We start from the raw sequence: 56,772 nt of genomic DNA, 5'->3' as shown, positions 1-56,772 counted from the left end.
CTGCTTTGTCGTGATCTGCACAATCGGTAGCCGCAGCGCACCGGGCGCATCCGCGGGCACCACCGGAGCCGTCGGCAGCACCGGCTGCAACCGCTGGTACGGCGTTCCGACGGCCGGCCGCGCGTCGTCCGTGCCCTTGTTGGGCCAGAACGACAGCGCCCGCTCGGCCTGCGCCGTGATCGTCAGCGACGGGTTCACGCCGAGATTGGCCGAGATCGCCGATCCGTCCATGATGTGCAGACCGTCGTACCCGTAGACGCGGTGGTAGGGATCGACCACGCCGGTGGCCGGGGAGTCGCCGATCGCGCAGCCGCCGATGAAGTGCGCGGTCATCGGCACGTTGAACGGCTCGCCGATGGTTCCGCCCGGTGTGCCCTTCATCACGCGCGCCATCCGGCGGACCACGTCGTTGGCGACCGGGATCCAGGACGGGTTCGGCGCGCCGTGGCCCTGCTCCGACGACAGGCGCCAGCGGCCGAGCTTGTCCCGCTTGCCGAAGGTGGTGATCGAGTTGTCCGCGGTCTGCATGACGAGCGCGATCACGGTCCGCTCGGACCAGTGCTTCAGGTCGTAGAGCCGGCGGAGGTTCCGCCACTGCACCCGCAGCTCGTGCAGCCAGGTCCGCCAGCGCGGCCGGTCGCCGTCCCCGTCGGTGAGGACGGTCTGCAGCAGCGACATCGCGTTGCTGCCGCGGCCGTACCGGACCGGTTCGATGTGGGTGATCTCGTCCGGGTGGAACGACGAGGTGATCGCGACCCCGCGGGTGTAGTCGATGTCGCGGCTGATCGCCATCGCGCCGAGCAGGGACTCAGAGTTCGTCCGGGTCAGCACGCCGAGTCGCGTCGACAGCCGGGGCAGCTTGTTCTCGTCCCGCAGCCGGTGCAGGAGCTTCGCCGTACCGATGGCTGACGCCGCGAAGACGACCTGCTGCGCGGTGAACCGCCGGGTGCTCTTCCGGTCCGCGGTCCCGCGGGTGTCCACGGCGTACCCGCCGTCTGTCAGCGGTTCGACCGACGTGACGGTGGTCAGCGGATAGACCTGTGCGCCGGCCTTCTCGGCCAGGTAGAGGTAGTTCTTGGTCAGCGTGTTCTTCGCGTTGTGCCGGCAGCCCGTCATGCACTCGCCGCAGTCGATACAGCCGGTACGACGGGGGCCGGCGCCGCCGAAGTACGGGTCGTCGACCTCGACGCCGGGCGAGCCGAAGAAGACACCGACCGGGGTCGGGTGGAAGGTCTCCCCCACGCCCATCTCGTCGGCGACCTGCTTCATCACCTCGTCGGCCGGGGTGAACCCGGGATAGGTGGCGACGCCGAGCATCCGCTTCGCCTGGTCGTAGTACGGCGCGAGCTCGGCCTTCCAGTCGGTGATGTGCGCCCACTGGCGGTCCTTGTAGAAGGCGTCCAGCGGCTCGTAGAGCGTGTTCGCGTAGACGAGGCTGCCGCCACCGACCCCGGCGCCGGACAGGATGATCACGTCCTTCAGCGCGGTGATCCGCTGGATGCCGTACCGCCCGAGCTTGGGAGCGAAGAGAAACCGCTTGGTGTCCCACGAGTTCTTCGCGAACCCGGAGTCCTCAAACCGCGCACCGGCCTCGAGGACCGCGACCTTGTAGCCCTTCTCCGTCAGCCGCAGCGCACTGACGGATCCGCCGAACCCGGACCCGATGATGAGCACGTCATAGTCGAACGACATGTGGCACTCCAAGCTAGAAGTTCACGCGCGACCGAGCTTCTTCAGGACGCGGAGGGCGCCGGTCATCACTTCGGCGTAGGTCTGGTCGGACAGGCCGTGCGACGCCGCGATCGGGATCAACCGCTGGGTGGCGATCGCCTGCGGATCGACGTACCGGCGGAGTCCTTCGACGCCCTGGCGGCGGCCGACCCCGGAGGACCGCATGCCACCCATCGGGGTGTCGATCGAGCCGAACGTCGCCGCATAGCCCTCGTTCACGTTCACGGTGCCGGCCACCAGCTGTGCGGCGACCGCACGGCCGCGACGGGTGTCCCGCGTGTACACACTGGCATTCAGCCCGTACTCACCCTCGTTGGCGCGCTGGATCGCCTCGGACTCGTCAGAGAACCGGTAGATCGACACCACCGGCCCGAAGGTCTCGTGGTCGAAGCACTCCATCGCGGGCGTCACACCAGACAGCACAGTCGGCTCGTAGAACAGCGGGCCGATCTCCGGCCGCGCCTTCCCACCAGCCAGTACGACGGCGCCCTTGGCCTTGGCGTCCTCGACGTGCCGGGTGACCGTCTCCAGCTGCGCCTTCGAGATCAGCGAGCCCATGTCGACGTCCCAGCCGGTCCCGGCCGACAGCTTGAGCTTGTTCACCCGAGCGACGAACGCGGTGACGAATGCGTCGTACACCTGGTCTGCGACGTACAGGCGCTCCATAGAGACGCAGAGCTGACCAGCACTCGCAAAACAAGCCCGTACGGCGCCCTCGGCCGCGCGCTGCACATCTGCGTCGCGGAGCACCAGCATCGGGTTCTTGCCGCCCAGCTCCAGGCTGAAACCGATCAGTCGCTCGGCGGCCTGCTGTGCGACCAGCCGACCGGTCTTCGTGGAGCCGGTGAAGCAGATGTAGTCGGTGTTCTGGATGATCGCGCCACCAACGGTCGCGCCCTCCCCGTTGACCGGGATCCACGCCTCACGCGGCAGACCGGCGTCGTACAGGAGCTCGATGGCGCGCAGTGCGGTTAGCGGGGTCTGACTGTCCGGCTTGTGCACGACGGTGTTGCCGGCCAGTACGGCGGGCAGGCCGTCGGCCATCGCCATGCTGAGCGGGTAGTTCCACGGCGAGATGATGCCGACGACACCCTTGGGGACGAAGCGCTGCTCCGCACGGGTCAGCACCGGGAACATGCCGAGCTTGCGCTGCGGGTCGAGCAGTTCGTGCGCCTTGCGGCCGTAGTACCGAGCGGTGAGCGCGACGTGCGCCACCTCTTCAAAGGCCTGCTTGCGCGCCTTGCCGGACTCCCGGATCACCAGGTCGACCAGCTCGTGCCGGTGGTCCAGCACCAGGTCGTGGTAGCGCAGGAGGATCGCAGCCCGCTCGTCCAGCGGCACGCGCTTCCAGCTCGCTTGCGTCTTCCGCGCCGTCCGCACCGCGGTGAGCACGTCGTCCGGACTCGACAGCGGCAGGTCCGCGATCGGCTGCCCAGTCGCGGGCGCGTACGTCGTCCGGGTGCCCGCCGTCGCGCGCAGCAGCCCCGACAGCCGCCGGATGACCGACTGATCAGTCGCGTACGACGCGGTCGGGTCCAGCTCCGGGTCGGCGGGAATCGACGTCTGGTCACTCATTCACTCAGGCTACCTGCCGGTAATAGAGGATGTCAGTAGGTGAAGTTGCCTTCGTGTCCCACTGCACGTGCAGATGCATTGCCCTAGGCTGGACGGCTGAAGCTGCGAAGGGGTGGAACTGCGAGATGGTGGACAGCGGGGGGCTCTGGACGCCTCCTGAGGACGAGCTCGGTGAGGCGCTGCAGACAGCCCAGGTACTGATCGAGGAAGGCCGGGCCGACGAGGCCGGGCCCTATCAGCAGCGCGTGATCGAGCTGGCCAGGGTGCGGGCCGAAGAGAGCCCGAACCATTACGAGGCCAAGCATCTGATGGCCGCGACGCAGTACGAGCTGGCCGGCTCGCTGAACGCGTCAGGACGGCACGAGGAGGCGCTGGCCGCGCTGCACGAGGCTCAGCTGGGTTACACCGAGCTGAGCGACGCCGGTGTGCTCGACGCCACATCGGTCCTGGCTGACGTTCGGGCGCGACGGGCGATGACGCAGGCGCACCGCGGTCGCGGCGCTACCGCCGTACTGGAGATGGACGGCGCAGTGATCTCGTACGGCCAGCTGGTGAGTGGTGAGGACGGCCTGCGGCACCAGCCGGACTTCGCCCGCGTGCTCGCAATGAACGCGCTCATCCTGCGCCGGTACGGCGACCCGGCGCTGGCCGTCGCCTCAGCCGACGCAGCCACCCAGCTCTTCCTGCAGCTCGCCGACCAGATCAACGAGAGCCCACAGTCCCTCTCCTACGCCCGCTACCTCTGTACGGCGACAGCCGTGTCGGCGGATGTCCATGCGGCGGAAGGCCGACTGGACCTGGCGCTGGAGGCGGACGAGATCGGCCTCACCACGGCAGACACCCTCGCCGACTCGGATTCCGCGACCGACATGCGCACTCTGGTCGCAGCACTCACCCGCAAGGGCAAGCACCTCGGAATCGTCGGACGGATCATGGAGGGCGAGACCTGCCTTCGCACCGCTTTCGACACCGACGCTGAGACAGCTCACCGGGTGACTGAGGAGCTCGAGCGCGGTCTGCCGCTCACCCTGGTCACCGCACTGGAGAACGCGGAGATCAAGCTCGGCCCGTACGAGCAGTACTTCCGGCTACTCGCTCTGGCCGAGCCAGCACCAGGCATGACACTGGCTACCGTCTCCGGCCGCACCGACCCCGAGTCGGCCGCCGTCCGCGCAACCGAGTTGGCTGAGCTCGTCCCACAGCTACTCGTGAAGGACGTGGACACCGCACTGACACTGGGCGTGGAGGCGCACTACCTGTTCGCCATCTCGTCAGAGCGTGACTCCCAGCGGATGCGCTACGAGACGGGCACCTACGCACCGATCTGGGCCAAGCTGCTCCGCGATATCTCCGACGCGTACTACCAGTCCGGACGGCTCGAGCTAGCCCTCGACCTCGCTGGCTGGTGTGCCGAGGTGGCGACCGCCCTGATCCCCTTCGCCGACGAACAGCCCGAGATGAAGGACCTGGCCGCCGACTGCTATCGCCACCACGGTGACCTGCTGGCCGCCACCGGCGACCTCACTGCCTCTCAACACGCCCACGAGGCGGCCCAGCAACTCCTCACCGGGCCGGAACGCCGCATCGGCGGCTGAGTCTAGAAGTCCTGCTGGGGCTTGAGGGCACCGACGAACAGACCGGCCTCGACCTCGGTCATCCCGGTCTCGGAGACGACGAGGGCGGTCGCCTGATGCAGCTCACCGGCCGCCTTCAACGCACGGGTGCGCTCGGCCAGGTTCGTCCCCGGCGTCCGCATCAGCGGTGTCTTCTTGATCGGCGGCACGTAGGTCCCGTACCGGATCTCCTCGACGATCTGCCGGGACTTCTTGAGGTCCAGGTCGGTCCGGTCCCGCACCACCTTGGTGGCGTGCACCATCAACCTCGACGTGATCAGGAACCGCACCTGGTCCACGTCTTCCGCGGTCAGCTGCGCACGCGCCGCCGAGAGGGCGGCGTTGTCGGCGTCCTGATCGCGCTTGCTGCGGCTGAACAATCCCATGCGGTAATCCTTCCAGAGTTCACCAAGTCAGGCGTGCTCCCGCACGTCGCTCAGCCCGGCAGGACCTTCAAGATCTCTTGCCACGCTCGCTCACCGAGCTCGCGATCGGCGGCCTCGGTACCACCGCGCGCCATCTGCTGCCCCGCAGTCTTCGGGGTCTCACCGGGCAGCACCACGCGGTGTCCAGCGTCCGGCCCGACCACCAACCGCGTCGGCAACGCACCGCGCCGCCGGACGATCTCCTCCGCGAAGTCGACGGCGGGCCAGACCTTGTCGTCACCACCGGCGATCAGCAGCACGTCCTTGATCTGCTCGGCCGGGATCCGCGCGGCGTCGACATCCGGCGCCGTCAGCAGACTCTGCCGGTACATCGGGGTGTAGCTCGGCGGGTCCTCATCCGGCTGCCACTCCGCGTCGTACCGGACGAACGGCAACGGCACGCCTTGCCACGTCCACGCCGACCGCTGCGTGCCGTCCTCGCCGACGCGTCCCCAGACAAAGGCACTCGGCGCGAAGGCGACCACGGCGGCCACTCGCTCGTCCAGCGCGCCGAGCAGCAACGCGGCCTCGGCACCCCACGAGCTGCCCATCACCACGATCCGGTCGTTGCGGTCCTCGAGGTCGTCCAGCGGGAACGCCTCCAGCGCCAGCTCGGCCCGAACAGGCCAGGCCGGCGCCAGTACGTCGTACCCCTCGGTCTCGAGAAGCCGGGCCCGATCCAGGTCCGGCACACCGCTGGAGCCGTGCAGAAGCAGGACGCCGGTACTCAACCGACGACGACCTCGACCCGCTGGAACTCCTTCAGCTCGGTGTACCCGGTCGTCGCCATCGCCCGCTTGAGCGCGCCGACCAGGTTCATCGTGCCGTCCGGCACCCACGACGGACCGAACAGGATCTGCTCCATCGTCCCGGTGACGCCGACCTCGACGCGCTCACCGCGCGGCAGGTCCGCGTGCCAGGCCTCGGCACCCCAGTGGTACCCACCGCCCGGCGCATCGCTGGCCCGCGCCAGCGGCGAGCCCACCATCACGGCATCCGCACCACAGGCAATCGCCTTCGCCACGTCACCGGACCGGCCGACCGAACCATCCGCGATCACGTGCACGTAGCGACCACCGGACTCGTCCATGTAGTCACGCCGCGCCGCAGCAACGTCAGCCACCGCAGAAGCCATCGGTACGGCGACGCCAAGCACCTTGCGAGTCGTGTGCGCAGCACCACCGCCAAAGCCGACCAGTACGCCGGCCGCTCCCGTCCGCATCAGGTGGAGCGCGGCCTGGTGCGTTGCACACCCACCGACGATCACCGGTACGTCGAGGTCGTAGATGAACTGCTTGAGGTTCAGCGGCTCGGCCTGGCCGGACACATGCTCCGCTGAGACCGTCGTACCGCGAATCACGAACAGGTCCACGCCTGCGTCGACCACGTGCTTCGCGAACTGCTTGGTCCGCTGCGGCGACAGCGCGCCGGCCACCGTGACGCCAGAGGCCCGGATCTCCTGCACGCGCTGCGAGATCAGCTCGGGCTTGATCGGCGCCGAGTAGATCTCCTGCAGCCGGTGCGTCGCCTGCTCACGATCGAGCGAGGTGATCTCCTCGAGGAGCTTCTCCGGATGCTCGTACCGCGTCCAGAGGCCCTCGAGGTTCAGCACCCCGAGGCCGCCCGCCTTCCCGATCGCGATCGCCGTGGCCGGTGACATCACCGAGTCCATCGGCGCGGCCAGGATCGGCAGCTCGAACCGGTACGCGTCGATCTGCCAGGCGACCGACACCTCTTCGGGATCCCGGGTCCGGCGCGACGGCACGATCGCAATGTCGTCGAAGGCGTACGCCTGCCGCCCGCGCTTGGCCCGGCCGATCTCGATCTCGCTCATGCGCTCAGCCTACCGAGGCGGACGATCCCCGAGCCTCAGTGGGCCAGAAGTCGCCCGACCCAGCTCCGGAGGCCCGGGCAATGCTCGAGCACCGACGTCAGGCCCGCCTCGCGGATAACTTCTATGCCGTCAGTCACTTTGTCGTAGTCCGGCCAGCACTTCTGAACACGTTTCGATGGCGCGGTTGCCGCCGAGTCGTTCAGCAGTTCGACATCGCCGTCCACTGAACTCGCCTCTGCCTGCAAGCGCTTGGCAACACTTTCGTCCCCCAACACGTGATGGGTGTCCATCGAGGCAGCAATCACCCAAGTCTCGAATTCGTGCAGTACGACGTTCGGCAGGAAGCGACGGTCGTCGATCGCCGCCCCCATCGCGGCGATCCGTCGTTCGACACACTGCCGTGGCTCGTGCGGTCGACCGCAACAGTCCGAACCGGGCGCGTTCCGCGGGTAGGCGTAGAAGTCCACGAGGATCGAGACGCAGTGGAAATGAGACGCTCCCAGCAGTCGCCGGATGTCGTTCTCGTAGTGCCTCCACACTGCCCCGCCGCCCTTGAAAGTGGTCCCGTCAGCCAGCCGCGAGGTCGTCACGATCACCGGCGTGACGTAGACGCCCATCGGCTGCATGTAAGGCGCCAGGATCTCGCTGACGAACGCCGACTCGGTCTGACCCTCCACCACCATCGCGATCTGGCGGAACGTGGTCATCCACTCACCACACGGGGTGAACCATCCGGCCGGGGACGTCCACCGAGCAGATTCTTCTCCCACAGCTCGCCGAGCGAGTAGTCCCCGAGCCATTGCTCGAGTACCCGCCGATCCGGCCGCTGGAGTTGCGTTCCTTCCGTTGTCCGCTCGACGATCGCTACCTCGTCGACGCTGAACTGCTCCAGCAAAGTGACGGACTGTGTAGCGGCCACCACTCGCCGATCCTCAGCTGCGCGCCGCAGCAGGGCAGCCAGTTGATGGATCGCGAACGGATGCAGGCCGAGCTCGGGCTCGTCGAGAACAATCGTGCCCGGCTTGTTGTCCTGGAGCAGCAGGACTGCCAGACAGACGAACCTGAGCGTCCCGTCGCTCAGGTTGTCGGCCGAGAACACCGAGTCTAGACCGCGCTCTCGCCACCTGAGCCGGATCGCTCCGCCTTCCGGCTCCAGCACGAAGTCGTCGAAATATGGTGCGACAGTGCGGACCGTCCGGACCACCCGGCGGTACCGAGAGGAATCTTCGTCCCGTAGGCGTAGCAGCACGGCGGCAAGATTGCGCGCGTCAGGCGCCAACGTGATGTTGTCGGCCGGGTCGACCCGGCGCTTTACCGGCGCGTCCGCGCTCGTGTCGTCGAAATGGAAGACCCGGCAGCCGGACACGACGTCGAGCACGTAGGACGCTTTGGGGGCCGTCTCGGCCTCGACCCGCAGTCGGCTCTCCCGGCCTGGCCGCAGGGACGTCGTGTGCGGACTCTCGAATCTCGACCGGTCGTGGAACAGTGTGGTCTCGCGCACGATGGCGGTGTCGTCAGGCCCCGCCTCGACCATGACCTGGTAGCCGTTGGAGGTCTCGCGCTGCCATGCGCCCCACACCTCGATCTCGATCGCTTCGGGAGCGAGCGCCGGATCGGACGTTCGATGGAGCCGCGCGGCGAAACCGCCCGAACGGACCAAGGTGTCGTTCAGTTGCTGATCGATGATCCTGCCGAGCATCTCGAAGGCGTCGACGACGTTGCTCTTGCCTGCGCCGTTGGGCCCGACCAGCAAGGTCACCGGGCTCGAAAGATCCAGCACAGCATGCCGCAGCGAGGTGAGACCACTCACCTCGATCCGCCGCAGCGGCACTTCGACGGTCACCCGAACCTCCACCACTCGTTGCTACCACTTGTTGCAACAAGTGGTAGCAACACCTTGTCATACGCCGGCGTGGATGGGGGCTCTTTCCTCCGGTTCAGCGGCCGGAGTAGTTCGGCGCTTCGACCGTCATCTGGATGTCGTGCGGGTGCGATTCTTGCAGGCCTGCCGAGGTGATCCGGACGAAACGGCCCTTGTCCTGCAGTTCGGTCACGGTGCGCGAGCCGCAGTAGAACATCGACTGGCGCAGGCCGCCGATCAGCTGGTGCGCCACCGCGGACAGCGGACCCCGGTACGGAACCTGGCCTTCGATGCCCTCGGCGATCAGCTTCTCGTCGCTGCCGACGTCGCTCTGGAAGTAGCGGTCCTTGGAGTACGACTTGCGCAGCCCGCCGGCCGAGGACATCGCGCCGAGCGAGCCCATGCCGCGGTAGGCCTTGAACTGCTTGCCGTTGATGAAGACCAGGTCACCGGGCGACTCCTCGCAACCGGCGAGCAGGGAGCCGAGCATCACCGTGTCCGCGCCGGCGACGAGCGCCTTCGCGATGTCGCCCGAGTACTGCAGGCCGCCGTCACCGATGACCGGGACGCCGGCCGGCTTGCAGGCCAGCGAGGCCTCGTAGATCGCCGTGACCTGCGGGACACCGACGCCGGACACGACTCGCGTCGTACAGATCGAGCCCGGTCCGACGCCGACCTTGACGCCGTCCGCCCCGGCGTCGACCAGCGCCTGGGCGCCTTCGCGCGTGCCGACGTTGCCGCCGACGACGTCGACGCCGCGGGTGGCCGGGTCGGCCTTGAGCTTGCGGATGATCTCCAGCTGGGCCTGCGAGTGACCGTGCGCGGTGTCGACGACCAGCAGGTCGACGCCGGCCTCGACCAGCGCCATCGCCCGCTTGTACGACTCGCCGTAGAAGCCGATCGCCGCACCGACCATCAGCCGGCCGGTCGCGTCCTTGGTGGAGAGCGGGAACTTGTCGCGCTTGACGAAGTCCTTCAGCGTGATCAGGCCGGTCAGCTTGCCGGCGTCGTCGACCAGCGGCAGCTTCTCGACCTTGTGCCTGCTGAGCAGCGCCATCGCGTCGTCGGCGGAGATGCCCTGCTTGCCGGTGATCAGCGGCTGCTTGGTCATCACCTCGCGGACCGGCCGCTCCATGTCGCTCTCGAAGCGCATGTCGCGGTTCGTCACGATGCCGACCAGGACGCCGGCGTTGTCGACCACCGGGACGCCGGAGATCCGGTACTGCGCGCAGAGCGCGTCGGCCTCGCCGATGGAGGCGTCCGGGCCGATGGTGATCGGCTGCGCGATCATGCCGGACTCGGACCGCTTGACCAGGTCGACCTGCTGGGCCTGGTCCTCGATCGACAGGTTGCGGTGCAGCACGCCCAGACCGCCCTGGCGGGCCATGGCGATCGCCATCCGGGCCTCGGTGACGGTGTCCATCGCGCTGGACAGCAGCGGGATGTTGACCTCGATGTTGCGGCTCACCCGGGACCGGGTGCTGGCCTCCGACGGGATGACGTCGGACTCGTTCGGCTGCAGCAGAACGTCGTCGAAGGTCAGGCCGAGAGCGGCGAACTTGTCGGGAACTCCAGCGGGTGTGATGTCCATGGGAAAAACGAGCACCTTTGTCCGGCGAGAACGGACCACCATCGTATGCCGCCATTACGAGGAGTCAGAATCGGTCTCCGGACATGAGCAGGGCCCGGGCGATCGCCCGGGCCCTGAATCGGTGTTCAGTGTCAGCTGGTGCGCTTGTTCAGTACGCCGAGGATGCGCAGCACGGTCTCGTCGTCGAGCGAGCCGTGGGTACGCTCGATCGCCGCGTGCTTACCCTCCGGGTACGCCCCGGTCGAGTGCTTGCCCTTGGTGTAGGTGGCGCGGACCGAACCGGTCGTCACCTTGCCGTTGGAGTGCTTGCCGTTCAGCTCCAGGCCCTGGCCGAAGAACTGCACCGCACTCGGTACGTCGGCCGGCGAACCGGTCGGCGTCGGCAGCACCGGCGTGACGATCGCCTCGACCAGCTGGGCGCCCTCGTCGACCGGCTTGGTGTCACCGGTCTGCTCGGCGGCACCCGGCTGCTGGTCGCCCAGCGGCGGCGTGCTGGGCTTGACCTCGCCGGTCGGCTTGCCGTCACCGGTCTCACCGGTGTTGTCGCTGCCCGGGTTCTCAACCGGGTTGCCACTCGGCACCGTCGTCGGGTCGCTGCTGCCCGGGTTCGGGTTGCTGCCCGTCCCGGTCTCGCCGTTGTTGGTCGGCGGGCTCGAGGGCGGATCCGACGGTTGCGTGGACGGCGGATCGGTCGGCGTGGTCGACGGCGGCGGCGTCTCCGTCGGCGTGGTCGGCTCGGTCGTCGGCGGCGGGTCGGTCGGCGGCGGGTCCGACGGCTTGGTCGTCGGGTCGCCCGGCTCCGGGTCCGTCGGCCCGGTCGGCGTGGTCGGTTCCGTCGGCGTGGTCGGCAGCGGCTGCTCGATCACGGTCGGCTTGGTCGGCAGGTTGACCCGCGCCAGCGGCGGGGTCGGGTCGACGTGCGCCGCCGGCATCTCGCCGTTGGCCAGCGTCTGGTCCTGCTGCGTCTTCGCCTCGGCGGCCTTCAGTTCCTGCTTCTTCTGGAAGTCCTTCGAGACCTTGACGATCTTGGCCTTGTCGACGACCGGCAGCCCGCCGAGCTGTTCCTTCGGGAAGTCGGTGGACGGCGTGACGGCCTCGGTGATCTTCTCGATCACCTTCTCGTACGGCGACAGCGGGTTGCCGTTGACTGCCGCGGCCACACCGGAGACCGACAGCGCGGCCACCGCGGCGACACCGAGCGCCAGACCACGCGCCGCCATCTTGCGGGCGAACGGGTCCGTCACCGGGTTCAGCGCCGCGCAGCGCGCCAGGAAGCTCTCCGGATCGTCAATGGTCTCCACGGGGAGCTCGTCCTCGACCTCCACCGCCAGACGCAGCTCGGCCAGCAACGCTACGGCCGGGTCATTCGCGCCCGCGAACCGTGCGGACTCCCCTCCAGCGGCCAGCAGGTCGAGCAGTGCGTCATCAGCGTCGATCGCGTCCAGGTCGAATCGGTCAGCCATGATGCCCCTCCCCTGCTCCTCGTCCCTCATGCCCCACATACCCCCTGAGCGTGTTCAACGCCCGATGCTGTGCGACCCTCACCGCCCCCGGTGTCATCCCCAGTGCCCGGCCGGTCTCCTCGGCTGACATCCCCGCCACCACCCGGAGCCGCAGGATCTCCCGCAGCTTCTCCGGCAGCTTTTCCAGCAGGTCCATGATGTGCTGGACCTCCGAGTGCCGGACCGCGTGCTCCTCAGGCGTCGGCGACTCGTCCGCGCCGTCCGGCAGGTCCGGCGTGGTGACGTCGGCAACCGCGAACGCACGCTGGGCATCGGCGACCTTGCGGGCCGCGATGCCGTAGACGAAGGCCTCGAAGGGCCTTCCCTCGTCACGGTACCGGCTCAACGCGCCGAAGACCGCGACACAGACCTCTTGAGAGACGTCGTCGACCATGTCGGCGCCGCCGGGATAGGTCCACAACCGGGACCGGACGTAGCGGTGCGCTACGGCGCGCACCCGTGTGAGCAGGTCGTTGAGAGCTGCATGGTCCCCGTTGGCGGCAAGCGCGGCTAGATCCCTGAGCTCGACCCGGTCGTGGGTGTGCGGTACTCGGACCTCAGTCACCCCTCGCCCCCTCGTGTCGGACCGGTCAGCGTGAAAGATGGTACGGCTCTCACCTATTCCTTGCCTAGTGGCAATTCGTGGTCAGTACCGGCCACTTCATCACGATCTGTCACTACCGGCCCGTACGAACGGCCCTAACCCGATCTCCGCGGCGGCCGTGCACAGGTAGTGGGGACCGTGAACACGTCATCAGGTGTTCACGGTCCCCGTTTCTTGTCCCACCCAGGTCGAGCAACCACAGAAAGCGCACCGCCCGCCGGATCCGTGAGGACCGGCGGGCGGTGCGGGGTACTACTGCCTGAGGTCAGTGACCGTGGCCGTGGCCGTGACCGGCTGCGGCAGGCTCTTCTTCCTCGGGCTTGTCGACGACCAGGGTCTCGGTCGTCAGCAGCAGGGCGGCGATGGAGCCGGCGTTGGCGAGCGCGGAACGCGTCACCTTGACCGGGTCCAGGACACCCTGGGCGAGGAGGTCGCCGTACTCGCCGGTGGCGGCGTTGAAGCCGCTACCGATCTCGAGCTCCGCAACCTTCGCGGTCACGACGTAACCCTCGTAGCCACCGTTCTCGGCGATCCAGCGCAGCGGCTCGACGACCGACTTGCGAACGATCCGGACACCCGCGAGCTCGTCGCCCTCGAGGCCCAGGCCGTCGTCCAGCACCGTGGCGGCGTGCACCAGAGCAGAGCCGCCACCGGCGACGATGCCCTCTTCGATCGCGGCGCGCGTCGCGGAGACGGCGTCCTCGATCCGGTGCTTCTTCTCCTTGAGCTCGACCTCGGTGGCCGCGCCGACCTTGATCACGCAGACGCCGCCGGCGAGCTTCGCCAGCCGCTCCTGCAGCTTCTCGCGGTCCCAGTCGGAGTCGGTCCGCTCGATCTCGGCCTTGATCTGGTTGACCCGGCCCTCGATGTCGTCGGCCTTGCCGGCACCCTCGACAACAGTGGTGTTGTCCTTGGTGACGACGATGCGCCGCGACGTACCGAGCACCTCGAGGCCGACCTGGTCGAGCTTCAGCCCGACCTCCGGCGCGATGACCTGGGCGCCGGTGAGGGCAGCGAGGTCCTCGAGCATCGCCTTGCGGCGGTCACCGAAGCCCGGCGCCTTGACGGCGACGGAGGTGAAGTTGCCGCGGATCTTGTTCACCACGAGGGTGGACAGGGCCTCGGCCTCGACGTCCTCGGCGATGATCAGCAGCGTCTTGCCGGACTGCACGACCTTCTCCAGCAGCGGCAGCAGGTCCGCGATCGCGGAGATCTTGCCCTGGTGGATCAGGATGTACGGGTCCTCCAGCACCGCTTCGCCGGCCTCGGCGTCGGTGATGAAGTACGGCGAGATGTAGCCCTTGTCGAACTGCATGCCCTCGGTGAACTCGAGCTCGGTCCCGAAGGTGTTCGACTCCTCGACGGTGATCACACCGTCCTTGCCGACCTTGTCGAACGCGTCCGCGATCAGGGTGCCGATCTCGGCGTCCCGGGCGGAGATGGTGGCGACGTGGGCCATGTCGCCCTTGTCGTCCACCGGCCGGGCGGTCTCGACGAGCCGCGCGGAGACGGCCTCGACAGCCGCCTCGATCCCGCGCTTGAGGCCCATCGGGTTGACCCCGGCGGCGACGGCCCGCAGGCCCTCGTGCACCAGCGCCTGCGCCAGCACCGTCGCGGTGGTGGTGCCGTCACCGGCGACATCGTTGGTCTTGGTGGCGACCTCCTTGGCCAGCTGCGCACCAAGGTTCTCGAACGGGTCGTCCAGCTCGACCTCACGGGCGACGGTCACACCGTCGTTGGTGATGGTCGGGGCGCCCCACTTCTTGTCCAGGACGACGTAGCGGCCCTTCGGGCCCAGCGTCACCTTCACCGTGTTCGCGAGCTTGTCGACGCCACGCTCCAGCGCGCGCCGAGCGTTCTCGTCGAACTCGAGGATCTTCGGCATGAAGAAAACCAGTCCTTTTCTGAATGTCTCGCGTAGCAGGCTTCGAACCAAAATCCCACTGCCCTGACCCACTCCGCCCCGGTACCAGAGGTAACCGGGGCGGTGTCAGTCAGGAACAGTGGGCGGTCGTCACTTGCTGACGACTGCGAGGATGTCGCGGGCGCCCAGGATCAGGTAGTCCTGGCCGTCGTACTTGACCTCGGTGCCGCCGTACTTGGAGTAGATGACCTTGTCGCCAACGGAGACGTCCAGCGGGACGCGGTTGCCGTTGTCGTCGATCCGGCCCGGACCGACGGCGAGGATCTCGCCCTCCTGGGGCTTCTCCTTGGCGGTGTCCGGGATCACCAGGCCGGACTTCGTGGTCTGCTCGGCTTCGAGCGGCGCGACGAGGACGCGGTCCTCGAGCGGCTTGATCGTGACCGACACTTGCTGACCTCCACGGTCGATTCGCATTTTGTCTGTGGTGCTGCGGTGGTCGCGCTCCCCTGCCGTCGCGGGGCTCAGGAGGCCGGACCACTGGCACACTCCCTAGGAGAGTGCCAACACCGAATCTAGGCCGCGATTAGCACTCGGTCAACTCGAGTGCCAAGTCTGTCTCGATACGAGACATCCAGGAGTCGTCACTCCGGGCAACTCTCGGCCACGCACCGGAGTCCCGGACAGGAACCCGATCGGACGGGTCCCGGACCTTGGAGAGGGGTCACCATGTCCATTCGTCTGCTGAAGTCCGCGATCGCCGTGACCGCACTCGCCGCCACCCCGCTGGTCGCCGCGGCAGCACCTGCCTCCGCCGCACCACTCAGCCAGTGTGACGCCGCGATGTTCAAGAAGGTCGGGAGCGGCTGGACCGTCTTCGTCCCGAGCGAGTGGTCCTGCTACGACAAGCTCTGAGCACGCGGCCGTGCGCAGATCGTGGTCACACGCTGGCCTAACGCAGGCCGGCGTGGGACCGTCTTCCCATGGCTTTCACGCTCCCCAAGCTGCCGAAACTCTCCGGCCGCACCCTTGTGGTGCTCGCCGCCGTAGGTGCGTTGGCGGTCGGTGCGGTCGCGGCGAATGCCTCCAAACACCAGCAGGCGGCGGCCCCGAAGCCCGCGAGCGACCAGGCCGCACCGCTCACTGCCAGCAAGGCCAGTGACCAGACCTCTCTGGAGGCGGCGGCCGTGGCGGAGGCCAAACTGAGCCAGTGCCGCTCCGCGCGGCTCATCCCGGTGAACAAGACCTGGGGTATCCCGATGCCGTCGGTCAACGGCAGTTCCAGCACCAACTGCAACCTCAAGTACGGCGACAACCCGCACCGCGGCTCCGACCGGACAGGTGATCCCGAGACCTCCATCCAGGTCCTGCAGCGCAACCTGAACTCCTGCTACGGCACCAAGCTCACCGTCGACGGCATCTACGGCAAGAACACCCGCGCCGTCGTCACCATGGTCCAGCGCAAGCACCAGATCATCGCGGACGGCATCTACGGCCCCAAGACCCGCTCCGCCATGAACTGGCGCCTCTACGCCGCCAGCACCCGCACCTGGAGCAAGACCTGCTCGAGCCCGCTCTAAAGTGAGCAGGTGACGCTCACCGCCCTACTGCACCAGCCCGAAGTCCTGGAGGCTGCCTGCAAGGAGTACCAGCCGGGCAGTGAACTCCAGCTAGTCGAGAAGCTCCGACGCCGGTACGACGGTGCTCTGGTCAGCGCCGCGGTCACACAAGCCGCACTGCGCCACCGAGCGGTCGCGAAGTTCGGTGCTGATGCCGAACTGATGTTCTTCACCCCGGACGGCTATGAGCAGGCCACTCGCACCGTTGTAGGCACGCACCGCGCTGCCCGGATCGCTGCGGCCTTGCCGGGCAGCAGTGTGGTCGACCTGGGCTGCGGAATCGGCGGTGACCTCATTAGCGCCGCCCGCGCCGGCCTACGAGTCACCGGCGTCGAACGAGACCCCGACACCGCGACTGCTGCACGAGCCAACCTGGCTGCACTCGGCCTGCCGGGTGACGTGCTGGTCGGCGACGCCGAGTCAACCGACCTCACGCCGTACGACGTCGTCTTCGCCGACCCGGCCCGACGGGCAGACGGGCGGCGCGTGTTCGACCACAACGCCTACTCACCACCCTGGAGCTTCGTCACCGGACTGCTGGAGCGCACCGCGTGTGTGAAGGTCGCACCCGGGATCCCACACGACGCCGTACCGGAAGGTGTCGAGGCCGAGTGGATCAGCGACGCCGGTGAGGTGAAAGAGGCGGCCCTGTGGTCAGGTGCCCTGTACTCCGGCACTGCGCGACGAGCGACGCTGTTGCCAGGCGGTGCGACTGTGACCGACGCACCATCAGCTGACAGCGGTCCTGTCGGCCAGTACATCTACGAGCCGGATGGAGCCGTCGTACGGGCCGGTCTGGTCACTGCTGTCGCCGCTGCGGTCGACGGATGGCTGCTGGACCCGCGGATCGCCTACGTGACTGCGGACAAGCTCGTGGAGACTCCCCTCGCATCGGCGTACGAGGTGATCGAAGAGCTGCCCTACAAGGAGAAGGCGCTCCGCTCCTGGGTGCGCAGCGCCGACATCGGCACGCTCGAGATCAAGAAGCGCGGCATCGACCTCGACCCCGCCGTGCTCCGCAAGAAGCTGTCCCCCAAGGGCTCAGCCTCCGCCACCCTCATCATCACCCGCATCGGCCGCGACGCCGTCGCCTACTCCTGCCGCCGCCCCTGAGAGCGGACTTGCGCTCGAACCGTATTCGAACATATGATCGAAACCCGAGCGGGCCTCCGGGTGATTAGCCGGCGGACGAGGTGCTGCGTCCAGTTGATGCACTCCCCGGGGGCCCGCCACTAAGACGTCACACGGGCGCAGCAGCGTGTTCATCTGCGTTCGGCAAGCTGTGATGAGAACCGGTCGGCCGCTGACCGTTTACCTGGGGCTCAAGCGGCAACTCCGCCCCAGGTTTTTACCCGCCCCCTGCCGTGCCCTCCCCCGCACTGCAGCCCCGCCCTCACCGTCCGAGGGCGCGACCGGCATGCCCTCGCACGTCGTGACATCGCCGACGCGGTGGGCTCAGCCACACCCCCCGTCCCGCCCAACGCCGGTTCCGCCCGCAGACCGTCGTACCGGCGGGACTGGGGACACCCCGTCGGGGCCTTGAACAGGTCATAACCTGTCCACGGCCACCGCTTCCTGTTCACACCCCCGCCAGCGCGCACCTCAGCCTCCGCTGCCACCCACCTCGAGTCGCCAGCACGCGCAATCCACCTTGAGCACCGCTCAACCACGAACCGGCCGCATGCATGACTGAACCGTGCCCAAGGTCGTCGTCACCACTTTGAGCACCGATCAACCACGGATCGGGCCCGCGGATGACTGGACCGTGCTCAAGGTTGGGAGCGGTGTGGCTTCAGGGAGGGTTGGCCGATGCGGAATCGCTCGCGGACGGGCATGCGGAAGCGGGTGAGCGCCAGCCGAAGCACCGCACCGATCATCGAACCGCCCGCGCCACTTTGGGGCCACTCGCGATCGCCGTCCGCGTTGCCGCCTTCTCCCAATGCTTGCTGGGTGAAGGTGGTGACGAGGGTGTTCCAGTCGGCGGGGCGGTGCAGCATGGGGTGGGTTTCACCGGCGAGGAAGACCAGACTGACCGGCGTACCGGCGGCGCGGAGGCGGTTGGCGTAGCTGCACGTCTCTTGCGGCGACGTGACGGTGTCATTGTTGCCGTGGGCAAACATCACCGGCGGTCGCAGCGCGATGAGTGGCTCGTCCGAAGGGAGCCAGGGCGCGAGACCCAGTACGCCGGCCACGCGCGGGTGATCGCCGGCCGCGACGACTGAGCGACCACCCATGGAGTGCCCGATCAGGACGACCCGCTCGATCAAAGGCGGCAACTCGTCAAGTACGGCGCGGAGGTCAAGAGCCGGGTCGCCGACATCGTTCCAGCCGCGATAGCGGTAGCGAACGAGACCTACGGCGGCCGACGGGACCGCCGTACGAGCAGCTTCAGCGAACGGCCACATGCGGAGGATGGGACCGCGCCACAGGCCCGGGTTCTTGTGCGAGTGCTCGTAACCACCGTGTGCCAACAACACCAAGTCCGTTGCCCCTGGTGGATTCCACACCAGGTCGACCCCGGGCTGCATCACTGGCCGGAGTAGAGCTCAGTAGGGTCCCGGCGGATGACCATCATCGTGGTCAAGTCGGGCAGTTCGTTGAAGCCGTACTGGCGGTAGAGCTCATGCGCGTCCTTCGTCGCGAGCATCATCCGCCGCAGCCCCTTCAGTTCGGGATGGTCGACCAGGCACGTCACCACGAACTTCCCGAGCCCGTGCCCGCGATAATCCGGCAGCACGAACACATCCGCGATCCACGCGAACGTGGCCCGATCCGTCACCGCCCGCGCAAAGGCAACCAACTCACCGGCCGGCGCATACACCGCGACGTTCAGCGACCCCGAGATCGACCGCGCCACCACCTCACGCGGTACGCCGGGCGACCAGTACGCCGTACTGAGGAAGCCGTGCACCACGTCGACATCGATGCGCGCCGGATCGTCGTCGGCCTCGAACCCGTCCGGGTGGGACCACCTCATTTGTTCAGCACCTCCGTGATCGGCATCGACGAATCAGCCGGCAGGCCCAGCGGCGACGGCGTCTTGCCCGCGCGCACCAGCTCGGATCCGAGGGCCGCGACCATCGCACCGTTGTCGGTACACAGGCCCGGACGCGGCACCCGTACGGCGATTCCTGCGGCGGTGCACCGTTCCTCGGCCATCTGGCGGAGTCGGGAGTTGGCTGCGACGCCACCACCGATCAACAGGTGCTCGTAACCGCGGTCCTTGCAGGCGTCGATCGCCTTGCGGGTCAGCACATCACAGACCGCCTCCTGGAAGGCCGCCGCGACGTGGTTGATCGGAAGGTCCTCGCCGTCGCGGCGCTTCGCCTCGACCCAGCGCGCGACCGCGGTCTTCAAACCGGAGAAGGAGAAGTCGAACCGGTGGCGCTCGAGATCACGCTGCGAGGTCAGCCCGCGCGGGAACTTCACGTAGAGCCGGTCGCCACCATCCCGCGCCGCTTTGTCGACATACGGTCCACCGGGGAACGGCAGCCCGAGCACGCGCGCCACCTTGTCGAACGCCTCACCCGCAGCGTCGTCGATGGTGCTTCCCATCGGTACGACGCCCTCGGTGATGTCCTCGACCGCGAGCAGCGATGAGTGCCCACCGGACACCAGCATCGCGATCGCGCCCTTCGGGAGGTCCCCGTGCTCGAGCGTGTCGACGGCAACGTGAGCCGCGAGGTGATTGACGCCGTACAAGGGTTTGTCGAGCGATAGCGCCAGGCCCTTCGCGGCCGCGACGCCGACGAGCAGTGCGCCGGCCAGGCCAGGTCCGCTCGTGACGGCGATGGCATCGACATCGGTCGGCTTGATGCCGGCGGTCTCGCAGGCGCGCCGGATCGTCGGCACCATCGCTTCGAGGTGCGCCCGACTGGCCACCTCCGGTACGACGCCGCCGAACCGTGCATGCTCCTCGACACTGGACGCGATCGCGTCGGCGAGCAGCGTCTGCCCACGCACGATCCCCACGCCGGTCTCGTCACACGAGGTCTCGATCCCGAGGATCAGAGGTCCAGTCTCAGCCAACACTGTCTTGCTCATAACGTCTCCCGCCACCGCATGATCACCGCATCCTCGCCACCGGCGTAGTACCCGCGCCGCCGGCTGATCTCTTCGAACCCGAACCCGCCGTACAGGCCGATCGCCGACTCGTTGCCCGCAGCAACCTCCAGCAGAACCGTCCGCCCGGCGCACCGCGCGAGCGCGGCCGTCATCAACTGCCTACCGATCCCGGTACGGCGCTCATCCGGCGCCACCGCGATCCGCAACAACTCCACCACGTCCGCCGTCATCGGCGGCACCAGCAGAACCGCATACCCGACGACCGCTCCTTCGTCGGCCACGAGAATCACCCGATCCTCGGTCGACCGATCGAATTCGCCCTGCCAACCGGACGCGCTCCAGGCCTCCTGCCCGAAGCACGCCTCGTCGAGCGCAGCGATCGCCTGCAGGTCGTCGACTACGGCCGGCCGAATACCTGGTCTCACTTGGTCAACACGCTCTTGGGCCCACCCGACATGGTGACGTCCGGTCGCCGCAGATAAAGCGGGTCCGGAGCAACGATCTCCAACGTCCCCGTGGCAACCCCGTAGGCAAGCACTTCCGCGGACGGATACTCCACTACTTCATCAACAGCAACGCCCAACGCTTCGGCGTACAGGACTGCGCCTCGGCCGATGATGGGGAGGCCGGACAGGACGTGGGCTACGTCGGCCGGCTTGTCGACGGCGGGACCCTCGAGGCGTCGGCGACTGCCGTCGGCAGCGGGACCGTCGTACAGGGCCCAGTAGATCTCTTTGCGGCGGGCGTCCGTGGCTACGGCGACCGGCAACGACAGCGAGGACTGGCGGGCCAGGATGTCGAGACTGCAGACTCCAGCGACCTCAATGCCCAGTACGTCGGCCATCGTGCGCGCGGTGACCAAGCCGACGCGCAGTCCGGTGAAGGGGCCAGGACCGACGCCGACGGCGATGCGGGTCAGGTCGCGCGCCGTGCAGCCGGCCTCGGCCAGAGCGGCGGCGATGGCGGGAGCAAGCAGTTCGCCATGGCGAAGTGCATCGACCGTGGTTGAGGAGGCGGCGATGGCGCCGCTGACCGGGTCGGCGAGGGCTACGGTGACGGCGGCGCTTGAGGTGTCGAAGGCGAGCAGCATGTCAGTTCTTCTCCAGTGCAGAGATCCGTACGCCGGACGCCGCCCACCGCGGTCCCACCGGGGTGATGCGCAGTTCGCGGGTCTCGTCGGTGTCGTCGTCGCCGCGGGTCACCACGATGTCGAGCCGGTCCGGGGCGAGCGCTTCGGCCAGCCCGTGACCCCATTCGACCACGGTGACCGCTTCCTCGAGCGAGGCGTCCAGGTCGAGGTCGTCCAGCTCGGCAAACCCACCGAGCCGATAGGCGTCCACATGGACCAACGCCGGACCGCCACTCAATGACGGATGCACCCGCGAGATCACGAACGTCGGCGACGTGATGTCGCCCCGCACCTTCAGCCCAGCGCCCAATCCCTGTGTGAACGTCGTCTTCCCCGCACCGAGGTCACCAGACAGCACCAGTACGTCGCCCGCCCGCAACTGCCCCGCGAGCTCCTCAGCGATCGCCCGCATGTCCTCGGCCGTCGGCACGGTCCGCTCGACCGGCATCGCCTTCGCGTAGATCAGGTTGTGGTCCTGCTGCTCCACCACCGAGTACCCGCGCCGACGCCAGAACTCCACCGTGTCCGGCAACTCGACCCGAGCGATCAACCGCACCCGCGCAAGACCCCGCCGTACGGCGACCTCCTCCGCGCACCCGACCATCGCCGACGCGACCCCACGAGCCTGATGCCGCGGATCAACCGACACCCGGCGCAGCACGAGCACGTCACCCGACACCTCGAACAGCACCGCACCCGCGGGCACACCGTCGATGCGGACCAGCAGACCGCCGTACTGCGCGATCGCCTCGCCCACCGTGGTCGCGTTCTCGCTCAACGCCGTCGACGGCGGATCGAGAACACGGCGCGAGGAGAAGGCGTGGTGGATCACCGTGACGATCTCGTCCACGTGTTCGGACGTCGCGTCAACGACATGTAGATCGGTCATGCTCACATTTCATCATGGGGTCCCGCGCCTGGACCGAGGAGCGCACGGCCTTCAATGCTGCTCCAGGGATTGTTCGGCTCGCTCGATCATCCCAAGGAGGGCCGCGGTGAACTCACGGTGGTGCTCGATCAGGCCCAGATGACCGCAGTTCTTCACCTCGACCAGCTCCGCCCCAGGGACCCGGCGGACGATCTCCTCGGCGTGCTCGAACGGCGTCAGCGCGTCCTTGTCGCCGCCGACCACCACGCACTCGACCTTCTGCAGCGGCTCGAGCGAGTCGTACTTGTCGTGCAGCGCGAAGATCGGATAGAAGTCCGCGATCACCGAGATCGGCGTCGCCGCGATCATCTCGTTGACGAACTCCGTGAACGCCGGCGGCACCTCGGAGCCGAACGAGTACTTCCGGGTCAGCAGGTAGCTGATGTCCGTCCCCGCCTTGCGACTCCGCTCGACCACATCCGGCACCCGCGCCAGCGCCGAGACCGTCGGCAGGGCAAGCTGCCGCAACCACCGCCCCGGCAACCCCGGCAGGATGATCGGTACTTCGTCCAGCTGCCCAGCACTCGTCGAGCACAGCCCGACCCCGATGATCCGGTCCCCGAAGAGCTCCGGGTGCTGGTCGGCGAGCGCCATGATCGACATGCCGCCCATCGAGTGCCCGATCAGAATCACCGGCCCACTCGGCGCGAACCGCTCGAAGATCCCGTACAGATCCCGGCCGAGCTGGTCGATGCTGATGTTCTCCTTCGGCGACCGCCCGGACCGCCCATGCGAGCGCTGGTCGTAGAACACCATCGTCCCGATCCCGGCGAGATCGCGGCGCTCGAAGTGCCAGGAGTCCATGTTCAGCCCGTAGCCGTGCAAGAAGATCACGGTCAGATCCTCAGGCGGCAAAGGCAACTTGCGGCCAAAACGCTTCTTAGGCGGCGCCGGTCGCCGGGACCGCTTCAGCTCATCGACCTCGACGTACAGCTCAACGCCGTCGTCGGCGGTGAACACATGCGGCGTCCCTCGCAGGGAGCCGAACGGCTCCGCTTCCAACTGTGCACGCTGACCGGACCGGCGTCCGATGACCGTGCGCTCGACCGCAACTCCGGCGGCCGCACCGGCGGCCAGCACCCCGACCGCGGCTCCGATGAGGCCAGCGGTCCGTCCTGCTTTCGACATCGCCTACTCCTCGACCGGGGCAGTGTCGATATACCGGCGTGGGATCCGCGGTCCGAGCCGGGTGACGATCTCGTAGTTGATCGTCCCGGCGGCGTCGGCCCAGTCGTCGACGGACGGCTCGCCCGCCGTACCGGGGCCGAACAGCACGACCTCGTCCCCCGCGGCGACGTCGTCGTCCTCGAGGTTCACCACGCACTGGTCCATGCAGATCCGGCCGACGACGGTACGACGTCCACCGGCTGACTGCACCGGGGCACCGTTCGAGGCGTGCCGCGGCAGCCCATCGCCGTACCCGAGCGGTATCAGCCCGAGCGTCGACGGCCGCGGCGCCGTCCAGGTCAGCCCGTACGAAACGCCGACACCGGCGGGCACCCGCTTCACCATCGCGAGCCGTGCCTTCAGCGTCATCGCCGGTCGCAGCCCCAACTCGCTCGCCGGCCGCGCGTGCCCGAACGGCGAGAGCCCGTACGTCGCGACGCCCGGCCGCACCAGATTGAAGTGGGTCTCGGGTAATGCCAGCGTCGCGCCGGAGTTCGCGAGGTGCTTGAACTCGGCCTCGACCCCGAACGACTCAGCGACGGCGATCGCCTCGAGGAACGTCGCGAGCTGCAACTCGTTCACGTCACTCTTCGGCTCGTCGGACGACGCGAGATGCGACCAGATGCCCTTGATCTCGATCCGGCCGGCAGCCTGCTCCCGCAGCGCGGCCCGAATCAACGCCGGCCACTCCTCCGGTACGGCGCCGCCCCGGCTCATGCCCGTGTCGATCTTCAGGTGCACCCGGGCCGGGCGGTCATCCACCGCGGCGGCCAACTCGTCGATCTCCCAGGGCGCACCCGCCGACAGGTCGATCCCGGAAGAGATCGCCTCGGCCAGCGGCTCACCGGGAGTAGTCAGCCAGCAGAAGATCGGACCGGTGTCACCGGCATCGCGAAGCGCGAGCGCCTCCTCCAGCACGGCCGCGCCGATCCAGTCGGCACCCGCTGCACGAGCGGCCTGGGCGACCGGCACGATGCCGTGCCCATACCCGTCGGCCTTGACCACGGTCATCAGCTGCGCGCCCTCGGCACGGTCACGCAGCGTCGCCACGTTGTGCCGGATCGCGGCCAGGTCAACGATCGCCTCGGCGCGGGTGGGGCGCTCACGAGGCGGGTGACCGGTGGGTGACTGGAGAGTAGCCATAGCCCTTCCAGTGTGTCAGGCCGCGACGATCAATCCGGTGAGGGATGTCATCTTGTGGAAAATTTGACGCGCACCGGCAAGCTTCGCGGGGTCGGTCATTCCCGCGTAGCCGAAGACCGTCATACCGGCCGCGTTGGCGGCGGCGACGCCGAGTGGGCTGTCCTCGACCACGACACAATCAGCCGGTTGCACGCCCAGGGTGGCGGCCGCGTGCAGGAAGAGATCGGGCGCGGGTTTGCCGTGCGCGACATCCTCGGCACTGAAGATTCTGCCCGCGAACCGGTCCAGAAAACCAACCGCGGTCAACGCCGTCCGGATCCGCTGGTGCGTCCCCGACGACGCCAGACAGTACGGCGTACCGGCCGCCTCGAGGTCGTCGAGCACCCCCTCGACCCCCTCGACGGCCTGCAGGTTCGCGAACCCGTCGAACAACCGCTGGTGGTACCGCTCCTCGAGATCAGCAGGCAACGGCCGGCCCAACTGCGCCTCGGCCTTCTGCCGCATGGACGTCATACTCCCGCCCATGAAGTCCCGTACCGCTTCGTCGAACGTGTACGGCAACCCAGCCTCGGTCAGCAGCTCCGCCAAGATCTTGTTGGCCAGCCGCTCCGAGTCCACCAGAACGCCGTCATTGTCGAAAATCACCAGACCGGTCACGCCAGCACCCTACGCATCGCGTTCTGCCTGAACGCTTGGCCCCTGGGAACTGCCGTCCGTCGCAGCGATCCAGCAGCCTGATCGGGAGGAGGTGTCCATGGATCGCGAGCAGGCCGAGAAGTCCGATGCCGGACCGGCGCCGATCAGACGTCCACCAGACGTCCAGTCCTCTCCCGCGGGATTCGGCGACTTCCAGATGCTCCAGGACAAGGCCGGCAACGCCGCCGTCAACCAGTTGATGGGCGAACCCGCCGGCACACCTGGCAAACGCCCGAACCTCGACGTCGGCGACACCGGTCCCGCCGTCCGCGTCCTGCAGCAGAAGCTGCGCACGATCGGCATCGAGTGTCCGCTCGACGGCACCTTCGGGTCTCGCACGCATGAGGCCGTCGTCGAGTTCCAGACGCACAACCCCGAGTTGCACCCCGCCACCGGCGGAGTCGGCGTCGGCACGTGGAAGGCCCTCGACAGCCAGACCGGGCAACCCGCCCATCAGGACGCCTTTCCGGTCAACACCACCAACGAATCCGGCGAGACCACGTCGCACGACCCGTTGGTCCAGCTGGAGACGGCCGTCCTGGCCGGTACGTTCGGCGGCAAGCTCCCTTGGTATGTGTGGGACCCGCTGCGGCGGATCATCCGAGTGAGTTACACCGCCACGACGGAGCTGGCCATCGGCGCGAAACTGATCTATGACGCGGTCCAGTTCGTGGAGTCCGGCGAGTGGGAGGCGGCGAAAGCCGAGGGAAAGAGTCCGCTGTTCAAGCTGTTACTGAACAGCCATTTTCCCGACACGCTCCTGCACATCGACGTGCTGACAGACCTGCTCGGGCCGGACATCGCGATGAGCGCCGGCCTGTTCCTCAATCAGTTCAAGCACGCCGGACCGACGTTCCAGCACTACCTGCACGGTGGTGGCGCCGATCGCCGGTACGTCCTGCAGGACTTTGCGGACGAGGACGTCAGTTTTCGACAGGTTGTCGCGTCGCGAACGCCGCTGGATGGGAGCACTCAGGTGGTGACGGACTACACCACCGACACGGGGTCCTCGAGGGACTGGCACTACACCTTCGGTGGCGTCGACCACCTGTCACTCAGGCTGATCGACGGTTCGAACCCCAGCCGGGCGGTCGTGCAGGTGGTACTGGCGGATCCCTACCAATGGCATCCGAACGAGATCCGCGCGGACATCCTGATGCACAAGTCGATGGAGATCCTCAAGCAGAGCGGAGCCCGTGAGTTCATGCAGCGTGACGACGGGTCACCGGTGATCGTCGACCTCAGTCGTCGCCGGTGACCCGCCGTACCCGTCAGCTCTCCGCGATCGAGAAGTCGTTGAAGCTGAAGCGTTGCTTGGTGTTGTTGGTCGAGACGACCTCGACGCCGTAGTCGACCTGCCAGGTGGTGGAGTTGGCGGGGATCCACTTGCGGGTCGCGAGGTCCTTGAAGAAGGCCTGCAGCGGCATCGTGCCGGAGGTCTGCGTGGTGACCGACTTGTAGGTGAAGATGCCGCCGGGCTTGTTCGCGCCGTCGGTCTTCCAGACCTCGTAGGACTGGCCGCCGATGGTCGTCGTACCGAGCTTGTCGCCGGCCGGGGTCTGGTTCGAGTTCTGGGTCCAGATCATCAGTTCGTTCTCGAAGCCCTCGTTGATCCAGACGTCGAAGGCGACGTTGTAGATGCAGCCGCTGCAGGTCGGCGCGGTCGCGGCGAACTTGGCGGACTGGATCTTGGCCAGCGGGAAGTCGTTGTAGTCCTTGTGGACGTTCGGATACGCCTGTACGCCGTTGTCTCCCGGCCTGGACTGGGTGACGTCCTCGTACCAGCTGTTGTAGTTGCAGACGGCCATCGTGTACGTGCCGTTGTGGTTGTTCCACATGTTGTTGTGGACGTAGTACTGGCCGTAGGTGCGGCCCTCACCGGCGTTGCCGGTCGCCGTGGTGGTCCAGGTCGGCTTGGTGCAACTCTGGCCCGTGCTCGGCGGCGGCGTACTGGTCGGGGTCGCCGTCGGCTTGGGCGTGACTGTCGGCTTCGGCGTTGGCTTGGGTGTCGGCTTCGGCGTGACCGTCGGCTTCACGGTGGGTGTGGTGGAGGGCTTGGGTGCGGGCGGCTGCGCGGGCGCGGCGACGAAGTCGTAGTGCACGGTGTAGCGGAGCGTCGTGCCTTCGCGGAGGCTCTTGCCGTTGCGCCGCAGGGCCTGCAGCCGGTAGCTCTTGTCGGTGGTCCGGGTCGGGTCGATCGACAGCTGGGCCGGCCCGGAGGAGGTCGCGGTGATCGCGACCGGCTTCTTGCCGAAGCCGTGCAGGACGGTGCAGCCGGAGCTCTTGTCGAGGACACAGCTCTCGACGCGCCCGACGCTCGGGAGGTTGATGACCGTGCTGTCCGCAACGCTCGCGGCGACCGGGTTCTCCTTGGACGCGGCCTGGACGATGATCGGGACAGCGATCAGCGCGCCGAGTGCGAGGAGGACCGCCGGGACGACCATGCGGCGTCGGGCAGTTCGGATGGGGGGCATGCGTAACGATCCTTCGTCTGTTCGACGGGCCCGCCGCTGTGTTGCCCCAGCGCTACAGCGACCGGCCCTCACCTGTTCGGTTGGATCCCCAGTGGGACCGGGCGAGGCCGGCCATGGTCTGTCAGCGCGCCGACGTTATCCAACCGTGATCTGTTCCGCTACCCCCAGGACCGCGGGTTCTGCCGACTTTACGCGCCCTTCACTTTTCGACGCGCTGCAACGCCCTGCTCACCTTCCGCGTCCTGAGGATGTGATGAAACGGATGATTGGCCTCGCCGGAGCCGGACTCCTCCTGCTCGGACTCGCCGCGTGCGGGGACGAGTCAACCGCCGGCGGGACGCTGACCGGCAAGACCTACCTGTCGACCTCGATCACCGAAGACGGCAAGCCCAAACAGCTCGCCGCACAGACCCGCGTGAAGCTGCAGTTCACCGACGACGGCCGACTGATCGCCGACGCCGGCTGCAACACCATGCAGGCCTCGGTGTCGACGAGCGACGGCAACCTGACGCTCAAGGACCCGCTGGCCATGACAGACATGGGCTGCCCGGGCAGTCGTGGCGAGCAGGACGGCTGGCTGAGCAAGCTGCTGCAGAGCAAGCCGAGCTGGAAGCTCGCCAACGACACGCTCACCCTTGTCGCCGACAGTACGACGATCGCGCTCAGCGACCAGTCAACGCTCACACCGGATCTGAAGCTCGACGGCACCAAGTGGACGCTGGACAGCGTCGTCTCCCAGGACACGGTGGGCAAGATCGTGGGCTCGGAGAAGGCCTGGATCACCTTCAACGGCGAACGCGTCACCGGCTTCACCGGCTGCAACGAGTTGAACGGCGTAGTCGCCCGCGCCGCGACGACTGTCACCTTCGGCGAGCTGGCCACCACTCGCCGGGCGTGCGCCGGGGACGAGGGGACCATGGAGAAGGCCCTCACCAAGGGCCTCCACGGCGAGATGAGCTACCAGATCACCGGCAACGGCCTGCGGCTCCAGGCCGGCGACGCAGGCCTGACCTTCATCGCCGCCCGCTGAGCCGGACGTCGAACGCTTGAACCTGGTCGGCTGCTGTCTCGTAGGAGACCAACAGCCGGCCGTCCTTGGCCAACTGCTGACGCTGAGCATTGGTGAGCGGGATTGACCACACCTGTACGCCGCGAGTGATCTGCTTCGTGGCCTGTTTGACCAAGTGACCGCTCATGTCTGGCGCCCAGGGCGGGATGCCGCCGTCCGTCACCGCGCAGGGCGTGAAGGGATCTGCTGCACAGCTAGAGATCCACACCGGGATCGCACCGAGCTCACCAGTGGTCAGGAACGCGCGGGCGGTTCCTTTGGTCTTGGCGGTGGTCAGAATGTCCACCGCGTTGCCACGCAACCCGGCGTACCGGATCTGTAGGTCTGTGGTCGGGACGCGTCCAGAGATCGGTACGCCGTTCCGTGCGGACTGGGCGATGGTCTGCGGGGACAGGGCGCCGTTGAGGTTCGGGCTGGAGACGTCTGGCGGTCCGGGCACGGTGGGCCGGTCGGCCGGTGGGGTGTAACCGGGGAGCGTGGCCAGGCCCCAGCGGTACGGATCCGACTGCACCGAACCGAGTGCGGACCATCCGAGTCGAGTGCTCTGGTCGATGTGCCGCAGCGTCGTCGTACCGGCGGCTGAGGTGTCGTCGTTGTCGTACGGCGTGATGTTCAGACCGAGCCGGGCCGGGTCGACCGCAGCCGGCAGTAACGACAGCGGGATCTTCACCTCAAGGTCGTAACCGCCGCCCGCGTAGGCATGCGGCACGGTGGTCTCGTTGCTGCCCACCCACTGCGCCGTCGACGCCACCTCGACGCCTGGCGCGGGGCCCTGGTGGTTGTCGGCGTCGCGGGACCAGCAGGGCTTGCCGGTCTGGCTGAACGGGAAGATGCCGAGCTTGAACGTGTTGGCGGTGTCCATCAGCGACTGTGACGCCGTTCCGCGGGGGTCGAGCAGGATCTCTACTGAGTCCGCTTGCCAGTGACCGACGCATTCCGCAGGTGTGACGGCGTACGACTGGTAGTCGTCATTCACGTGGATGAAGAAGTACAGCGCGTCGTCTGACCAGCTGACCTTGGCGGTGCTGCCACAATCGGCCGGTCCGGTACAGCCGTCGGCACCTTGCCAGATGCGGTTCACATCGAGCGTCGGTCCGGAGTACTCACCCGGTCCGGCCTTCCCGTCCACGGTTGGGGCTGCCTGCGGGATCACTGTGGTCGGCACGAGGGACAGCGTCAGCGTTTCGCTACCTGACGCCGTTCTGATCGGTATCGATACGTTCTGCTGTGCTGGCAGGGTTGTGTCGGTGTTGGTGAGCCGGAAGGTCACCGTGGTGTCCGCACCAGGCTGAAGCTCATACGGCAGCGAGGCGGCATTCACAGTGAAGTTCGACGGCACATCCATGGACACCGCACCACTCTGCGGCTGAGCCGACCAGTTGTGCACCACGACCGGTACGTCGATGCTCTGGCCGATGCCCATCGACTGGATCGCCTGTGACCGGCCGAGCCGATTCGCCTGTGGTGCAACGGTTTCCAGCCACTCGTCGTACTCCTGCCAGTTTCCCCACCGCTTGAAGCGCCCCTCGGCCGCAGCAACGATCCGTACGACGTTGTCCGTGTACCCGGATGCATTCGCCGTTGTGTAACGCGCCGCGATCCGAGCGTTCTGGTCGACGGTCGCGGTGGCCGATGGGGTGACCGTGAAGGTAAGGTCCGCGCGTGAACCGGCCCGGACCTGCTTCGGCCCATCGGTCACCCACCCGGCCGGCACCGTGAGCTGAACGTTGCCACGGGCAAGCTTTCCGCGCAGCTGAACGGTCGCCTGGAACGGCTCACCAGCCACGTTGTAGAACCGCGAGAACGTCAAGTACTGGAGCGTCCCCAAGGGCAGTCCACCCGGGTCCGGCTTCGTCGCGCCGAACAGGATGGCGTCATCCAACCCCGCCGCCGGACTGCTGTTCGGCTGGAACGGTACGAACGACTGCGTCATCGCGAACCGCGGACACGCGGCTGCGGACGTCCCCTTGAACATCACCCGGCTCTGCGTCGGATACGCCGCCCGCCCCTCATCCGCCACCTGCTGCCAGATCTTCGTCGTACCGGCCGGTTGTCCTTGCAGGTTGCCGGCCGGCCACGTGTACGGCGACGCGTAGCCGGTCCACACCCCAGCCACCGTGTCGAGTCCACTCGGGGTGAAGCCGGTGGTGCAGTTCGCGGCGGACGTCGTACCGCCTGTCCCTGCTGCACTTCCGCCGGAGAACACCTTCTTCACCTGCCACGTGCTGAGCGCATGCGACCCACGCAACTGCTCCGGGAACCGCGTCGGATCGGCCGCCGCCAGCACGCCCTCCCAGATCAGCCGCCCAGCCTGCTGGTGATTGCCATGCCCCGCCGCCAACGTCGGAGTGAACCCGATGTAGATCTCCGGCTGTGTCTGCCGGATCACCTGCGTCACCCGTCGCAGCGTCTCCTCCTCATCCCAGAAGTACTGCGTCAACGGCGCACTCTGGTTGTAGAAGAAGTCGATCCGATCCAAGTTGAAGATGTCCACGGTCCCGGACCGGTAGTGCGCCACCCGGTCCTCGTTCTCCCGCCGCAGCCCGAGCTCAGGCCCCAACTCGGTTCCGACGGCGTTCCCCCCACCCTCACCCCGGGTCACCATGATCACGCCGCACTTGACGCCGTACCGCTGATGCCAAACCCCACAAGGCCCGATGATGCTCGTGTCATCGTCCGGATGGGCCCACTCCCCCATCACGTGGATCTTCGTCGTCGCATCAGCCACATAGGGCTTGGGCGCGGCCGACGCCGGCAGCGGAGCGGCGATCAGCAGGGCGGCAACCAGCAGCACGAAACGTTTCATTCGAGCACCTCCGGGGCGGTAGGTGCACTCCTACCCACTTCCCCGGAAGGTCAAAGCAGGATCTGGCGTGTTACCTCGGGGAGCGCTGCCGCGACCTTCATCGCGGTGACCGGACCATCCGTGGCGGCGAGCTGGCCGGCGGCTGCGTGCAGGTACGCCGCCAGTGCGGCCGCCTCGAACTCCGGTACGCCGCTCGCGAGCAGCGACCCGAGTAGTCCCGCCAGCACGTCTCCCGAACCCGCCGTGGCCAGCCATGGCGTGGCGATCGGGTTCACGAATACCGAACCGTCCGGCGCCGCCACGACGGTCGTCGCGCCCTTCAGCAGTACGACGAGTTGCCGGTCCTCGGCCACCTCTCGGGCGTAGTGCAGGCGACGCGCCTCGATCTCGTCGCGCGGTACGTCGATGAGCGCGCTCAGCTCGCCGGCGTGTGGGGTGATCACGACGTACCCGGCGCGGTCGGTGTCGAGGGCTCCGATGCCGCCGGCGTCCACGACGACCGGGAGGTCCTGTTGCTGCGTCACGCGGTCGAACAGCTCGCGGTCGAGCGTCTCGTCGCTCAACCCGGATCCGACGGCCCACGCCTGGACGCGGCCTTCGCCGACCACGATCTCGGGATGCACGGCCAACACGGCGGCTGCGACCGCGTCGGGGCCGACGTACCGGAGCATCCCGAGCGGACCGGCCAGAGCGCCGGTCGTGGCGATGACGGCCGCACCTGGGTACTGCGTGGAGCCGGCGATCAGTCCGAGCACACCACGTGAGTACTTGTCGGAGTGGGCGTTCGGGACTGGATAGAGCGCCCGTACGTCGGCTGATTGCAGCGACTGGACCGGAGCTTCGGGGAGGTCGAGGCCGATGTCGACCAGGTGAACCGGGCCGCAGGCGGAGGCGGCTGGATCTACGAGGTGGCAGATCTTGTGGGTGCCGAAGGTGACGGTGAGAGCGGCATGCACGTGGGGTTCTGGCGTTTCGCCGGTGTCCACGTCGACGCCGGAGGGGGTATCGACGGCGACGATCGGTACGCCGTGGTCGGCGGCGAGGGTGACGGCGGCGAGTGCCTCCGGGCGGAGGCCGGGGCGGCCGCCGATTCCGACGATGCCGTCGACGACCACGTCGGCCGTGGGGATGTCGTCGGGAGAACCGACTCTGCCACCGGCGGCTCCGAGGGCGGCGAGGCCCTCAGCGTGGGCGTGGTCGGAGAGCAGGACCGCGATCACCTGGGCACCGCGCCGGGCGAGGCGAGCACCGGCGTACAGGGCGTCGCCGCCGTTGTCGCCGGAGCCGATCAGGAGGACGACGCGAGCGCCGTACGTGCGGCCGATGAAGTTGCTGATGGCAACGGCGAGACCGGTGGCCGCGCGCTGCATCAGGGTGCCTTCGGGCAACTTCGCCATCAGGTCGGCCTCAGCGGCACGGACCTGTTCGACGGTGTGTGCGCGGCGCATGCTCAGCCCTCCAGGACAACCACGGCGGAAGCGATCCCGGCATCGTGGCTCAGCGACAGATGCATGCTCTGTACCCCGAGCCGGGCCGCCTGCGCAGCCACCGTCCCGGTGATCTCCAGCCACGGCCGACCGGTCTCGTCGGTCTGCACCTCGGCATCGTGCCAATGCATTCCCGCCGGTGCGCCGAGCGCCTTGGCCAACGCCTCCTTGGCCGCGAACCGGGCCGCCAACGACGCCGGCGGCTTCACCGCCTCGAGCGGGGTGAACACCCGGTCCCGCAACCCCGGCGTCCGCTCCAGCGTCTTCATGAACCGCTCCACGTCGACCACATCGATACCCACGCCGACGATCATGCTCGCCAGACTAGCTCGGAGCGGACCGCCATCACCCACTAACCTCGCCCCGCCCGACCGTCCCACGCTCAGCAGTGGCGTCGCCGACCGCCTTATCGCTGGTTGGACGGTGGTGGCGGTCCGCTCGAAGCCCGCACCCGCATCTCCACGGCCAGATCCAGGCGGGTCGCGGCGGGCGTGATCCCGCGGGCGAGGTCCAGGACGAGGCGGGTGGCGAGCTCGGCCATCCGGCGCAAGGGCTGGTGGACGGTCGTGAGAGTGGGGCCGACCCACTGGGCGACCGGTAGATCGTCGTACCCGACCACCGACAGGTCGCGCGGAATCTCCAGCCCGACCTCCCGGGCCGCCTGGTACACCCCGATCGCCTGCATGTCGCTTCCCGCGAAGATCGCCGTCGGCCGGTCCTTCAGCCGCAGCAACTCGACCGCCTCCCGATAACCACCGGACACCCCGAAATCCCCGACCCGAATCAGCTCGGGATCAACAGCGAGCCCACTCGACCGCAGCGCATCCGTGTACCCGTCCACCCGCTGCCGCGAGCACAGCACGTCGGCCGGCCCCCCGATGACCGCGATCCGCCGATGCCCCAGCCCGGTCAGATGCTGCGTCGCCATCCGCCCGCCGTTCCAGTTCGCCGAACCGATCGCCGGTACGTCGTCCGCCACGTCCCCCACCGGATCGACCACCACGAACGGGATCTGCCGCGCCTCCAACTGCGCCCGCTGATCCGCATCCAGGTCCGAGAACACCAGGATCGCGCCCAGCGGCCGCCGGTTCAGCACCGACTCGATCCACTCCTGCCGCGGCCGCCACCCACCCCCACACTCCGACAGCACGAGCTCAACCCCCTCGGCCCGAGCCACCTGCTCCACGCCATGGATCAGCTCGAGCGCCCACTCACCCCCGAACTGGCTGAATACCAGGTCGATCATCGGACTGCTCGTCGTACCGGCCGAGCGCCTTCGGTACCCGTGCTCCTGGATCAACTGCTCCACCCGGGCCCGGGTCCCCTCGGCCACATCCGACCGCCCGTTCAGCACCTTCGACACCGTCGGCACCGAAACCCCGGCCATCCCCGCGATCTCCGCGATCGTCACGCGCTGCGCCATACCCGCACCTTATCGCCCAAGAACCCGAAACTTTCGAATCAGCTCCAGGCGTGCACAAGGTCCTCCGGGCCCCAACTGGCGGCGAGCGGTAGGCCGTTGTCCACGCCGCATCTCGACACCGCCACCAACGGCGTCTCGGGATCGGCCCCCGGTACGGCGAGCAGGTCGCGGGCCAGCGCCTGATATTCACGCGCCCCGAACCGCTGCGATTCGAGCCATTTGATCGATCCGACGAACCGCACGGCGTTGGCCGGGGACTCCCGATCGGCACCGACGAGGTCGATCTCGGGGTTGTTCTGCCGATTCCACCAGCCACCCAGTACGGCGACGTCGGGCCACCGGTCGTCGGGCAGCAATCTCGCCAGCGACTCCCGAACGATCGGCTCGACCGCACGCCCTCGCCAGCTCGTCCACGACCGGTCGATCTGGGCCAGGGCCAGGTCGCCCCGGCCCCGTTCGATCAGGGGAATCCCGCGCTGGAGGAAGGCCAGCCAGAAGCGGAGATAGGGATCGGCGACGCGATACCGCTTGTTCTTGGTATCGGACCCGGCCGACAGCGGAAGGTCGGCCGCCAGCACCTGCTTGTCCTGCAGAGTCTTCAGAATGGGGGCTAGCGTCCCGGAACTCAGACCGCCCGGACCACCAGCCTGGGCGGCGATCGCCGAAAAGGTCCGCTCGCCGGCTCCCACCGCCTCGAGCGCCGCGCGCGACTGCGACGCCTGAGGAAACTCCCCGAGCATGGACAGCTCGCCGGCGACCAGCAGCGGTGCCAGTGGATTCACGGCCGCATCGCTGAGGAAGTCGCGGCGGGACATTCCCTGCTGCCAGGACTGAACAATCTCCGGAAAGCCACCGGTGATCAGATAGGCATCGATCGAGTCGACGGCACTCAGACCGGTCATCGCCTGAACGTCAGCCAGATGCAACGGCCGGATCGCCATCTTGGCGGCACGGCCGAAGAACGGCCGCCCGTACGACTGCAACGCCTCCATCACCGACAGGTCGCTGCCCACCAACAGGAGCAGCACCGGTTTGGCGGACAGGAAACGGTCCCAGATCGTTTGCAGAGCGCCTTCGAACTCGCCGTCCTGCTCCACCAGCCAGGGCACCTCGTCGAGGACCACAACACTCGGCACATCGTCCGGCAAGGCGATCGCCAGCGAACGCAGCGCCTGATTCCAGTCGGTGGTGGGCAATCCAGAGACGAGTTCAGCCCCGGGCAACCCGGCCAGCGCCGTACCGAAGTCGGCGCGCTCGGCAGCCGGATTGCGGCCACGCGTCGCCTGGAAGACGACATACGGCCGGCCCGATCGATCGCAGAACTCCTGCGCCAGACGGGATTTCCCGACCCGGCGCCTGCCGGTGACGACCACCGCCCGCCCCCGGGTCGCCCCGGAGCCCTCACCCACCTCCCGAAGCTGCCGATCGAGCAGCTCCAGATCGGCCGCACGTCCCGCGAATCTCATCAACCGTCCTCATTCAAACTAAGATTGAATCTTACTTAGATCGAATCATACTTTGGGCAGGCCGGAAGGTGAGCCGCGGTTGAGACGAAGCCCACGCCGGTGTGGTGTGGTGCGGGCGGCGGGTGTGGGAAGAATGGGGGCCATGCTGCAGCCGTCGCGGGAGGTGACTCCCTATACCGAGCTGGACCGGGCCGCTTGGGCGAAGCTGGCCGAGAGCACCGTCTCGCCGCTGACGGCGGAGGAGATCGAGCGGTTACGGGGTCTCGGGGACGAGATCGACCTGGACGAGGTCCGCGAGGTCTACCTGCCGCTGTCCCGGATCCTGTCGCTGTATGTCCGGCACGCCCGCGCGCTGCACGAGGACACCGAGGGCTTCCTCGGCAAGCCGGCCGCGACCCGGACGCCGTTCGTGATCGGGATCGGCGGGTCGGTTGCCGTCGGCAAGTCGACGACCGCCCGGTTGCTGCGCGAACTGCTCGCGCGCTGGCCCGAGCACCCCCGCGTCGCGCTCGTCACGACCGACGGGTTCCTCTGGCCGAACGCCGAGCTCGAGAAGCGCGGGCTGATGCTGCGCAAGGGCTTCCCGGAGTCGTACGACCGCAAGTCGCTGCTGCGTTTCGTGGTCGAGGTGAAGTCCGGCATGGACGCGGTCGAGGCGCCGGTCTACTCGCACCTGCACTACGACCGGATGAACGGTGTCCGGACCACGGTCGAGCAGCCCGACATCCTGCTGCTCGAGGGCCTGAACGTCCTGCAGCCCGCGCCCCGGCACGCCGACGGCAAGAGCGGGCTCGCGGTCAGCGACTTCTTCGACTTCTCCGTGTACGTCGACGCGGCCGCCGCCGACATCCGCTCCTGGTACGTGCACCGGTTCCTCAAACTCTGGGAGACCGCGTTCCGCAACCCCGAGTCCTACTTCGTCCGGTACGGCGAACTCAGCCGCGAAGAGGCCGTGAACAAGGCCGAATCCCTCTGGGACGGCATCAACGGCCCCAACCTGCGCGAGAACATCCTCCCCACCCGCTCCCGCGCCACCCTCGTCCTCCGCAAAGGCCAGGACCACGCCGTCCGCTGGGTCCGCCTCCGCAAGCTCTGACCCATCCCCCTCATCCCATTTGGTGGGCTGACCCATCCCGTTGTGGGTGGGCCAGCCGCATGCAGTAGGCCCACCCACAATCTCGTGGGCCCGCCCACGAAACGGGGTTCAGCGGGACGGGCGGGGGTGAGTGCGGAGGTGGCGGTTGAGGGCTCGGAGGGTTTCGGTGGTGGCTACGGCGTCGCTGCGGGCGTTGCCGTGGCGGCCGTCGGAGCTGTAGAGACCGGGGTCGGTGGAGAGTGGATGGTCGGTGAGGTTCACGTGGATCGTGCCGAACTTCTCCGCGAGGGCGGCTGTGCGGTCTGAGAGCGTGCGCATTCGTTGCCGTAGGCCCGGACGCAGCCACTCCATCACCGCCGGACTGTACGAGACGTCGAACATCCCGAGCGTCATCACTGTTGCTCCGGCATCCTGCAGCGTGGTGATCATGTGCGTCAGCTCGCGGTCGACCCGTTCGGGGTCATACGTCGCCGGGAACGCATCGTTGCCGCCGCCAACCACCAGCGCCAGATCGGGGCCGAAGGCAACCGCCGGCTCCAGCTGAGTGGCGAGGATCTCTCGCGTTCGCAACCCGCTGACACCAAGGTTGAGATACGCGATCGGCCCGAGTTCGTGCGCGATCCGATCCGCCCACTGCAGATCGCTGTAGCCGTCGACCGGCTCACACAATCCCTCGGCCACGCTGTCACCCAGTACGACGAATCGCCGCCACGGGTGACCCGCGAGCAGTTCCTCACTCTCGCCCACCGCCAGACAGTACGGATCGGTCGCCTCGTTCACACCGCCTCCACAGCCGAAGGCGCATCGAGGATCCGGCCCGGCCCCCGTCGTACCAGCGGATAGACGCTCACCACCAAACAGACGATCCCGGAGCCGATCAGCGCCGGGAACAAGCCGAACCCGCTGACCAGCTCCCCGGCCAGCAACGCGCCCAGCGGCAGGCCCGCGAACGACGATGCCGCGACCAGCCCGATCACGCGGGCCTGCAAGTCCTTCGGCACATGCTCGTACAGCACCGCGCCGAAGACCGGGTTGATCGCCGCGATCCCGATCCCGGACAGGAAGGTCACCGCGGCCACCAACACCAGATTGTCGCTCAGCCCGAGCACCAACAACCGCGGGCTGCCCCCGATGAACGCACCCAAAGCAAAGGTCAAGTACCGCGGCAACTTCGTCGCCCACACCGTGAACGCGATGCTCCCAAGCAACGCGCCACCGGCAAAGGCACCCAGGGTCAGACCGAGTCCAGCCGGTGAGCCCAGCTCATCAGCGACCCAGACCGGGATGAAGACCGCCGTACTCGCGCTGGCGAAGATGTTCACCGTGAAGGTCGTGATCAGCATCGTCGCCAGCAACGCATCCCGTCGTACATAAGAGAATCCGACGGCCAGCGAGCGGAAGTACTTGTCCGGCCGCGACGCCGACACCACCTCTGGCGGCCGCACGAACCCCGCGATCAGCAACCCACACACGAGAAACGTGACCGCGTCGATCCACAACACCGACGACGCATCCGTCCAGTAGATCAACAGCCCGCCTAATGGTGCCCCGAGCAACGTTGCGCCTCGGGCGAACGTCTCGTGCAACGACGTGATCCGGATCAGCGGAACCTCCGCCGCCTCAGCCATCGGCCGAACCAGCAGGTCCTTCGACCGATCAGCAGCACCCCGCAGACCACCGGCGAGCGCGACCAACACCAGCAGTACGGCGAACCCGATCGTCGCCGTACCGGCAATCGCCGCCACCGCGACTGCACTCGCCAAGTTCGCCAAGATCGCCGTACGACGGGGGCCGAGCCGATCGATCACCGGTCCGGCCATGATGCTCACCACGATGTACGGCACGAGCTCGACCGCAGCCACCAACCCCATCCGCGCCGCACTGCCGGTTGTCACCAGCACCAGCCATGGAATCGCCACCATCGTGATCCGGCTGCCCACCGCGGACAACACGTCCGCGATGAACAGGATCACCAATCCACGTCGCGCGCTCATGCCGGATGCAATTCGGCATAGAGCTTGCGCAGGGCAACCTTGTCGACCTTGGCAATCTTCGTTAACGGAAGCGAGGGTACGAAGTCGATCGCCGCCGGAGCCCACATCTCGTTCAGCTCCGAGGCCACCCAGTCGCGCAGATCCTCTGCAGTCACTGGCGATCGAGTGACCACGAAGGCATGCACGGCTTCACCCACGACCGGATCCGGTACGCCGATCACGGCCGCCGTCCGCACGGCCGGATGGCTACCGAGCGCGTCCTCGATCGGCCGGCAGAAGATCGCCCAGTTCCGCCGTGTCGTCACGATCATGTCGTGCACCCGGTCGACGAGAAACAGATAACCGTCCGAGTCCAGATGACCGAGATCCCGAGTCCGCAACCAGCCGTCGACGAGCGTCTCCGCCGTCAGCTCCGGCTTCCCGAGGTACCCGGCGAACGTGAGCTTGCTGCGCACCCACACCTCACCGTCCTGCCCCGGCTCGAGCACCTTCCCGTCGTCATCCCGGATCTCTAGCTCCACATCCCCGTACGCCGTCCCCGCCGCCGCGAGCCGCTCCGGATGTGCCGGATCCTCGGTCAGCCCCGGCTGTGCCGTCACCACCACGGCTTCACTCAGCCCGTAGACGATCCGCAGCACCGGCCCGAAGCGGGCAATCCCCTGCCGCAACCGCGCCGGAGTCGCCGGACCTGCACCGACGTTCAGCATGAACAAACTGCTGCAGTCGAAGTCCGCTCCACCCGGATGATCGAGCACCTCGTACAGCATCGGCGGCGTCACATACGTCGACGTGATCCGCTCACCCGAAACCGTCTCGTAGAACTCCGCAGGCGACCAGGTGTCCGTCAGGAACAGCACGCCACCGGTGAACAGGTTGAAGAAGGTCGTGATCTGCCCACTCGCCAACCACAAGGGCGACCCCGAGTAGTGCCGTAGCAGCGGAAACCCGTTACCCACAAAGGCTGCCGCCAACTCCAGGATCTGCGAGTAGAACGCCTGCGTGTGATGAACGAGCTTCGGATCGCCCGTCGTACCGCTTGTCTGCAACACCGAGTCCGGCGCCGGCACCTCACCAATCACATACGGATCGGCCGTCCGCGCGACCAGCTCATTCAGCTCGTACGACGGCATCGGCGCGAGCGCAGTCGACAACTCGACCCCGAGCTCACCCGTCGCGTCGTACACGAACGCGTCCGCATCAGCGAGTACAGCAAACCGATCGATCTCCCGGCGCGACGTGATCGGCGCACACCACAGCACCCGGCAACCGTGCAGGTGCAGTGCGAGCTGGAGCGCCGGAGCGTCGAAGCAGTTCGCCGCCATCACCAGCACCCTGCCGCCGGGACGAACCCCGGCATCCCGCAGGACGGCGGCGATCCGCAGCACGTCCGCGGCCAGTTCCCCGTACGTCGCCCGCCGGGGCCCGCGCACCAGCGCGGTGCGCTCGGCGAATTGCGCGAACAACTCCAGGACCCGGTGCACGTAATTGCCGGATATTCCGGGCATGACCAATTCAGGACGCATTTACGTCTTTCCCCTCAACCCTTCGGCCACCCCCAGCCGGTGCCGCGACTCTACTGGACGTCCCAGCGGCTGACCAGGTCCGGAAACCGCCTGCTGCACAAGGTTTCGTCGCTCTCCGGAGCCACCCGGTCACCGGCCCTCCCGAACGAAGGTATACCCCTGCGAACCGAGGGTGCGAACCCCTCGCTAACCACCCGCCGAACCATTCGAAACAAGCATTTGCCGATGCATTGACCGGCTCGAAGAATGCGTATTACGTTCCGTCCGATTCCATTCCGCCGGGAGGTCCGTCCATGCAGGTTCCGAAGCAATGGCGCGCGGTCGCGCTGACTGCCGCACTGACTCTGGCCGGGTCCACCCTGGCCGGCGCAAGCTACGGCGGAGGTGGTCATCACGCGAACTCCTGGGTCGGTACCTGGGCCACCGCCGTCACGCACGGAAACGCCGCCGGGTCGACCAACCTCGGCCTGACCGATCAGAGCGTGCGCCTCGTCGTCCGCCCGACCGTCGGCGGTGACAAGATCCGCATCCGGCTCTCGAACATCTACGGCGAGAAGACCGTCACCGTCGGTGCGGCCACCGTTGCCAAGCCCAACAAGACGACGCCCGAGCTGTCCGACATCGACCCGAGCACGCTGCACACGCTGACGTTCAACGGCTCCGGTACGGCGTCGATGGTCAAGGGCAGTGAGCTGCTCAGCGACCCGATCAACTTCGAGCTGGGGAACCTCGACGACCTCGTGGTCAGCCTGTACTTCCCGGAGAACACCGGCCCGACGACCTTCCACGGCTCGTCGCTCCAGGACAACTTCGTCGGCCCGACGAACCTGGTCACCCAGCCCGGCGGAGCGGCGTACACGCTGACCCGGCACTGCTGCTTCTTCTTCCTCTCCGGCGTCGACGTCCTGCCCGAGAAGTCGGCCGGATCGATCGTCGTCCTCGGCGACTCGATCACCGACGGAACCAACAGCACCTTCAACGGCAACAACCGCTGGCCGGACCAGCTCGCCGAACGCCTGGCCGCTGCCGCGGGCGACAAGCCGTTCCCCAGCGTGCTGAACGCCGGACTGGCCGGCAGCCGGCTCAACCACGACGGCACCGAGCCGTCCGACAACGGCGCGTTCCCCGGTTTCAACGAGGTCGGCGTCAACTCGCTCGCCCGCCTGAACGAGGACGTGTTCGCGCAGACCGGCGTACGGATTGTCATCACTGAACTGGGCGTCAACGACATCTGGATGTCCGACGACTCGGCGGCCGAGATCATCGGCGCCCTACGGCAGGTGAACGCGCAATCCAAGGAGCGCGGACTGCGCAGCCTGGTCAGCACGATCACACCGTTCGAGGGGATCGGCGGCACCGACAGCTGGACGCCGGCCAAGGAAGCCACCCGTCAGGCAGTGAACAGTTATCTGCGGTCCAGCCGCGAGTTCGACGGCGTACTCGACTTCGACAAGGTGCTGCGCGACCCGGCCGCGCCGAGCAAGCTGAACGCGCTCTACGACTCCGGTGACCACATCCACCCGAACGACGCCGGCTACCAGGCCATGGCGGCATCCGTCCCGCTGAAGCTGGTGCGGTAAGCAATGCCTGATCGGAGCGCGAACAACGATGCTGGTCTCCCTCGGCCAGCCTCGTCAATTGTCGCCGCCCTCGGCTCCGAACAAGGCCGCCGTGACCCGATGCCGCTCTTCGCGGAGCTGCATCGGCTCGGCCCGGTCTGCCCGCTCGCCCCCGGCTCCTCGCCGTACGGGTTCGTCATCAATGGGTACGACGCCGCCCAGGAAGCACTGAAGGACACCCGGTTCCATCGTCTGCTGACCGCGGATCCGGACCCCCAGGACGCCGTACTGCGCAGGCTCGGCGGATCGATGATGTTCCGGAACGAGCCGGATCATCTGCGGATGCGCAAGGTCTTCCAGGCCGTGCTGACCCCGCGACGCCTGACCGGTTTCGAACCGATCGTCGAGGCGCTGACCGCGGAACTGCTGGACGACCTGGCCAAGGCCGGCGCCAACCGGCAGGTGGTCGAGTTCACCGACTTCGCCTATCGCCTGCCGATCACGGTGATCGCTACGTTCCTCGGCATCCCGCGCTCGGACGTGGACTGGTTCAAGGACCGCACCCAACGGATCGACGAGTACCTCGATCTCGGCGGCAAGGAACCGGCCAAGCTGGCCGCCGCGAACCAGGCCGCCAACGAGCTCAACGACTACTACGCCCGGATGATCAGCGACCGGCGGCTGCGACCGCGCGACGACCTCGTCGGCTCGCTCGTGCACGCTTTGGATTCCGGTACGTCGGGGATCGACGAGCAGGAGTTGATCGACAACCTGCTCGTGCTGGTCAACGCCAGCTTCGTCACCACGATGAACCTGCTCACCAACGGTCTCGAGCTGCTGCTCGCGGACCCCGCTCTGATCGAGGACCTCCGCGATGATCCGGAGTTGGCGGCCAGTTATGTCGAAGAAGTCCTTCGCCACCAGAGTTCCGTCCAGCTGATCAGCCGCAAGGCGTCGACCGAGATCGAACTGGCCGGCCAGACCATCCCCGAAGGCAGTCTGGTGCTGATCCTGCCGGGCGCCGCGAACCGCGACCCGGCCAAGCATCCGGACGCCGACACGTTCGATCCGCACCGCGACGACCTGCAGCACCTGTCGTTCGGCGCCGGCCCGTTCTTCTGCGTCGGTGCGGCCCTGGCGCGCATGGAAGGCCGTGCGGCGTTCGGGCAGCTCTTCGGGCGATTCCCCGGGTTGCAGCTGGCGGGGCCGGCCGAACGCAGTCCAAGTTTGCTGTTGCGTGGACACCGATCCATGCCGATCCGATTGGGGTGAGCTCATGCCACTGGACCCGCAGGTGGAGGCGATGCGCGCCGAACGCCAGGCGTGTGACGTGCCGCAGCTCTACACCCAGTCGCTGGCCGAAGCCCGGGCGGCCGACCTGGCCTCGATCCAGGCGGCCGGCGGTCAGGCCGAACCCGTCCATCACGTCGAGGACCTCAGCACCGACTCCGGACTGCCGCTCCGGCTCTACCGCCCGGACCTGGCCGGCCCGCTGCCGACGCTGATCTACTTCTTCGGCGGCGGCTGGACCCTCGGCAGTATCGACACCGCCGACGGCATCACGCGCCGCCTGGCGAACGCCGTACCGTGCCAGGTCATCACTGTCGGGTACCGCCTCGCACCGGAGCATCCGTTTCCGGCCGCGGTGCACGACTGTCATGACGCCACGCAATGGATCGCCGCGAACGCGGAGAAGCTGCAGGCGGATCCGGAAAGACTGGTCGTCGGTGGCGACAGCGCCGGTGGAAACTTGGCTGCGGCAACGACATTGCTTGCCCGCGACAAGGGTCCGGCGCTCGCGGGACAACTGCTGATCTATCCGAACACCCGGTACGGCGCAGACACCGTGTCAATGGCGACGGGTGACGACCCGTACCTGTTCAACAAGACGTCTGTCAGCTGGTACTGGAACCACTACCTGACCGATCCTGGCGACGGACTCGATCCGCTCGCTTCACCGCTACTCGCCTCATCCCACGCAGACCTCCCGCCGGCCCTGGTGATCACGGCGGAGTACGACCCCCTGCGCGACGAAGGTGAGTACTACGCGGAGAAGCTGCACGCCGCCGGAGTCCCCACCACCCTCAGCCGGTACGACGGGATGGTGCATGGCTTCTTCGCGATGCCGGGGATTCTGGACGGCGGACGACGAGCCACCGCCGAAGCCGCAGCCTGGCTCAGCCGGACCTTCACCCATGGCTGAGGCGTTCGCCGACTACGAGCACCGCGCCGCTCTCCCCGCTGCCGTCCACGACTTCGTTGCCGGCGGCAGCGGTGCGGAGCTCACGTTGCGCCGCAACCGCGCAGCTTTGGACGCGATCACCGTGATGCCGCGCGTCCTGGGCGGCGTCGAATCGCCCGACACGTCGACCACGATCCTTGGCACCCCGGCCGCTCTCCCGGTCGCCGTGGCGCCGATGGCGTACCAGCGGCTGTTCCATCCCGAGGGCGAGCTCCTGCTGGCTGGCGCTGCTGCCAAGGCTGGAATCCCTTATGTCATCAGCACGTTGAGCAGCGTCCCCTTGGAGAAGATCGCCGCCGCCGCGCCTTCCTGGTTTCAGCTGTACTGGTTGCGCGATCGGACTGCGGTGCGCGCGCTGATCGACCGAGCCACCGCGGCAGGCTGTGGTGCGCTGATGGTCACCGTCGATGTTCCCGTGATGGGCCGTCGGTTGCGCGATGTCCGCAACTCCTTCGCGCTGCCCACCGAGGTCGTCGCGGCCAATCTTGTCGACAAATACACAGAGGCACATAGTGCGCTGAACGGTTCGTCCGCGGTCGCCGCGCACACGGCGACCGCCTTCGACCCGACCTTCTCCTGGCGGGATCTCGCCTGGGTTCGGTCCGTCACCGAGATTCCCCTGCTGGTGAAGGGGATTCTCGATCCCCGGGATGCGCTGGCCGCGGTTGATGCCGGGGCTGACGGCGTGGTGGTCTCCAACCACGGCGGCCGCCAGTTCGACGGTGCACCGGCTTCGATCGATGCCCTCGGCTCCGTCATCGATGCAGTCGGCAACGACTTCCCGGTACTCCTCGACAGCGGGATCCGCGGTGGCACCGACGTACTGAAAGCGCTCGCGGTCGGGGCGGACGCCGTACTGGTCGGACGTCCGTTGCTGTGGGCACTCGCTGCTGGTGTTGTCGATGAGGCGTTGGCGCTGCTCGGTTGTGAACTGCGGGATGCGATGTTGCTGGCGGGCTGCGCGGACCTGGCCGCGGTCGCCGACCTGGTGACGGGAAGGAACTGATGGCTGACCTCGAGGTGACCTCGCTGCATGCGTCACTCACCGATCGCGCGCTGAACTCGATGAACTTCCTGAACGAGATCTCGCACCACTACCCGGAGGCGATCTCGCTCGCTGCGGGTCGGCCGACGGAGGAGTTCTTCGATCTCGACGACGTACCGCGATACCTCGCGCTGTTCGCGTCGTACCTGAGTCATCAAGGCCTCGACGAATCGGCGGTCCGCCGAACGATCCTGCAGTACGGCCGGACCAAGGGGATCATCCACGAACTCGTCGCCCGCAACCTCGCCGTCGACGAGGACATCCACGTCGACCCCGAGGCGATCGTCGTCACGGCCGGTTGTCAGGAAGCGATGCTGCTCACGCTGCGCGCACTCCGGGCCGACGCATCCGACGTGCTGCTGGCGATCTCCCCGGCGTACGTCGGAATCACCGGTGCAGCGCGCATTGTCGATCTGCCGGTGTTGCCGGTGCCTGATGTCGACGATCTCTTGGCAGTGGTCAAGGCAGCTCGCGCCGACGGCCTGCGTCCGCGCGGCTTCTACGTCATGCCCGACTTCGCCAATCCCTCCGGCCTCAGCATGGATCTGCCCACTCGGCGTCGGCTGCTGGAGCTCGCCGCGGCCGAGGATCTGCTGCTGCTCGAGGACAATCCGTACGGCCTCTTCCCCGCCGCCGGCATCGACCGGCTGCCTACTTTGAAGGCGCTCGACACCGAACGGCGCGTGGTCTATCTCGGATCGTTCGCCAAGACCGGTCTACCTGGTGCCCGTGTCGGGTACGTCGTCGCCGATCAGACCGTCAACGCCGGCGGGCTGTTCGCCGATGAACTGTCGAAGCTCAAAAGCATGGTCACCGTGAACACGTCACCGATCGCCCAGGCGGTCATCGGCGGCAAACTGCTGGACTGCGATTTCAGCCTCACCGCCGCCAACCAGCGCGAACGCGAGATCTACGCGACCAACCTGCAGCTCATCACCGATCACCTCGCGACGCACTTCCCGAACGGCGAGCTGACCTGGACCGTTCCCTCCGGCGGCTTCTTCGTCGTGATTACCGTCCCCTTCATCGTCGACGACGAGCTCCTCACCAAGTCCGCCCAGGAGTACGGCGTGCTGTGGACACCGATGGCGCATTTCTACGACACGGACGCTCCGATCAACGCGCTTCGGCTCTCCTGCAGCGCCGTCACTCCCGCGCAACTGAACACAGCCCTCGACCGCTTGACCGCCTTCATCGGTGACCAATTGGTTCTCTCTGCGCGCTCAGAACTGGACCTGTAGGAAAGACCGGTTCGGTCCTAGCGTTGCAGGTATGACGACCTGCGAAGTCCCTGTCGAGCGATCCGCACCTTTGCTGGGCAGGCAGTTCCTCCGCTTGCTGGTGATAGTTCTCGGATCCGGGCTGAGCATGTACCTGCTGACCTCGGTCGTCCCGCTCTACCTCGCGGCGAACGGCTCCGCCGGACTTGGCCCCGGCCTCTCGACCGGCGCGATGATGCTCTCGGCCGTCGCGATGGAACTCGTGGTTCCACGGATGCTGGCCCGCTGGGGCTACCGCGTCGTACTGGGTCTCGGCCTCATCCTGATGGGCCTGCCCGCGGTGGCCCTGATGTTCACCACGTCGCTGCCGATCGTTGTACTGATCAGCATGATTCGCGGCGCCGGCCTGGCCATCAACGTGGTCGGCGCGGTCGCCCTGATCGCCGACATCACTCCGGCACACCGCAGAGGTGAGGCGTTAGGCCTGTACGGCGTCGTGGTCGGCGTACCGGCGGTGATCGGTCTGCCGCTCGGCGTCTACCTGATCAACGTGATCGGCTACCGCGCCTTGTTCGCCATCGCCGCGGTCCTGGCCTTGTCAGTGCTCGGCCTCGTGGTCGGCATTCCGACCAGGACTAGTGCCGAAGAACCACATGTCAAGGTCCTGCACGACCTCCGCGGCAACGGCCTGCTGATGCCCGCCTTCGTCTTCGCCGGCGTCACCCTCGCCGCCGGCATCAGCATCACGTTCCTCCCCCTTGCCGCCGGCAACCATTCCCTGGCCGCCACCGCCCTCTTCCTCCAAGCCGCCACCGCCCCCGGCGCCCGCTGGCTGGCCGGCCGCTACGGCGACCGCCTCGGCCACGCCCGCCTACTCCCCCTCGCCCTGCTCTCCGCCACCCTCGGCGCCGCCGGCCTCATCTTCATCACCACCCCCGCCGCCGTAATCGCCGGCGCAACCCTCTTCGGCATCGGCTTCGGCGCCGCCCAGAACCTCACCCTCACGATGATGTACGACCGAGCCCCCACCTCCCGCTACGGCCAGGTCAGCGCCCTCTGGAACCTCGCCTACGACGGCGGCTGGGGCATCGGCGCCATCGCCTTCGGCACCGTAGTAGCCACCACCGGCTACCCCCTGGCCTTCGCCCTAACCGCCGCCACAGTCGCCCTAGGCATCCTCCCCGCCCTAAAAGCCTCCCGCTCCCTCCCCAGCTCATAGGTGAACCCACGACCGTGTGGGTCCTCCACCTGCTCCCCATCTCGTGGGTGAACCCACGACCGTGCGGGACCCCACCCGCTCCCCATCTCATGGGTGAACCCACGAGCGTGTGGGTCCTCCACCCCGCTCCCCATCTCATGGGTGAACCCATGAGATCTCATGGGTTCCCCCACCAGCTTGTGGGTTCCCTACCCGCATGCGAGTCCAAAACCCACCACCCCATGGGTGAACCCACCAGCCGCCCTCCCCCTCCACCCCTGGTGAGTCAACCAGCGTCGTGGTCCCTCCTCCCCTCGGCAATTTCAACGGATACCCCCTCAAGTCGCTGGTTCTCCCCTCAAAATTTGAGCAGAGAAGGGTCCATCTGAGGGGAGATCCGTTCAAATGCCCGCGGACGGGGTCAGCGGCCACACCGCGCTGGCCGGGCCGTCGCTGCGCGACTCGGCCGCCTCCGGCGGTCGACTGAAACCTTCGGGTGACTGTCGGCGGTGGCTGGGGTGGATGGTGCGGTTGGCGATCGCGTGCACGCCGCCTGGGTCTGACGGGCTGTGGCTGGGCCGGTGATTGAGGTCATCTGCGTGTGCACGTTGCGAGAGGCTGGGGACACTTGCCTGTCGATTGGGGTGCGTTCGGCCCCCAGCGATGGTGTGAAGCCACCGCGACGGGTTAGCCAGCACGCTTCCTCGCTGCCGGCGGCAACCACAGCCCGTCAGCCACAGGCAACGGTTACGCGATCGCCGAGCGCACCATCCCCGTCAGCCCCGCGCCCACCTCAGCTACCCGCCACTGTAAATCGGCCGCAGCGGCGACCAGCCACCGCCGTACGCCGTCGGCCGCAGCCGAGCGAGCGCACGGGGTTGCCCCCTGGGGTGGAGGGTTGCCCCCTGCAGATGTGAGCGGGCAACCCTCCAACTCGGGGGATATCCCCTCGGATCGGGGGTTGCCCACTGGGATGCGGGGTTGCCCGCTGGGATGCGGGGTTGCCCACTGAGGTGGAGGGTTGCCCCCTGCAAATGTGAGCGGGCAACCCTCCAACTCGAGGGTTATCCACTGGGATCGGGGGTTGCCTGGTGGGATGCGGGGTTAGGGGGTTAGGAGGAGGCCGCTGGTTAGGGCGCCTTGGGCTACGTTGACGACCGGGCCGGCGCCGGGGACGGCGAAGCGGAGGTAGGCGCCTGCGGGGACTCCGCCGAAGAGGTACGGGGCGAGGCAGAACGGTACGTCGGCTTCTTTGATCGCGCCGGTGTCCATCTCGACGAACTGCATGGTCAGGCGGTCGACCGGCACGTACTTCTGCAGGATGTACCCGCTCTCCGCGAGCGCCTGGTCCACCGCGTCAACCCACTCGGCGGCCGACACCTCCGGTCCCACCACGACGCCGACACCGCCATAGGAACCGGACGGTTTCAGCACGAGTGACTGCTGGTCCGCGAGAGCCCGGGACCGCAAGGACGCCGACAACACCTCGGTGCGCGGGACGTGCCGCCGTACCACCTCGGCGTCGGCAGGGGACAGCGTGTCGAGGTCGTCCCAGAGCCACGCGAAGATCGCCTTGCTCGCGAGCAACCAACTCGCGGTCGGCGTGAAGATCCGCACGGCTCCCGACTGGACCGCCGTACCGAGTGCATCCAATCCGGCGCTCGGCATCGTGCCTTGCGGGACGAACATCCGCAGTACGGCGTCAATCGGGCCATCGTCCACACACAGCCGACCGTCGTCATCGAGCGTCAGCCACTCGACCGGGTAGACCCTCATGTCCAGGCCGAGCTGTCGACCGCGCTCGCTGAACGGCTCCAGCAGCTTGATCATCGCCAGCCCGTCCTGCGACCCCGGATAACTCCCACCGGTGGTGAAGACCATCGCCAACCGATCGCGCCCATCAAGCGAGAGCGCCGAACGCACCGCCTCATACCGAGCGTCAACCGCAGACGGCGGCGCGCTCAGCCCAACACCGTCGAGCACCGGATCACCAACGTACGCAGCAAGAAAGCGCGCGGAAATCCCGTCAGAGTCGTGTGCACCGCCGAGGGCGCTGTCGATGTTCGCTTCGACCATGTACGGCGTTCCGTCGGCGAGCAGGATGTCTGCCCGGACACCGCCGAGGAGGTCCTCGGTCAGCGGCAGGTCTTCGTCGAGGAGGTCGATCGCCCCGACCGCCATGCCGAGCGCCTCGCGCAGTTCACCCGCGGTCGTCGCCCGCTGCTGGCATGCGGTCAGGATCAGCCGGGCCACGGTTGCCGAGATCGCGGTGAACTCGTCGTACGCCGAAGCCGCCATGATCGGCGGCCGGAGCGGTCGCCACTGTTTGTTGTGCGTGGCGACTCCGTCGTACACCGTCGGCCACGCGTCGACGCCGACCGCGAGCAACGCCGTACGGGTTGCCTCGGGCAACTGGTTCCACAAGTCGGTCATGGGGCCTCCTGGACTGGACTGAGGAGCGCAGGGAGCGCAGCGACTGGAGTGACGAGGGAAGGACTGGAGGTTGAGCCCCCTGAACGGCCGCGCGGAGCGTGGCATTCAGTGCAGCTCACGACATCTCCAGGAGGGCGGTGAGGAGCTGATCCCGGCCGGGCTGTACGGCGCGGTCGAGGGCAAGGGCAAACGGGAGTACGGCGCCATTGGGGCGAGTGATGCGTCGCGGTGGCGCCTTCAACACGCACTGCTCGGCCACCACGGCGAGGACCTCGGCGGCGAATCCGCTGGTCCGGTTGGAGTCGTCGATGACCACGAGCCGGCCGGTCTTCTGCACTGACGCAACCAGACCAGCCACATCGAGCGGATAGACCGTCCGCGGATCGAAGACCTCGACCGAGATCCGCCCGGCCAGCTCATCAGCGACCGCCAGCGCGTCGTGCACCAAGTGGCCGAGGGCAACCACCGTCACATCATCGCCAGCCCGGGCCACCCGGCCGACACCCAGCGGCACCGGCGCGAGTGTGGCGAAGTCGAGATCCTCCCGCACTCCCAAAGCAGCCGAGGGAGCAAAGAAGACGACCGGGTCGTCATCACGGATGGCCGTGACCAACAGGCCGTAGGCATCGGCCGGAGTCGCCGGGACCACGGTCTTCACACCTACATGCGCGAACAGCGAGTACGGGTGATCTGAATGCTGGCCAGCCCACCCAGTCCGCGAGCCCGATCCCGGTACGACGTACGTGACCGGCACGGCGCATTGACCGCCCGTCATCAGCGAGAACTTGTGGGCCTGGTTGGCGATCTGCTCGAAGACGAGGAACAGCAGTGACGGGATCTGGAACTCGATCACCGGCCGCATCCCGGTCAGCGCCGCACCGGTCGCGAAGTTCGTGAACGCCTGCTCGGACAACGGCGTATCCAGCACGCGCTCCGAGCCAAACCGAGCATGCAGACCGGCCGTCACGTTGGACGCAGCCGCACGGATGTCCTCACCGAGCACGAAGACGGCCGGATCGCGTTCCAGCTCGTCACCCAAAGCACGGTTCAAGGCCTTCAAATAGGACAGTTTCGGCATCAGATCTTCCCGGCATAGAGATACGAGAGTGCGGCAGCGGGATCTGGGTGGGCGCTGCCCAGTGCGATGCCCGCCGCCGCCTCCAGTAGCGACTCGACCTCGGCATCGACGGCCGCCCGATCCGCGGCCGCCAACCGTGCGCCCTGGATCTCCACCGGACACCGCGAACGCCCAGTCGTGATCTCTTCGGTCGAGCGATAGGTGAGCCGGCTCCGGTGCTCGAACGTGTGGTGTGCGTCGAACCGATAGGTGATGCACTCCAGGAACGTCGGCCCCTTCCCGGCCCGGGCCCGGGCGACCGCCGTACTGGTTGCCTCCAGCACCTTCTCCGGGTCCTGGCCGTCGACGGTGAAGGCGGGGATGCCGAAGGCGCGGGCCCGTGCGGTGATACTGCCGGCGACCGCGGACGCGACCGGCATGGTGGTCGCGTAGCCGTTGTTCTCGCAGACGAAGACCACCGGGACCTGCCAGAGCGCAGCCAGATTGAATGCCTCGAGCAACATCCCCTCGTTCATCGCGCCATCACCGAAGAACGCCGCCGCCACGGTGTCGCGACCCTGCTGCCGAGCAGCCCACGCGGCACCGGTCGCGATCGAACCGGCCGCGCCGACGATCGCGTTCGCCCCGAGGATGCCCAGGCTGAAATCGGCCGCGTGCATCGAACCACCGCGGCCTTTGTTCAGACCGGATTCGCGCCCCATCAGCTCGGCCAGCATCCGCGCCGGGTTCGCACCGCGGGCGAGCACATGCCCGTGCCCGCGGTGCGTACTCGTGATGACGTCGTTCGGCCCGAGCGCCGCACAGACACCGGCCGCGATCCCCTCTTGGCCGATGTACGGGTGGATCCCGCCGACGATCTCTCCGGACCGCACGTACTCGATCGCCCGTTCCTCGAATCTGCGGATCAGGCGGACGGTCCGGTAGAGATCGCTCGCGGTCATGGATCAGACCGTCGCCGGGGCGGTCGTGACGACGGCGGAGGCGATCGCGTCCCAGAGCCGGGCGCGGGCCGCGAGGGCGGTGTTGATCGTGTCCGCGCAGGCGTCCCACTTGGCCTGGTCGTCACCGCACAGGTCGGCGACCATCTGCATCGCCATCGGCGTATGGAACTCCCCGTCCACCTCGATGTGCCGCTCAAGGTAGTCGACGAAGGTGTTGAGCTTGTTGGAGCGCTCGTTCACCGCGACGACCTGGGTGAACATGTCCGGGATCAGGTCCTCCCGGCCGAACGCGAACGCGGCCGCCTGGCAGTGCACCGGCGCGTTCTCGATGATGCCCCAGGTGGTCCCGGCGAAGTCGATCGAAGCCTGCGGTACGCCGGCCGCTGCCAGCGACTCGACCACCGGAGCGCCACCGCGGAGCAGGTCGATCAGCTTGTCGATCGCGCTGGTATCCGCGCCGGCCTCGTGCATGCCGTTGACGTAGAGCTCGAAATGGCTGATGAAGGCCGGCTTGCCATCCGAGCCACCCAGCTCGTCGCTCTCCTCGACCATCACGATGTCGTTGATCAGCCGGCGGCTGCTCCGGTGCTCGGTCGGGATCCACGGCACCGTGACGCAGGTCAGCTCGCGCTGCAGGGACTTCAGCAGGGACATGAAATCCCAGACGGCGAAGACGTGGTGCTCCATGAAGGTCACCAGCGCTTCGTGCGTGTCCAGAATGGCGTAGAGCGGGTGCTGGACGACCTTGTCGCGGGCCTCCGAAACGGCCTTCTCCAGCTGCTCGATCCCGGGGTGCGTCTGACCCCAGTCGTAACGTGACATAGCGGTGTTCCTCTCAGCGATCGGCCCAGAGCGTCGGGCAGTACTCGGGATCGGCGTAGTCCGGCCGCCCGTCGGAGGTCCGCCGTACCAGGACGTCGTGGTTGTACGCCGCCGTGGTGCCGTCGGACAGCGGGAACGCGCGATAGCGGTTGTCCCCGTCCTGCAGGTGCAGCGAGATCGCCCGGCGCGGGCGGTCGCTGACGTTCGCACCGCTGCCGTGATAGGTCCGGCAGTGGTGGAAGTTCATGTGGCCGCGCGGGATCGTGATCGGCAGCTTGACCACTTCGGCTCCGTTGTACGACGCGTTCTCGGCCAGCATCTGGTCGAGTTGCGACCGGTCCCGCTCGGCGAAGTGCCGGACGACGGTGTCGTCGGAGCCGATCTCGCGCCAGCGGTGACTGCCGTCGACCATCGTGATCGTGCCCATCTCGGGCGGGCAGTCGTGGAACGGGATGAACGCGGTCAGCATCTTGTCCGAGGCCGACGACGACCAGTAGTGCTTGTCGAAGTGCCAGGGCACGATGTTCGACGGTTCGCCCTCCACCGGCGGCTTGTAGATCAACGTGGACTGGAAGATCCGGATCTCGTCGGTCTGCGCGAGCCGGGCCGCGACCGCACCGATCAGCGGCTTGCGGAGGATCTTCGCCAGCCCGTCGTGCTCGTAGTGCACGTAGTCGTTGTGCCGCTGCACGTTCCCCTTGGACGGGTCCCAGTACGCGAGCTTGGGCGGGGCCGTCGGGAGGGTCCGGTCCCGCTCACCGGCGTAGTACCGCTCGCTCGCGTTGACGAGTTCGTCGGTCTCGTCGTCGGTGAGCAGCTTCTTCGAGAGGTACCAGCCGTGCTCGTTGTAGAAGGCAACATCTTCGTCAGTGGGGAGGAGTTCGATCTCTTCTTCCGACAGTTTGAACTCAAGCGTCATGAGCGAGCTCCCGCTCCTTGGCTTCGTACAGGGCCTTGATGTTGCCGCTGCCGAACGTCATCGCGCCGCGCCGCTCGATGATCTCCAGGAACAGCGTCCGCCGGACGTGCATGGACTCGGTGAAGATCTGCAGCAACTGACCCCAGTGGTCGCGGTCGACGAGGATGCCGCGTTGTTGCAGTTCCTCGATCGGCGTCTCGACCTCCCCGACCCGTTCGGCGAGAGCGTCGTAGTACGTCGAAGGTGTACCGAGGAAGTTCACCCCGCGATCGGAGAGGGTGCTGACCGCCTCGACGATGTTGCTGGTACGCAAGGCGATGTGCTGCACGCCGGCGCCCGCATGCCAGGTGAGGAAGTCGTTGATCTGCCCCGGCCGGCGGCTCAGGTCCGGCTCGATCAGTGTGAACGTGACGTGCTTCGAAGGGCTCTGGACGACCTTCGACTCCATGCCCTGTCCTGCGACCTCGATGTACTCCTCGAAGATCCGCGGGAAGCCGAACACGTCCTCGTAGAACTTCGCGGTCGGCTCGAGCTCGCCGGACGGCACACAGATCGCCAGGTGGTCGATCTCGCTGAACAGCTTCTCGTCCGGTACGCCGCCCGGCGCGGTCAGCTGAATCTGCCCGGGGAGGAACTCGTGCCGCGGTCCGTGCCGCTCCACCAGCCGATGGATCACGTCACCGAACCCGGCCACCTCCGCGACCACCACAACTGCTTGCCCGGCCTCGAAACGCTCAGGCTCCTTGAGACCAACAGCCCCGCGGCCGGTCAGTTCGTCGTACGCCGCGGCCGTGTCGTCGACCTCCATCGCCACGATCGCCACGCCGTCCCCATGCCGCTGGACGTACTCCGCGGCCGGATGGTCGGCAACCAGGCCAGTCGTCAGCACGATCTGTACGGCGTCCTGTCGCAGCAGCAACGACCGCTGATCCGGCAGCCCCGTGTCGGGCCCACCCTGACCGTGTATCTGCAGCCCGAACGCGTGCCCCAGGTAGAACGCCGCCTGCCGAGCGTCGCCCACGTACATCTCCACGTGGTCGATCCCGTAAATCTCCATCTACGCCTTCTCCTCACTTGATAGTTGCCGGATCTTCGGCGTACTGGCGGTGCCGAGGAGCAGGCTGACGTTCTGGCCGCCGAACCCGAACGAGTTCGAGACGGCGTACTCGAGCTGGACCGCGCGCGGTTCCTTGCGGACGTGGTCCAGCGGGCAGGCCGGATCCGGGTCGTCCAGGTGGTACGTCGGTGGCACCAGGCCGGTGTTGATCGCGAGCGCAGCCGCGGCCGCCTCGACCACCCCGGAGGTGCCGAGCATGTGCCCGGTCAGTGCTTTGGTGGAGCTGACCGCTGGCATGTGGTTGCCGAAGGCAAGGCCGATCGCGACGGACTCGGCGACGTCACCGAGCTTCGTGCTGGTCCCGTGCGCGTTGACGTAACCGACCTGTTCGGGCTGGATGGTCTTGAGCGCCATCCGCATGCAGGCGGCGGCCCCCGTGCCGTCCGGTCGCGGTGCGGTCGGGTGATGCGCGTCCGAGTTGACGCCGTACCCGACGACATCGGCGTACCCACTCGCGCCGCGCGCCGCCGCGTGCGCCGTACTCTCCAGCACGAGGAGCGCGGCACCCTCACTCAGCACAAACCCGTTACGCCTAAGGTCGAACGGCCGACTGGCTTCGGCCGGGTCGTCCCAGCCGCGAGCGAGAGCGCGTGCGTTGGCGAACGTCTCCGCGAACGTGGGGAACAACGGTGCCTCGCTGGCCCCACACAGTACGACGTCTGCCTCGCCGGACCGGATGATCCGAGCGGCGTCCGCGATCGCCTGAGCCCCCGACGCACAAGCCGTCCCGACGGCCGAGGTGTAACCCCGCATCCCGAACCGGATCGCAACCCGAGCGGCCGGCATGTTCGGCAGGATCCCGGTCAGCAGATAGGGGCTGACAGCAACCTTTCCCCGTGCGGCCCGGTCCAGCACCTGTCGCTCCAGCGTCGCCATCCCGCCGACGCCGCCGACGATGACGCCAATGCGCTCGGGGTCGACGTTCTCCCCGACGGTCAGCCCCGCATCGGCCAACGCCTCCTCGGCCACCAACTGCGCGAGGATGACGGTCCGATCCATCACCTTCCCGTCCGGCCCCGACGCGATCTTCCCCGCATCGAACTCCGGCAAGATCCCCGCGACCTCGATCGACCCCGCGATCGCATGGTCGGCAGGCGGCTTCGAGAGCCCCGATCGCCCCTGCAGCAGCGCGTCGTACACCTCGCTGGCGCCCCGACCCACAGGGGTCAGGAGTCCGACGCCCGTGATGGTGACCCCGCTCATGAGCGGGCCTCGCGTAACGCCACCTTGCGGACTTTGCCGGTGACGGTGACCGGGACGTCGTCGCTCCCGACCACCGTCACCTTCCGGAGGATGGCGGCGACCTCCTCGCCGACGGCGGCGCGGACGGCCGCCGTACGGTCCACCTCGGGGGCATCCGGGGTGAGTTCGAGAAGTACGTCGGCGGCGTACTGACCGCCCTCCGCCACAATCACGACCGTGCAATCGGCAACCTCCGGAAGCGCGGCAAGGATGCGTTCCTCGGACAGAGATGTGTACAGCTGCGGTCCCTCGAAACCAGCGACAGCATCCGGAA

General features: G+C 67.5%; 52 protein-coding genes (2 of these 52 only partly in view). 14 read left to right on the top strand and 38 right to left on the bottom strand.

Features of this window, described 5'->3' with window-relative positions; all coding sequences use genetic code 11:
* Window positions 1–1,692: the 5' portion of a GMC oxidoreductase gene (locus ACFVWG_RS03465; protein WP_391541512.1), read on the bottom strand. Its footprint begins 18 nt before the window's first position; only the first 1,692 of its 1,710 coding nucleotides appear in the window; the start codon lies at window positions 1,690–1,692; the stop codon falls past the left edge of the window.
* Between the two features lie 21 nt (window positions 1,693–1,713).
* Complete coding sequence (locus tag ACFVWG_RS03460) at window positions 1,714–3,306, bottom strand: succinic semialdehyde dehydrogenase (RefSeq protein ID WP_391541511.1); 1,593 nt, start codon at window positions 3,304–3,306, stop codon at window positions 1,714–1,716.
* 125 nt (window positions 3,307–3,431) lie between these two features.
* Here ACFVWG_RS03460 and ACFVWG_RS03455 point away from each other — a divergent pair, with 125 nt between their 5' ends.
* Window positions 3,432–4,901: a hypothetical protein gene (locus ACFVWG_RS03455; protein ID WP_391541510.1), complete on the top strand. Its 1,470-nt coding sequence runs from the start codon at window positions 3,432–3,434 to the stop codon at window positions 4,899–4,901.
* Between the two features lie 2 nt (window positions 4,902–4,903).
* On the opposite strand, the gene ACFVWG_RS03450 is transcribed toward ACFVWG_RS03455, so the two are convergent.
* The 10 genes from ACFVWG_RS03450 to groES form a co-directional block, all read right to left on the bottom strand.
* Window positions 4,904–5,305, bottom strand: coding sequence for a hypothetical protein (locus tag ACFVWG_RS03450; protein ID WP_391541509.1), 402 nt, complete (start codon window positions 5,303–5,305; stop codon window positions 4,904–4,906).
* A 50-nt stretch (window positions 5,306–5,355) separates the two neighbouring features.
* Complete coding sequence (locus ACFVWG_RS03445; protein ID WP_391541508.1) at window positions 5,356–6,075, bottom strand: alpha/beta fold hydrolase; 720 nt, start codon at window positions 6,073–6,075, stop codon at window positions 5,356–5,358.
* Window positions 6,072–7,178: a GuaB3 family IMP dehydrogenase-related protein gene (locus ACFVWG_RS03440; protein WP_391541507.1), complete on the bottom strand. Its 1,107-nt coding sequence runs from the start codon at window positions 7,176–7,178 to the stop codon at window positions 6,072–6,074. The genes ACFVWG_RS03445 and ACFVWG_RS03440 overlap by 4 nt, the downstream gene beginning before the upstream one ends.
* Window positions 7,179–7,213: 35 nt before the next feature.
* Entirely contained in the window at window positions 7,214–7,885 is a 672-nt protein-coding gene (locus ACFVWG_RS03435; RefSeq protein ID WP_391541506.1) for a DUF4276 family protein, read from the bottom strand.
* The gene (locus ACFVWG_RS03430; protein WP_391541505.1) at window positions 7,882–9,021 is read right to left on the bottom strand and encodes an AAA family ATPase; all 1,140 of its coding nucleotides are present in this window, start codon (window positions 9,019–9,021) and stop codon (window positions 7,882–7,884) included. Before ACFVWG_RS03430 ends, ACFVWG_RS03435 begins: the two co-directional genes overlap by 4 nt.
* 94 nt (window positions 9,022–9,115) lie before the next feature.
* Window positions 9,116–10,630 carry an IMP dehydrogenase gene (gene guaB, locus ACFVWG_RS03425; RefSeq protein WP_391541504.1) on the bottom strand — a complete coding sequence of 505 codons (1,515 nt, stop codon included), beginning with the start codon at window positions 10,628–10,630 and terminating at the stop codon, window positions 9,116–9,118.
* 131 nt (window positions 10,631–10,761) lie between these two features.
* Window positions 10,762–12,093, bottom strand: a complete 1,332-nt coding sequence (locus ACFVWG_RS03420) for a hypothetical protein (RefSeq protein ID WP_391541503.1) — start codon at window positions 12,091–12,093, stop codon at window positions 10,762–10,764.
* Window positions 12,086–12,697, bottom strand: coding sequence for an RNA polymerase sigma factor ShbA (shbA, locus tag ACFVWG_RS03415; protein WP_391541502.1), 612 nt, complete (start codon window positions 12,695–12,697; stop codon window positions 12,086–12,088). The genes ACFVWG_RS03420 and shbA overlap by 8 nt, the downstream gene beginning before the upstream one ends.
* Before the next feature lie 304 nt (window positions 12,698–13,001).
* Entirely contained in the window at window positions 13,002–14,621 is a 1,620-nt protein-coding gene (groL, locus tag ACFVWG_RS03410; RefSeq protein WP_391541501.1) for a chaperonin GroEL, read from the bottom strand.
* Between the two features lie 129 nt (window positions 14,622–14,750).
* Complete coding sequence (gene groES / locus ACFVWG_RS03405; RefSeq protein ID WP_133782216.1) at window positions 14,751–15,047, bottom strand: co-chaperone GroES; 297 nt, start codon at window positions 15,045–15,047, stop codon at window positions 14,751–14,753.
* Window positions 15,048–15,326: 279 nt separating this feature from the next.
* Here groES and ACFVWG_RS03400 point away from each other — a divergent pair, with 279 nt between their 5' ends.
* From ACFVWG_RS03400 to ACFVWG_RS03390, 3 genes are all read left to right on the top strand, one after another.
* A complete protein-coding gene (locus tag ACFVWG_RS03400) occupies window positions 15,327–15,512 on the top strand; it encodes a hypothetical protein (RefSeq protein WP_391541500.1) in 186 nt (61 codons plus the stop codon).
* Window positions 15,513–15,580: 68 nt separating this feature from the next.
* Window positions 15,581–16,177, top strand: a complete 597-nt coding sequence (locus tag ACFVWG_RS03395) for a peptidoglycan-binding protein (RefSeq protein ID WP_391541499.1) — start codon at window positions 15,581–15,583, stop codon at window positions 16,175–16,177.
* A gap of 9 nt (window positions 16,178–16,186) precedes the next feature.
* Window positions 16,187–17,329 (top strand): methyltransferase domain-containing protein, encoded by a 1,143-nt coding sequence (locus tag ACFVWG_RS03390; protein ID WP_391541498.1) that lies wholly within the window; start codon window positions 16,187–16,189, stop codon window positions 17,327–17,329.
* A gap of 656 nt (window positions 17,330–17,985) precedes the next feature.
* On the opposite strand, the gene ACFVWG_RS03385 is transcribed toward ACFVWG_RS03390, so the two are convergent.
* The 9 genes from ACFVWG_RS03385 to ACFVWG_RS03345 are packed head-to-tail and all read right to left on the bottom strand — an operon-like array spanning window position 17,986 to window position 25,305.
* Window positions 17,986–18,744 (bottom strand): dienelactone hydrolase family protein, encoded by a 759-nt coding sequence (locus ACFVWG_RS03385; RefSeq protein WP_391541540.1) that lies wholly within the window; start codon window positions 18,742–18,744, stop codon window positions 17,986–17,988.
* Window positions 18,744–19,193, bottom strand: a complete 450-nt coding sequence (locus ACFVWG_RS03380; protein WP_391541497.1) for a GNAT family N-acetyltransferase — start codon at window positions 19,191–19,193, stop codon at window positions 18,744–18,746. The genes ACFVWG_RS03385 and ACFVWG_RS03380 overlap by 1 nt, the downstream gene beginning before the upstream one ends.
* Window positions 19,190–20,260, bottom strand: coding sequence for a tRNA (adenosine(37)-N6)-threonylcarbamoyltransferase complex transferase subunit TsaD (gene tsaD / locus ACFVWG_RS03375; RefSeq protein WP_391541496.1), 1,071 nt, complete (start codon window positions 20,258–20,260; stop codon window positions 19,190–19,192). Before tsaD ends, ACFVWG_RS03380 begins: the two co-directional genes overlap by 4 nt.
* On the bottom strand, window positions 20,257–20,706 hold the full coding sequence (locus tag ACFVWG_RS03370) for a GNAT family N-acetyltransferase (RefSeq protein ID WP_391541495.1): 450 nt from the start codon (window positions 20,704–20,706) through the stop codon (window positions 20,257–20,259). The genes tsaD and ACFVWG_RS03370 overlap by 4 nt, the downstream gene beginning before the upstream one ends.
* Entirely contained in the window at window positions 20,703–21,371 is a 669-nt protein-coding gene (gene tsaB / locus ACFVWG_RS03365) for a tRNA (adenosine(37)-N6)-threonylcarbamoyltransferase complex dimerization subunit type 1 TsaB (RefSeq protein WP_391541494.1), read from the bottom strand. Before tsaB ends, ACFVWG_RS03370 begins: the two co-directional genes overlap by 4 nt.
* Before the next feature lies 1 nt (window position 21,372).
* Entirely contained in the window at window positions 21,373–22,299 is a 927-nt protein-coding gene (gene tsaE, locus ACFVWG_RS03360; RefSeq protein ID WP_391541493.1) for a tRNA (adenosine(37)-N6)-threonylcarbamoyltransferase complex ATPase subunit type 1 TsaE, read from the bottom strand.
* Window positions 22,300–22,350: 51 nt separating this feature from the next.
* Complete coding sequence (locus ACFVWG_RS03355; RefSeq protein ID WP_391541492.1) at window positions 22,351–23,466, bottom strand: alpha/beta fold hydrolase; 1,116 nt, start codon at window positions 23,464–23,466, stop codon at window positions 22,351–22,353.
* Between the two features lie 3 nt (window positions 23,467–23,469).
* Complete coding sequence (alr, locus tag ACFVWG_RS03350) at window positions 23,470–24,648, bottom strand: alanine racemase (protein ID WP_391541491.1); 1,179 nt, start codon at window positions 24,646–24,648, stop codon at window positions 23,470–23,472.
* Between the two features lie 15 nt (window positions 24,649–24,663).
* Window positions 24,664–25,305, bottom strand: coding sequence for an HAD family hydrolase (locus tag ACFVWG_RS03345; protein WP_391541490.1), 642 nt, complete (start codon window positions 25,303–25,305; stop codon window positions 24,664–24,666).
* Between the two features lie 97 nt (window positions 25,306–25,402).
* On the opposite strand from ACFVWG_RS03345, the gene ACFVWG_RS03340 reads away from it, so the two are divergent.
* Entirely contained in the window at window positions 25,403–26,602 is a 1,200-nt protein-coding gene (locus tag ACFVWG_RS03340; RefSeq protein WP_391541489.1) for a peptidoglycan-binding protein, read from the top strand.
* A 13-nt stretch (window positions 26,603–26,615) separates the two neighbouring features.
* Here ACFVWG_RS03340 and ACFVWG_RS03335 read toward each other — a convergent pair whose 3' ends face one another.
* On the bottom strand, window positions 26,616–27,818 hold the full coding sequence (locus ACFVWG_RS03335) for a hypothetical protein (protein ID WP_391541488.1): 1,203 nt from the start codon (window positions 27,816–27,818) through the stop codon (window positions 26,616–26,618).
* A gap of 253 nt (window positions 27,819–28,071) precedes the next feature.
* Between ACFVWG_RS03335 and ACFVWG_RS03330 the strand changes: the two genes are divergently transcribed.
* Complete coding sequence (locus ACFVWG_RS03330) at window positions 28,072–28,848, top strand: META domain-containing protein (RefSeq protein WP_391541487.1); 777 nt, start codon at window positions 28,072–28,074, stop codon at window positions 28,846–28,848.
* Here the strand turns inward: ACFVWG_RS03330 and ACFVWG_RS03325 are convergent.
* From ACFVWG_RS03325 to ACFVWG_RS03305, 5 genes are all read right to left on the bottom strand, one after another.
* Window positions 28,832–31,693 (bottom strand): sugar-binding protein, encoded by a 2,862-nt coding sequence (locus ACFVWG_RS03325; RefSeq protein WP_391541486.1) that lies wholly within the window; start codon window positions 31,691–31,693, stop codon window positions 28,832–28,834. The genes ACFVWG_RS03330 and ACFVWG_RS03325 overlap by 17 nt on opposite strands.
* 50 nt (window positions 31,694–31,743) lie before the next feature.
* Entirely contained in the window at window positions 31,744–33,141 is a 1,398-nt protein-coding gene (locus tag ACFVWG_RS03320; protein WP_391541485.1) for an NAD(P)H-hydrate dehydratase, read from the bottom strand.
* A gap of 2 nt (window positions 33,142–33,143) precedes the next feature.
* Complete coding sequence (locus ACFVWG_RS03315; protein WP_391541484.1) at window positions 33,144–33,494, bottom strand: holo-ACP synthase; 351 nt, start codon at window positions 33,492–33,494, stop codon at window positions 33,144–33,146.
* Between the two features lie 92 nt (window positions 33,495–33,586).
* Window positions 33,587–34,603 carry a LacI family DNA-binding transcriptional regulator gene (locus ACFVWG_RS03310; RefSeq protein WP_391541483.1) on the bottom strand — a complete coding sequence of 339 codons (1,017 nt, stop codon included), beginning with the start codon at window positions 34,601–34,603 and terminating at the stop codon, window positions 33,587–33,589.
* Window positions 34,604–34,641: 38 nt separating this feature from the next.
* Window positions 34,642–36,069 carry an ATP-binding protein gene (locus ACFVWG_RS03305; RefSeq protein ID WP_391541482.1) on the bottom strand — a complete coding sequence of 476 codons (1,428 nt, stop codon included), beginning with the start codon at window positions 36,067–36,069 and terminating at the stop codon, window positions 34,642–34,644.
* Between the two features lie 142 nt (window positions 36,070–36,211).
* Here ACFVWG_RS03305 and coaA point away from each other — a divergent pair, with 142 nt between their 5' ends.
* Entirely contained in the window at window positions 36,212–37,165 is a 954-nt protein-coding gene (gene coaA, locus ACFVWG_RS03300; protein WP_391541481.1) for a type I pantothenate kinase, read from the top strand.
* Between the two features lie 108 nt (window positions 37,166–37,273).
* On the opposite strand, the gene ACFVWG_RS03295 is transcribed toward coaA, so the two are convergent.
* From ACFVWG_RS03295 to ACFVWG_RS03285, 3 genes are read right to left on the bottom strand one after another with little or no spacing between them, the layout of a single operon-like run.
* Window positions 37,274–37,912 carry an SGNH/GDSL hydrolase family protein gene (locus ACFVWG_RS03295; RefSeq protein WP_391541480.1) on the bottom strand — a complete coding sequence of 213 codons (639 nt, stop codon included), beginning with the start codon at window positions 37,910–37,912 and terminating at the stop codon, window positions 37,274–37,276.
* Window positions 37,913–37,941: 29 nt separating this feature from the next.
* On the bottom strand, window positions 37,942–39,159 hold the full coding sequence (locus tag ACFVWG_RS03290; protein WP_391541479.1) for an MFS transporter: 1,218 nt from the start codon (window positions 39,157–39,159) through the stop codon (window positions 37,942–37,944).
* The gene (locus tag ACFVWG_RS03285; protein ID WP_391541478.1) at window positions 39,156–40,664 is read right to left on the bottom strand and encodes a class I adenylate-forming enzyme family protein; all 1,509 of its coding nucleotides are present in this window, start codon (window positions 40,662–40,664) and stop codon (window positions 39,156–39,158) included. The genes ACFVWG_RS03290 and ACFVWG_RS03285 overlap by 4 nt, the downstream gene beginning before the upstream one ends.
* Window positions 40,665–40,975: 311 nt before the next feature.
* Here ACFVWG_RS03285 and ACFVWG_RS03280 point away from each other — a divergent pair, with 311 nt between their 5' ends.
* The 7 genes from ACFVWG_RS03280 to ACFVWG_RS03250 all read left to right on the top strand — a co-directional run bounded on the left by ACFVWG_RS03280 (window position 40,976) and on the right by ACFVWG_RS03250 (window position 48,531).
* Entirely contained in the window at window positions 40,976–42,262 is a 1,287-nt protein-coding gene (locus tag ACFVWG_RS03280; protein WP_391541477.1) for an SGNH/GDSL hydrolase family protein, read from the top strand.
* A gap of 99 nt (window positions 42,263–42,361) precedes the next feature.
* Window positions 42,362–43,513 carry a cytochrome P450 gene (locus ACFVWG_RS03275; RefSeq protein ID WP_391541476.1) on the top strand — a complete coding sequence of 384 codons (1,152 nt, stop codon included), beginning with the start codon at window positions 42,362–42,364 and terminating at the stop codon, window positions 43,511–43,513.
* A gap of 4 nt (window positions 43,514–43,517) precedes the next feature.
* Window positions 43,518–44,444 carry an alpha/beta hydrolase gene (locus ACFVWG_RS03270; protein WP_391541475.1) on the top strand — a complete coding sequence of 309 codons (927 nt, stop codon included), beginning with the start codon at window positions 43,518–43,520 and terminating at the stop codon, window positions 44,442–44,444.
* Entirely contained in the window at window positions 44,437–45,489 is a 1,053-nt protein-coding gene (locus ACFVWG_RS03265) for an alpha-hydroxy acid oxidase (RefSeq protein ID WP_391541474.1), read from the top strand. The genes ACFVWG_RS03270 and ACFVWG_RS03265 overlap by 8 nt, the downstream gene beginning before the upstream one ends.
* Window positions 45,489–46,769 carry an aminotransferase class I/II-fold pyridoxal phosphate-dependent enzyme gene (locus tag ACFVWG_RS03260; RefSeq protein ID WP_391541473.1) on the top strand — a complete coding sequence of 427 codons (1,281 nt, stop codon included), beginning with the start codon at window positions 45,489–45,491 and terminating at the stop codon, window positions 46,767–46,769. Before ACFVWG_RS03265 ends, ACFVWG_RS03260 begins: the two co-directional genes overlap by 1 nt.
* Window positions 46,770–46,800: 31 nt before the next feature.
* On the top strand, window positions 46,801–47,967 hold the full coding sequence (locus ACFVWG_RS03255) for an MFS transporter (protein ID WP_391541472.1): 1,167 nt from the start codon (window positions 46,801–46,803) through the stop codon (window positions 47,965–47,967).
* A 384-nt stretch (window positions 47,968–48,351) separates the two neighbouring features.
* A complete protein-coding gene (locus ACFVWG_RS03250; protein WP_391541471.1) occupies window positions 48,352–48,531 on the top strand; it encodes a hypothetical protein in 180 nt (59 codons plus the stop codon).
* A gap of 519 nt (window positions 48,532–49,050) precedes the next feature.
* On the opposite strand, the gene ACFVWG_RS03245 is transcribed toward ACFVWG_RS03250, so the two are convergent.
* The 8 genes from ACFVWG_RS03245 to ACFVWG_RS03210 all read right to left on the bottom strand — a co-directional run.
* The gene (locus ACFVWG_RS03245; protein ID WP_391541470.1) at window positions 49,051–50,379 is read right to left on the bottom strand and encodes a hypothetical protein; all 1,329 of its coding nucleotides are present in this window, start codon (window positions 50,377–50,379) and stop codon (window positions 49,051–49,053) included.
* Window positions 50,380–50,494: 115 nt separating this feature from the next.
* The gene (locus ACFVWG_RS03240) at window positions 50,495–51,457 is read right to left on the bottom strand and encodes an alpha-ketoacid dehydrogenase subunit beta (RefSeq protein ID WP_391541469.1); all 963 of its coding nucleotides are present in this window, start codon (window positions 51,455–51,457) and stop codon (window positions 50,495–50,497) included.
* Window positions 51,457–52,398 carry a thiamine pyrophosphate-dependent dehydrogenase E1 component subunit alpha gene (locus ACFVWG_RS03235; RefSeq protein WP_391541468.1) on the bottom strand — a complete coding sequence of 314 codons (942 nt, stop codon included), beginning with the start codon at window positions 52,396–52,398 and terminating at the stop codon, window positions 51,457–51,459. The genes ACFVWG_RS03240 and ACFVWG_RS03235 overlap by 1 nt, the downstream gene beginning before the upstream one ends.
* A gap of 3 nt (window positions 52,399–52,401) precedes the next feature.
* The gene (locus tag ACFVWG_RS03230) at window positions 52,402–53,220 is read right to left on the bottom strand and encodes a DUF3050 domain-containing protein (protein ID WP_391541467.1); all 819 of its coding nucleotides are present in this window, start codon (window positions 53,218–53,220) and stop codon (window positions 52,402–52,404) included.
* 13 nt (window positions 53,221–53,233) lie between these two features.
* Complete coding sequence (locus ACFVWG_RS03225) at window positions 53,234–54,139, bottom strand: phytanoyl-CoA dioxygenase family protein (RefSeq protein ID WP_391541466.1); 906 nt, start codon at window positions 54,137–54,139, stop codon at window positions 53,234–53,236.
* Complete coding sequence (gene hppD / locus ACFVWG_RS03220; protein WP_391541465.1) at window positions 54,129–55,196, bottom strand: 4-hydroxyphenylpyruvate dioxygenase; 1,068 nt, start codon at window positions 55,194–55,196, stop codon at window positions 54,129–54,131. The genes ACFVWG_RS03225 and hppD overlap by 11 nt, the downstream gene beginning before the upstream one ends.
* Complete coding sequence (locus ACFVWG_RS03215; protein ID WP_391541464.1) at window positions 55,197–56,459, bottom strand: beta-ketoacyl-[acyl-carrier-protein] synthase family protein; 1,263 nt, start codon at window positions 56,457–56,459, stop codon at window positions 55,197–55,199.
* A protein-coding gene (locus tag ACFVWG_RS03210) for a class I adenylate-forming enzyme family protein (protein ID WP_391541463.1) crosses the window boundary here: on the bottom strand, window positions 56,456–56,772 show its final stretch. Its footprint extends 1,270 nt past the window's final position; 317 of the gene's 1,587 nt are visible here — the last part of the coding sequence; its start codon lies beyond the right edge, outside the window; the stop codon is at window positions 56,456–56,458. Before ACFVWG_RS03210 ends, ACFVWG_RS03215 begins: the two co-directional genes overlap by 4 nt.

It is taken from the genome of Kribbella sp. NPDC058245, from assembly GCF_042882005.1.
GTDB lineage: Bacteria > Actinomycetota > Actinomycetes > Propionibacteriales > Kribbellaceae > Kribbella.
This window is presented reverse-complemented; position numbering and strand designations above follow the sequence as displayed.

What these genes read in the sequence shown, in the direction of transcription:
- ACFVWG_RS03325 (WP_391541486.1), bottom strand. Translation starts at nt 31,693, where the DNA reads ATGAAACGTTTCGTGCTGCTGGTTGCCGCCCTGCTGATCGCCGCTCCG.
- ACFVWG_RS03355 (WP_391541492.1), bottom strand. Translation starts at nt 23,466, where the DNA reads ATGTCGAAAGCAGGACGGACCGCTGGCCTCATCGGAGCCGCGGTCGGG.
- ACFVWG_RS03225 (WP_391541466.1), bottom strand. Translation starts at nt 54,139, where the DNA reads ATGACGCTTGAGTTCAAACTGTCGGAAGAAGAGATCGAACTCCTCCCC.
- ACFVWG_RS03235 (WP_391541468.1), bottom strand. Translation starts at nt 52,398, where the DNA reads ATGACCGCGAGCGATCTCTACCGGACCGTCCGCCTGATCCGCAGATTC.
- ACFVWG_RS03310 (WP_391541483.1), bottom strand. Translation starts at nt 34,603, where the DNA reads ATGGCGCAGCGCGTGACGATCGCGGAGATCGCGGGGATGGCCGGGGTT.
- ACFVWG_RS03260 (WP_391541473.1), top strand. Translation starts at nt 45,489, where the DNA reads ATGGCTGACCTCGAGGTGACCTCGCTGCATGCGTCACTCACCGATCGC.
- ACFVWG_RS03315 (WP_391541484.1), bottom strand. Translation starts at nt 33,494, where the DNA reads ATGATCGTCGGCGTGGGTATCGATGTGGTCGACGTGGAGCGGTTCATG.
- ACFVWG_RS03240 (WP_391541469.1), bottom strand. Translation starts at nt 51,457, where the DNA reads ATGCCGAAACTGTCCTATTTGAAGGCCTTGAACCGTGCTTTGGGTGAC.
- ACFVWG_RS03455 (WP_391541510.1), top strand. Translation starts at nt 3,432, where the DNA reads ATGGTGGACAGCGGGGGGCTCTGGACGCCTCCTGAGGACGAGCTCGGT.
- ACFVWG_RS03340 (WP_391541489.1), top strand. Translation starts at nt 25,403, where the DNA reads ATGGATCGCGAGCAGGCCGAGAAGTCCGATGCCGGACCGGCGCCGATC.
- ACFVWG_RS03290 (WP_391541479.1), bottom strand. Translation starts at nt 39,159, where the DNA reads ATGAGCGCGCGACGTGGATTGGTGATCCTGTTCATCGCGGACGTGTTG.
- ACFVWG_RS03305 (WP_391541482.1), bottom strand. Translation starts at nt 36,069, where the DNA reads ATGAGATTCGCGGGACGTGCGGCCGATCTGGAGCTGCTCGATCGGCAG.
- ACFVWG_RS03395 (WP_391541499.1), top strand. Translation starts at nt 15,581, where the DNA reads ATGGCTTTCACGCTCCCCAAGCTGCCGAAACTCTCCGGCCGCACCCTT.
- tsaE (WP_391541493.1), bottom strand. Translation starts at nt 22,299, where the DNA reads ATGACCGATCTACATGTCGTTGACGCGACGTCCGAACACGTGGACGAG.
- ACFVWG_RS03245 (WP_391541470.1), bottom strand. Translation starts at nt 50,379, where the DNA reads ATGACCGACTTGTGGAACCAGTTGCCCGAGGCAACCCGTACGGCGTTG.
- ACFVWG_RS03215 (WP_391541464.1), bottom strand. Translation starts at nt 56,459, where the DNA reads ATGAGCGGGGTCACCATCACGGGCGTCGGACTCCTGACCCCTGTGGGT.
- ACFVWG_RS03255 (WP_391541472.1), top strand. Translation starts at nt 46,801, where the DNA reads ATGACGACCTGCGAAGTCCCTGTCGAGCGATCCGCACCTTTGCTGGGC.
- guaB (WP_391541504.1), bottom strand. Translation starts at nt 10,630, where the DNA reads ATGGACATCACACCCGCTGGAGTTCCCGACAAGTTCGCCGCTCTCGGC.
- ACFVWG_RS03450 (WP_391541509.1), bottom strand. Translation starts at nt 5,305, where the DNA reads ATGGGATTGTTCAGCCGCAGCAAGCGCGATCAGGACGCCGACAACGCC.
- coaA (WP_391541481.1), top strand. Translation starts at nt 36,212, where the DNA reads ATGCTGCAGCCGTCGCGGGAGGTGACTCCCTATACCGAGCTGGACCGG.
- ACFVWG_RS03420 (WP_391541503.1), bottom strand. Translation starts at nt 12,093, where the DNA reads ATGGCTGACCGATTCGACCTGGACGCGATCGACGCTGATGACGCACTG.
- alr (WP_391541491.1), bottom strand. Translation starts at nt 24,648, where the DNA reads ATGGCTACTCTCCAGTCACCCACCGGTCACCCGCCTCGTGAGCGCCCC.
- ACFVWG_RS03440 (WP_391541507.1), bottom strand. Translation starts at nt 7,178, where the DNA reads ATGAGCGAGATCGAGATCGGCCGGGCCAAGCGCGGGCGGCAGGCGTAC.
- groL (WP_391541501.1), bottom strand. Translation starts at nt 14,621, where the DNA reads ATGCCGAAGATCCTCGAGTTCGACGAGAACGCTCGGCGCGCGCTGGAG.
- hppD (WP_391541465.1), bottom strand. Translation starts at nt 55,196, where the DNA reads ATGGAGATTTACGGGATCGACCACGTGGAGATGTACGTGGGCGACGCT.
- ACFVWG_RS03435 (WP_391541506.1), bottom strand. Translation starts at nt 7,885, where the DNA reads ATGACCACGTTCCGCCAGATCGCGATGGTGGTGGAGGGTCAGACCGAG.
- ACFVWG_RS03460 (WP_391541511.1), bottom strand. Translation starts at nt 3,306, where the DNA reads ATGAGTGACCAGACGTCGATTCCCGCCGACCCGGAGCTGGACCCGACC.
- tsaB (WP_391541494.1), bottom strand. Translation starts at nt 21,371, where the DNA reads ATGCTGCTCGCCTTCGACACCTCAAGCGCCGCCGTCACCGTAGCCCTC.
- tsaD (WP_391541496.1), bottom strand. Translation starts at nt 20,260, where the DNA reads ATGAGCAAGACAGTGTTGGCTGAGACTGGACCTCTGATCCTCGGGATC.
- ACFVWG_RS03265 (WP_391541474.1), top strand. Translation starts at nt 44,437, where the DNA reads ATGGCTGAGGCGTTCGCCGACTACGAGCACCGCGCCGCTCTCCCCGCT.
- ACFVWG_RS03400 (WP_391541500.1), top strand. Translation starts at nt 15,327, where the DNA reads ATGTCCATTCGTCTGCTGAAGTCCGCGATCGCCGTGACCGCACTCGCC.
- ACFVWG_RS03330 (WP_391541487.1), top strand. Translation starts at nt 28,072, where the DNA reads ATGAAACGGATGATTGGCCTCGCCGGAGCCGGACTCCTCCTGCTCGGA.
- ACFVWG_RS03270 (WP_391541475.1), top strand. Translation starts at nt 43,518, where the DNA reads ATGCCACTGGACCCGCAGGTGGAGGCGATGCGCGCCGAACGCCAGGCG.
- ACFVWG_RS03380 (WP_391541497.1), bottom strand. Translation starts at nt 19,193, where the DNA reads ATGAGGTGGTCCCACCCGGACGGGTTCGAGGCCGACGACGATCCGGCG.
- ACFVWG_RS03335 (WP_391541488.1), bottom strand. Translation starts at nt 27,818, where the DNA reads ATGCCCCCCATCCGAACTGCCCGACGCCGCATGGTCGTCCCGGCGGTC.
- ACFVWG_RS03280 (WP_391541477.1), top strand. Translation starts at nt 40,976, where the DNA reads ATGCAGGTTCCGAAGCAATGGCGCGCGGTCGCGCTGACTGCCGCACTG.
- ACFVWG_RS03230 (WP_391541467.1), bottom strand. Translation starts at nt 53,220, where the DNA reads ATGTCACGTTACGACTGGGGTCAGACGCACCCCGGGATCGAGCAGCTG.
- ACFVWG_RS03385 (WP_391541540.1), bottom strand. Translation starts at nt 18,744, where the DNA reads ATGCAGCCCGGGGTCGACCTGGTGTGGAATCCACCAGGGGCAACGGAC.
- ACFVWG_RS03250 (WP_391541471.1), top strand. Translation starts at nt 48,352, where the DNA reads ATGCCCGCGGACGGGGTCAGCGGCCACACCGCGCTGGCCGGGCCGTCG.
- ACFVWG_RS03275 (WP_391541476.1), top strand. Translation starts at nt 42,362, where the DNA reads ATGCCGCTCTTCGCGGAGCTGCATCGGCTCGGCCCGGTCTGCCCGCTC.
- ACFVWG_RS03320 (WP_391541485.1), bottom strand. Translation starts at nt 33,141, where the DNA reads ATGCGCCGCGCACACACCGTCGAACAGGTCCGTGCCGCTGAGGCCGAC.
- ACFVWG_RS03285 (WP_391541478.1), bottom strand. Translation starts at nt 40,664, where the DNA reads ATGCCCGGAATATCCGGCAATTACGTGCACCGGGTCCTGGAGTTGTTC.